Source organism: Amycolatopsis sp. NPDC059027, from assembly GCF_042739735.1.
GTDB lineage: Bacteria > Actinomycetota > Actinomycetes > Mycobacteriales > Pseudonocardiaceae > Amycolatopsis.
In genome coordinates this window covers 64,846-111,736 of the sequence record NZ_JBHYIK010000030.1, presented here as the reverse complement: position 1 = coordinate 111,736, position 46,891 = coordinate 64,846, and the positions used below count along the sequence as shown (strand labels likewise).

The 46,891-nt window shown below is 68.3% G+C and carries 45 protein-coding genes, 1 tRNA gene and 1 pseudogene; 27 read left to right on the top strand and 20 right to left on the bottom strand.

Going from position 1 to position 46,891, the window contains the following annotated elements; all coding sequences use genetic code 11:
• Positions 1-182 precede the first annotated feature (182 nt).
• The 8 genes from skfB to ACFWY9_RS21915 all read left to right on the top strand — a co-directional run bounded on the left by skfB (position 183) and on the right by ACFWY9_RS21915 (position 10,449).
• Positions 183-1,514, top strand: a complete 1,332-nt coding sequence (skfB, locus tag ACFWY9_RS21950) for a sporulation killing factor system radical SAM maturase (protein WP_378339797.1) — start codon at positions 183-185, stop codon at positions 1,512-1,514.
• Positions 1,507-3,057, top strand: coding sequence for a hypothetical protein (locus ACFWY9_RS21945; protein WP_378339796.1), 1,551 nt, complete (start codon positions 1,507-1,509; stop codon positions 3,055-3,057). The genes skfB and ACFWY9_RS21945 overlap by 8 nt, the downstream gene beginning before the upstream one ends.
• A complete protein-coding gene (locus ACFWY9_RS21940) occupies positions 3,057-4,883 on the top strand; it encodes an ABC transporter ATP-binding protein (RefSeq protein ID WP_378339795.1) in 1,827 nt (608 codons plus the stop codon). Before ACFWY9_RS21945 ends, ACFWY9_RS21940 begins: the two co-directional genes overlap by 1 nt.
• A 54-nt stretch (positions 4,884-4,937) precedes the next feature.
• Complete coding sequence (locus tag ACFWY9_RS21935) at positions 4,938-5,996, top strand: LLM class flavin-dependent oxidoreductase (RefSeq protein WP_378339794.1); 1,059 nt, start codon at positions 4,938-4,940, stop codon at positions 5,994-5,996.
• Between the two features lie 104 nt (positions 5,997-6,100).
• Positions 6,101-7,663, top strand: coding sequence for an NAD(P)-binding domain-containing protein (locus ACFWY9_RS21930; RefSeq protein ID WP_378322898.1), 1,563 nt, complete (start codon positions 6,101-6,103; stop codon positions 7,661-7,663).
• A gap of 22 nt (positions 7,664-7,685) precedes the next feature.
• Positions 7,686-8,804 (top strand): alpha-hydroxy acid oxidase, encoded by a 1,119-nt coding sequence (locus tag ACFWY9_RS21925; protein WP_378339793.1) that lies wholly within the window; start codon positions 7,686-7,688, stop codon positions 8,802-8,804.
• Entirely contained in the window at positions 8,801-9,889 is a 1,089-nt protein-coding gene (locus tag ACFWY9_RS21920; protein ID WP_378339792.1) for a DUF6282 family protein, read from the top strand. The genes ACFWY9_RS21925 and ACFWY9_RS21920 overlap by 4 nt, the downstream gene beginning before the upstream one ends.
• Before the next feature lie 8 nt (positions 9,890-9,897).
• The gene (locus ACFWY9_RS21915) at positions 9,898-10,449 is read left to right on the top strand and encodes a carboxymuconolactone decarboxylase family protein (protein ID WP_378322895.1); all 552 of its coding nucleotides are present in this window, start codon (positions 9,898-9,900) and stop codon (positions 10,447-10,449) included.
• A gap of 41 nt (positions 10,450-10,490) precedes the next feature.
• Here ACFWY9_RS21915 and ACFWY9_RS21910 read toward each other — a convergent pair whose 3' ends face one another.
• Positions 10,491-11,456 carry an alpha/beta hydrolase gene (locus tag ACFWY9_RS21910; protein ID WP_378339791.1) on the bottom strand — a complete coding sequence of 322 codons (966 nt, stop codon included), beginning with the start codon at positions 11,454-11,456 and terminating at the stop codon, positions 10,491-10,493.
• 148 nt (positions 11,457-11,604) lie between these two features.
• On the opposite strand from ACFWY9_RS21910, the gene ACFWY9_RS21905 reads away from it, so the two are divergent.
• The gene (locus tag ACFWY9_RS21905) at positions 11,605-12,063 is read left to right on the top strand and encodes a MarR family winged helix-turn-helix transcriptional regulator (RefSeq protein WP_378322893.1); all 459 of its coding nucleotides are present in this window, start codon (positions 11,605-11,607) and stop codon (positions 12,061-12,063) included.
• A 25-nt stretch (positions 12,064-12,088) separates the two neighbouring features.
• On the opposite strand, the gene ACFWY9_RS21900 is transcribed toward ACFWY9_RS21905, so the two are convergent.
• Positions 12,089-12,754, bottom strand: a complete 666-nt coding sequence (locus ACFWY9_RS21900; protein WP_378339790.1) for a S1 family peptidase — start codon at positions 12,752-12,754, stop codon at positions 12,089-12,091.
• Positions 12,755-13,027: 273 nt separating this feature from the next.
• Here ACFWY9_RS21900 and ACFWY9_RS21895 point away from each other — a divergent pair, with 273 nt between their 5' ends.
• Positions 13,028-13,510 carry a hypothetical protein gene (locus tag ACFWY9_RS21895; protein WP_378322891.1) on the top strand — a complete coding sequence of 161 codons (483 nt, stop codon included), beginning with the start codon at positions 13,028-13,030 and terminating at the stop codon, positions 13,508-13,510.
• Between the two features lie 98 nt (positions 13,511-13,608).
• Here the strand turns inward: ACFWY9_RS21895 and ACFWY9_RS21890 are convergent, their stop codons facing one another.
• Together ACFWY9_RS21890 and ACFWY9_RS21885 are read right to left on the bottom strand one after the other, a co-directional pair.
• Positions 13,609-14,544, bottom strand: a complete 936-nt coding sequence (locus ACFWY9_RS21890) for an alpha/beta hydrolase (protein ID WP_378339789.1) — start codon at positions 14,542-14,544, stop codon at positions 13,609-13,611.
• 103 nt (positions 14,545-14,647) lie between these two features.
• A complete protein-coding gene (locus ACFWY9_RS21885; RefSeq protein ID WP_378339788.1) occupies positions 14,648-15,571 on the bottom strand; it encodes a LysR family transcriptional regulator in 924 nt (307 codons plus the stop codon).
• Here ACFWY9_RS21885 and ACFWY9_RS21880 point away from each other — a divergent pair.
• The 5 genes from ACFWY9_RS21880 (at position 15,560) to ACFWY9_RS21860 (ending at position 21,240) form a co-directional block, all read left to right on the top strand.
• Positions 15,560-16,351 (top strand): succinate dehydrogenase cytochrome b subunit, encoded by a 792-nt coding sequence (locus tag ACFWY9_RS21880; protein WP_378339787.1) that lies wholly within the window; start codon positions 15,560-15,562, stop codon positions 16,349-16,351. The two genes, ACFWY9_RS21885 and ACFWY9_RS21880, sit on opposite strands and share 12 nt — an antisense overlap.
• A gap of 1 nt (position 16,352) precedes the next feature.
• Positions 16,353-18,284, top strand: a complete 1,932-nt coding sequence (locus ACFWY9_RS21875) for a fumarate reductase/succinate dehydrogenase flavoprotein subunit (RefSeq protein WP_378339786.1) — start codon at positions 16,353-16,355, stop codon at positions 18,282-18,284.
• Positions 18,281-19,021 (top strand): succinate dehydrogenase/fumarate reductase iron-sulfur subunit, encoded by a 741-nt coding sequence (locus tag ACFWY9_RS21870; protein WP_378322883.1) that lies wholly within the window; start codon positions 18,281-18,283, stop codon positions 19,019-19,021. The genes ACFWY9_RS21875 and ACFWY9_RS21870 overlap by 4 nt, the downstream gene beginning before the upstream one ends.
• Positions 19,022-19,111: 90 nt before the next feature.
• Positions 19,112-20,536, top strand: a complete 1,425-nt coding sequence (locus ACFWY9_RS21865; RefSeq protein WP_378339785.1) for a hypothetical protein — start codon at positions 19,112-19,114, stop codon at positions 20,534-20,536.
• A 173-nt stretch (positions 20,537-20,709) separates the two neighbouring features.
• Entirely contained in the window at positions 20,710-21,240 is a 531-nt protein-coding gene (locus ACFWY9_RS21860; protein ID WP_378322881.1) for an RICIN domain-containing protein, read from the top strand.
• Between the two features lie 64 nt (positions 21,241-21,304).
• On the opposite strand, the gene ACFWY9_RS21855 is transcribed toward ACFWY9_RS21860, so the two are convergent.
• Complete coding sequence (locus tag ACFWY9_RS21855) at positions 21,305-22,375, bottom strand: hypothetical protein (RefSeq protein ID WP_378339784.1); 1,071 nt, start codon at positions 22,373-22,375, stop codon at positions 21,305-21,307.
• A gap of 118 nt (positions 22,376-22,493) precedes the next feature.
• On the opposite strand from ACFWY9_RS21855, the gene ACFWY9_RS21850 reads away from it, so the two are divergent.
• Positions 22,494-23,858 carry a hypothetical protein gene (locus tag ACFWY9_RS21850; RefSeq protein ID WP_378339783.1) on the top strand — a complete coding sequence of 455 codons (1,365 nt, stop codon included), beginning with the start codon at positions 22,494-22,496 and terminating at the stop codon, positions 23,856-23,858.
• A 947-nt stretch (positions 23,859-24,805) separates the two neighbouring features.
• Positions 24,806-25,795: a helix-turn-helix domain-containing protein gene (locus tag ACFWY9_RS21845; protein WP_378339782.1), complete on the top strand. Its 990-nt coding sequence runs from the start codon at positions 24,806-24,808 to the stop codon at positions 25,793-25,795.
• Between the two features lie 600 nt (positions 25,796-26,395).
• On the opposite strand, the gene ACFWY9_RS21840 is transcribed toward ACFWY9_RS21845, so the two are convergent.
• Both ACFWY9_RS21840 and ACFWY9_RS21835 read right to left on the bottom strand, forming a co-directional pair.
• Positions 26,396-26,482: transfer RNA gene (locus ACFWY9_RS21840), tRNA-Leu, on the bottom strand.
• 74 nt (positions 26,483-26,556) lie between these two features.
• Positions 26,557-27,408 (bottom strand): SAM-dependent methyltransferase, encoded by an 852-nt coding sequence (locus tag ACFWY9_RS21835; protein ID WP_378339781.1) that lies wholly within the window; start codon positions 27,406-27,408, stop codon positions 26,557-26,559.
• 252 nt (positions 27,409-27,660) lie between these two features.
• On the opposite strand from ACFWY9_RS21835, the gene ACFWY9_RS21830 reads away from it, so the two are divergent.
• On the top strand, positions 27,661-28,218 hold the full coding sequence (locus ACFWY9_RS21830) for a DUF4232 domain-containing protein (RefSeq protein ID WP_378322877.1): 558 nt from the start codon (positions 27,661-27,663) through the stop codon (positions 28,216-28,218).
• 87 nt (positions 28,219-28,305) lie between these two features.
• Here ACFWY9_RS21830 and ACFWY9_RS21825 read toward each other — a convergent pair whose 3' ends face one another.
• The 3 genes from ACFWY9_RS21825 to ACFWY9_RS21815 form a co-directional block, all read right to left on the bottom strand.
• Entirely contained in the window at positions 28,306-28,437 is a 132-nt protein-coding gene (locus tag ACFWY9_RS21825; RefSeq protein ID WP_378322876.1) for a hypothetical protein, read from the bottom strand.
• A gap of 106 nt (positions 28,438-28,543) precedes the next feature.
• A complete protein-coding gene (locus ACFWY9_RS21820) occupies positions 28,544-29,776 on the bottom strand; it encodes a cytochrome P450 (protein WP_378322875.1) in 1,233 nt (410 codons plus the stop codon).
• Between the two features lie 147 nt (positions 29,777-29,923).
• A complete protein-coding gene (locus ACFWY9_RS21815) occupies positions 29,924-30,487 on the bottom strand; it encodes a M15 family metallopeptidase (protein WP_378322874.1) in 564 nt (187 codons plus the stop codon).
• Between the two features lie 114 nt (positions 30,488-30,601).
• Here ACFWY9_RS21815 and ACFWY9_RS21810 point away from each other — a divergent pair, with 114 nt between their 5' ends.
• Both ACFWY9_RS21810 and ACFWY9_RS21805 read left to right on the top strand, forming a co-directional pair.
• Positions 30,602-31,285: a response regulator transcription factor gene (locus tag ACFWY9_RS21810; RefSeq protein WP_378322873.1), complete on the top strand. Its 684-nt coding sequence runs from the start codon at positions 30,602-30,604 to the stop codon at positions 31,283-31,285.
• Positions 31,278-32,366, top strand: coding sequence for a sensor histidine kinase (locus ACFWY9_RS21805; RefSeq protein WP_378322872.1), 1,089 nt, complete (start codon positions 31,278-31,280; stop codon positions 32,364-32,366). Before ACFWY9_RS21810 ends, ACFWY9_RS21805 begins: the two co-directional genes overlap by 8 nt.
• A 9-nt stretch (positions 32,367-32,375) precedes the next feature.
• Here ACFWY9_RS21805 and ACFWY9_RS21800 read toward each other — a convergent pair whose 3' ends face one another.
• From ACFWY9_RS21800 to ACFWY9_RS21775, 6 genes are all read right to left on the bottom strand, one after another.
• Entirely contained in the window at positions 32,376-33,476 is a 1,101-nt protein-coding gene (locus ACFWY9_RS21800) for a glycosyltransferase (RefSeq protein WP_378322871.1), read from the bottom strand.
• Positions 33,477-33,521: 45 nt separating this feature from the next.
• Positions 33,522-34,157 (bottom strand): D-Ala-D-Ala dipeptidase VanX, encoded by a 636-nt coding sequence (vanX, locus tag ACFWY9_RS21795; RefSeq protein ID WP_378322870.1) that lies wholly within the window; start codon positions 34,155-34,157, stop codon positions 33,522-33,524.
• A complete protein-coding gene (gene vanA / locus ACFWY9_RS21790; RefSeq protein ID WP_378322869.1) occupies positions 34,154-35,188 on the bottom strand; it encodes a D-alanine--(R)-lactate ligase in 1,035 nt (344 codons plus the stop codon). Before vanA ends, vanX begins: the two co-directional genes overlap by 4 nt.
• Positions 35,181-36,221 (bottom strand): D-lactate dehydrogenase VanH, encoded by a 1,041-nt coding sequence (vanH, locus tag ACFWY9_RS21785; protein ID WP_378322867.1) that lies wholly within the window; start codon positions 36,219-36,221, stop codon positions 35,181-35,183. The genes vanA and vanH overlap by 8 nt, the downstream gene beginning before the upstream one ends.
• Before the next feature lie 211 nt (positions 36,222-36,432).
• Positions 36,433-37,320 carry a hypothetical protein gene (locus tag ACFWY9_RS21780; RefSeq protein WP_378322866.1) on the bottom strand — a complete coding sequence of 296 codons (888 nt, stop codon included), beginning with the start codon at positions 37,318-37,320 and terminating at the stop codon, positions 36,433-36,435.
• Positions 37,321-37,466: 146 nt separating this feature from the next.
• Complete coding sequence (locus ACFWY9_RS21775; RefSeq protein ID WP_378322865.1) at positions 37,467-38,906, bottom strand: FAD-dependent monooxygenase; 1,440 nt, start codon at positions 38,904-38,906, stop codon at positions 37,467-37,469.
• 115 nt (positions 38,907-39,021) lie between these two features.
• On the opposite strand from ACFWY9_RS21775, the gene ACFWY9_RS21770 reads away from it, so the two are divergent.
• Both ACFWY9_RS21770 and ACFWY9_RS21765 read left to right on the top strand, forming a co-directional pair.
• The gene (locus ACFWY9_RS21770) at positions 39,022-39,987 is read left to right on the top strand and encodes an Lrp/AsnC family transcriptional regulator (protein WP_378322864.1); all 966 of its coding nucleotides are present in this window, start codon (positions 39,022-39,024) and stop codon (positions 39,985-39,987) included.
• 205 nt (positions 39,988-40,192) lie between these two features.
• A complete protein-coding gene (locus tag ACFWY9_RS21765; RefSeq protein WP_378322863.1) occupies positions 40,193-40,351 on the top strand; it encodes a hypothetical protein in 159 nt (52 codons plus the stop codon).
• A gap of 28 nt (positions 40,352-40,379) precedes the next feature.
• Here ACFWY9_RS21765 and ACFWY9_RS21760 read toward each other — a convergent pair whose 3' ends face one another.
• Both ACFWY9_RS21760 and ACFWY9_RS21755 read right to left on the bottom strand, forming a co-directional pair.
• Complete coding sequence (locus ACFWY9_RS21760; protein ID WP_378322862.1) at positions 40,380-40,760, bottom strand: Rid family detoxifying hydrolase; 381 nt, start codon at positions 40,758-40,760, stop codon at positions 40,380-40,382.
• Positions 40,761-40,908: 148 nt separating this feature from the next.
• Positions 40,909-41,355: a MarR family winged helix-turn-helix transcriptional regulator gene (locus tag ACFWY9_RS21755; RefSeq protein ID WP_378322861.1), complete on the bottom strand. Its 447-nt coding sequence runs from the start codon at positions 41,353-41,355 to the stop codon at positions 40,909-40,911.
• A 56-nt stretch (positions 41,356-41,411) separates the two neighbouring features.
• On the opposite strand from ACFWY9_RS21755, the gene ACFWY9_RS21750 reads away from it, so the two are divergent.
• Together ACFWY9_RS21750 and ACFWY9_RS21745 are read left to right on the top strand one after the other, a co-directional pair.
• A complete protein-coding gene (locus ACFWY9_RS21750; protein ID WP_378322860.1) occupies positions 41,412-41,936 on the top strand; it encodes a DUF6790 family protein in 525 nt (174 codons plus the stop codon).
• Positions 41,937-41,959: 23 nt separating this feature from the next.
• Positions 41,960-42,616, top strand: coding sequence for a TMEM175 family protein (locus ACFWY9_RS21745; RefSeq protein ID WP_378322859.1), 657 nt, complete (start codon positions 41,960-41,962; stop codon positions 42,614-42,616).
• 40 nt (positions 42,617-42,656) lie between these two features.
• Here ACFWY9_RS21745 and ACFWY9_RS21740 read toward each other — a convergent pair whose 3' ends face one another.
• Positions 42,657-43,406: a MarR family transcriptional regulator gene (locus ACFWY9_RS21740; RefSeq protein ID WP_378322858.1), complete on the bottom strand. Its 750-nt coding sequence runs from the start codon at positions 43,404-43,406 to the stop codon at positions 42,657-42,659.
• A 196-nt stretch (positions 43,407-43,602) separates the two neighbouring features.
• Between ACFWY9_RS21740 and ACFWY9_RS21735 the strand changes: the two genes are divergently transcribed.
• The 3 genes from ACFWY9_RS21735 (at position 43,603) to ACFWY9_RS21725 (ending at position 46,410) form a co-directional block, all read left to right on the top strand.
• Positions 43,603-44,739, top strand: a complete 1,137-nt coding sequence (locus tag ACFWY9_RS21735; RefSeq protein ID WP_378322857.1) for a serine hydrolase domain-containing protein — start codon at positions 43,603-43,605, stop codon at positions 44,737-44,739.
• Positions 44,740-44,891: 152 nt separating this feature from the next.
• A complete protein-coding gene (locus ACFWY9_RS21730) occupies positions 44,892-45,605 on the top strand; it encodes a GntR family transcriptional regulator (RefSeq protein ID WP_378322856.1) in 714 nt (237 codons plus the stop codon).
• Positions 45,598-46,410: an arginase family protein gene (locus ACFWY9_RS21725; RefSeq protein ID WP_378322855.1), complete on the top strand. Its 813-nt coding sequence runs from the start codon at positions 45,598-45,600 to the stop codon at positions 46,408-46,410. Before ACFWY9_RS21730 ends, ACFWY9_RS21725 begins: the two co-directional genes overlap by 8 nt.
• Before the next feature lie 36 nt (positions 46,411-46,446).
• Here ACFWY9_RS21725 and ACFWY9_RS21720 read toward each other — a convergent pair.
• A pseudogene (locus ACFWY9_RS21720) lies at positions 46,447-46,891 on the bottom strand (hypothetical protein); the annotation flags it as partial.

Here is a 46,891-nt window from a genome sequence, read left to right as displayed (position 1 = left end):
GGGGGCGGTGTGGGGCGGCGCGGGGGGGGGGGCGGGGCGCCGCGGGGGCCGCGGTTTTTGCCGGGGGGGGGTCCCTTGGCGTTGGCGAGCTCCACTCGGACAGGACACCGATCCGCGGAGCGGGCGGGAAGCCGTTGGTACGGGCACGGGCGCGATTCATCGGATACGGGGATGTGAGAGCCATGGGAGTCGTGGTGGACGACGCGGGTGCCGATCTCGGGCACGACGCGGGGAAACGGGACGACCCGGTCGTCTGGGGGATACATCTGCAGCCGAACGGGGGAATATTTGTCGACAGGCAGAGTCTTTACTACGTCAGAATGAGCGGGCTGGCGCTGGAACTCGCGTTGCAAATGGCGCGCGCCGGCAGCGTGGCCGCCGTGGCCAGGCTACGCAGTCATCTGGACAACGAGCCCGTCGAAACGGCCCGGCGGTATATCGAACGTCTTCTCGGCGCCCATCCGGTGACCGAGAGCTGGCTGGCGGGCGAACTGCGTGGCGGGGTGAAGGTGAGCGGGTCCACCGCGGCGTATCTGCCCCTCAACGCGACCTTGCAGCTGACCAACCGCTGCAATCTGCGGTGTTCGTTCTGCTACGCGGGCTCCGGCGATCCGATGCCCGCCGAACTGTGCGCCGGCGAATGGACCGCCGTCCTCGAACGGCTCGCCGAGGCGGGTACCGCCGCCGTCACCCTGACCGGCGGGGAACCCACCATCGCCGCGGAGTTCCCCCGGATCCTCGCCGTGGCGAGCGCGCTGATCGACAACGTGGACATCTTCACCAACGGGCTCGCCTGGTCCGACCGTCTGATCGAGTACGTCGCGAGCTGCGGAAACGTCCGCGCACAGGTGAGCATCGACGGCCGCGCCGAGCACCACGACCTGCTGCGCGGGCGGGCCGGGTCGTACCGGCGCGCGCTGTCCACCATCGAGCGGCTGAGCTCGGCGGGGGTGCCGGTGTTCGTGGCGATGACGGTCTCGCCCGCCAACCACGGCGACGTCGAGCCGGTCATCGAGGATGTGGCCGCCGCGGGCGCCCTGCTGTTCCGCGCGGGCGCGACGGTACCGGTCGGCCGCGGCACCGACGCCGGGTTCGTGCTGACCAAGGACCAGGTGAACGCGGTGGTCAAGCAGTTCACCCGGGTGAACGAGCGGGACCTGGGGATCGACGTCGTCGGCTGGGACCGCTGTGCCGACCCGGACCAGGAGTTCGCCGGCGCGGGAGTGCCGGTCGAGTTCCTCACGCCCGGCTACCTCAGCTGGTACATCCGCGCCGACGGGAAGGTGACTCCTTGCCAGGTGGAGGAAACGGCGTTCGGCGACGTCCGCGCCGAGCCGTTCGGCCGGATCGGGGACCCCGCGCGGCTGGCCGTGATCCGCGGCGAGGCGACCGACTGCGCGTGCGTGCGCAACCTCCGCATCGACGAGGAAGCCGACGTGCCCTTCGGGTTGTCGGCGCGGTGGCCCGCCGCCGGTACGTCCTGCTGTGCCGGAAGGGAGGGCTGCTGTGGCTGAGCTGCTGATCCTCGGGCTGAGCCTTCCGGTGGTGGTCCTGCTGTTCGTGCGATACCGGCGCAGCGCCTACCCGTCGCTGACCCCGTCCCGCGCGCAGACCAGGCAGGAGGCGATCGAGCAGGCCGTGGTGGCGGTGCGGCGGCTGTGCGGCGCCGACGTCAGCGGCTGGCGGAGCTTCGGCACCTTGTGGTTCGACGACGAAATCGTGGACAAGCTGCACCAGCTCGACGCCGCCGACCGCGACGACGCGTTCCTCCGGCGCTGGGGGCTGCGCGGGGCCTGGCGGGTCCGGTTCGTCCGGGACGGCACCGGCAGCGTGCTGGTCGGCCTGTCGGCGCGCGGGGAGGTGCTGCTGTTCGACATCGACGGTCCGGTCCGGCACCTGGTCGTGGCGCGCGAACGGACCGCGGCGGAGCTGACGACGGCCGAACTGCTGCCGCGACTGGACGGCGGGGCGGCCGGGCTGTGGTCGGGGACGAAGGTCAGCGGGCAGGGCGAACTCGAACTCAGCGAGGGCGGCGTCGAGCGAACGCACCGGCTGCGTACCGGCACCGGCGACCTGCGGATCGACCTGAACGTGGAGACCGTCGGCACCGCCGTGCTCCGGGTCGACTCGGACGTGGAGGTGGTCACCCCGGACGCCGAGGACGTCGATCGCGCCGAGCAGCGCGACGCGGTCGCCGGGGTCGGCGGCATGCTCGGCGCGGTGGTCGCGATGGTCGTCGGCGTGGCCATCCTCGCGTTCGGCGGGGGCCGGATCGATCCGGTCCTGCTCGTGGCGCTCACCGTGCCGGTCCTGCTCGCGGTGCTGGGCACCGAGTACGCGGCGATGCAGGGTTCGGTGGTCAACGGGTACGACGGCAAGCTGTCCTGGTCCGCCTTCCGCGTGCTGAACGTGGCGATGTCGCTGATCTCGGCGATCGTGTCCACGTCCGTCGTCGTGCTCGCCGTGCTGGCCGGAACCGTTGTCGCCCAGCGGATCGGCCTGCCGCTGCTGGACGATCCGGTACGCCAGGCAGGCTGGGGAGCCTGGCTCGGGGCGGCCTGGCTCGGACTCGCCGCCGCGGGCTACGCGCTGCTCGCGCACTTCGGGATCGCCCGGGTCACCACCGCGCCGGACCGGCGGTCACTCCGGCACGCCGGAGTCGGTGTCGGCCACGTCGCAGGCGTCACCCTGCAGAGCGCGATCAGCGAGGAGACCGTGTTCCGGTTGCTGGGCGTGCCGGTGTGCCTGTGGCTCACCGGCGAACCGCTGCTCGCGGCCGCGGTGCCCGCCGCGTTGTGGGCGGCGATGCACAGCGGTTCGGTCGTGCGGCCGCGATGGATCCGGATGGGTGAATTGTTCGTCGTGGGGACCGTGCTGGGAGTAGTGGTGGTGGAGGTGGGGCTGATCGCCGCCTTGCTCGCGCACGTGGTCTACAACGCGGCGTCGATGATCGTGCCGTTGCTGGCCGGCGAACGTACGCCGGGGGAGCGCGCGGCACGTCGTACCCGGTCGGCGGACAAGAAAGCGCACGGCCGACGAGTGATCGCGAGGCACTGATGATCGGTTCCAGACTCTCGTCCCGGCAGACGTCGCCGGAGGCCGGCACGACCGCGGACCCGGCGGAGATCGACTGGTCCGGCCCGCCGCCGATCACCGGCTACCCGGACGGCGCGGGACCGCGCGCCAGGCTGCGCGATCTCGCGCGTTATCTGCGGCCACAGCGGGCTTCCCTGATCGGCGCACTGGTGCTGGGGCTGCTCGGCGCCGGGATGTCGCTGGTCCAGCCGCTTCTCGTGATGCGGGTGATCAACAACATCGGCGGCCAGGTGACGTGGCTGGTCTTCGCGCTGGCGGCGCTGTTCCTCGGCGAGGCGCTGCTCGGCGGCCTGCAGAGCTTCCTGCTCCAGCGTTCGGGCGAGGGCATGGTGTTCGGCGTGCGGAGCAGGTTGATCTCGCACCTGCTGCACCTGCCCGTGCGCGAGCACGATCGCCTGCGTTCCGGTGATCTGCTGGCCAGGGTGGGCACCGACACCACGCTCCTGCGCGAGGTCGTCTCCTCGGGGGTGGTCGAGGCGGTGGTCGGCGTGGTCGGCCTCGGCGGCTCGGTGATCATGATGCTGCTGATCGACGTGTCGATGTTCGTGCTCGTCCTCGCCACGGTGGTGGTGGCGACGGCGCTGGTCGGGCTGGCGCTGTGGGGGATCCGCGGCGCGTCCGAGGAGGCGCAGACCCGCGTCGGGGAGATGACCGCCGACCTGGACCGCGCGCTCGGCGCGGTCCGCACGGTGCTCGCCAGCCGGGCGCAGGGGCGGGAGTCGGCCAGGATCGAGGCCAGGGCCCGCGCGGCCTACCGGGCCGGGGTCCGGGCGGCGAAGCTGGACTCGGTGGTTTCGCCCACGATGTCCATCGCGGCGAACGGCTCGTTCCTGCTCGTGCTCGGCGTCGGTGGCGCCAGGGTCGCGGGCGGCACGATGGACCTCGGTGAGCTGGTTGGTTTCCTGCTGTACCTGATGATGCTGGTCATGCCGCTGGTGATGATCCTGCACGCGGCGACGTCGGTGCAGCGCGGTCTCGGTGCCCTGCAACGGATCCAGGACACTCTCCAGCTGCCGCAGGAGCCGGGCGGGGAGACCGCCACCGCGGTGGCGGAGGAGTCGCGCGCCGCCGAACTGGTGCTGGACAAGGTGTCGTTCGGATACGCCGAGGACCGGCCCGTGCTGCGGGAAGCTTCGCTGACCGTGCCCGCGCACACCCGGACAGCGCTGGTCGGGCCGTCCGGCGCGGGCAAGTCCACGATCTTCGCGCTGATCGAACGGTTCTACGAGCCGGATTCCGGCGCGATCATGCTCGGCGGCGCGGAACTGGGCGCGCTGCCGATCGGCGATCTGCGTGCCCGCATCGGCTACGTCCAGCAGGAAGCGCCCATGCTGTGGGGCTCACTGCGGTCCAACTTGTGTTACGCCGCACCGGAGGCCACCGAAGCCGAGCTGACGGAAGTGCTGGGGATGACCAACCTCACCGGTCTTGTCGAGCGGCTGCCCGACGGGCTGGACTCCGAGGTCGGCGATCGAGGTGTGCAGTTGTCCGGCGGGGAGCGGCAACGCGTGGCGATCGCGCGGGCGCTGCTGTGCCGTCCGACGCTGCTGCTGCTTGACGAGCCCACCGCGCAGCTGGACGCGGAGAACGAGGCGATGCTGACCGCCACCGTGCGGCGGGTCGCCCAGCGGTGCACGGTCCTGGTGATCGCGCACCGGCTGTCCACCGTCCGCGACGTCGAGCAGATCGCGGTGCTCGACAGGGGACACGTGGTCGCGACCGGGCGGCACGAGGACCTGCTCGGCGGGGAACCGCTGTACCAGCGGCTCGCGGGACAGCTCGTGTGACAGCGTTCCCATTTGTCCAATCCCCGGCGCGCGTCGGCGGGCGAGGATGCCGTCATGAGCATCGACAACGAGGTGCGTATCGGCGCGTTCGTGTTCACCAGCCGATACGAGGGGCAGACGGCGAGTGAGGTGCTGGCCCGCGGGGTGGCCACCGCTCAGGCCGCCGAGGCGGCGGGCTTCGACGACGTGTGGGTGACCGAGCATCATTTCGTGCCGTTCGGGGTCAATCCGTCCGCGCTGACGTTCGCCGGTTACCTGCTCGGCCGGACCAGCACGGTGCGGGTCGGCACGGCGGTCACCGTGCTCCCGCTGCATTCGCCGGTGCACGTCGCCGAACAGGCCGCGCTGCTGGATCACCTGTCGGGCGGCCGGTTCGACCTCGGCGTCGGCCGGGCACAGCCGGTCGTGGACTACGAGGTCATCGGCCGGGGTGTCGAGTACTGGCGGCACGGGCTGCCCGAGGCGCTGGACCTGACACTGGCCGCTCTCGCCGGCCCGGTGTCCGCCGACTCCGAGCTGTACCGCTTCCGCGAGGTCACCCCGGAACCCGGCCCCGCGGACGCCGGGCCGCCGCCGGTCTACGTCGCCGCGAACTCGTCGGCGTCGGTGGAACTGGCCGCGTCCCGGGGGCTGCCCATGCTGCTGTTCTTCGACAAGGACGCCGGCGCGAAGGCCGCCATGATCGCCGAACACGCCCGCGTCGCCCTGGCCGCGGGTCATCCCGGTGACGGCTACGCGCACGGGATGGCCCTGTTCGCGCACGTGGCCGACACTCCGGACGAGGCACGCCGGGTGATGCGCCGCGCGGCGGGGGAGTTCGTCCTGGCGAACAGCCGGTACCGGCCGTTGGTGGACGTGCCGCGGCGGGGCGACCACGACGCCCCGCACGAGCAGGTCGTCGACCGGCTGACCGAGTCCGCGCTGGCCACGCATCCGGTCGGGGCGCCGGAGGTCTGCGTCGAGCGGCTGGTCGGCCAGATCCGCGAGTCGGGCGCCCGCCGGGTGCTGTGCCAGGTGGAGGTCGCCGGGGAGCACGACAGCGTGCTGGCCAACGTCAAGCGGATGGGCGAGGAGGTGCTCCCCGAGGTTCGCCGCCGCCTGGCGACCGGTTGATCCGTCCTTTGTGGACACCGGCGCTTCCGGCTCTGAGGTTTTCCTGAGAACTCGCGGATACGGTCCGGCTTGTTCCGGCCAGGCGAATAACGGGAGGTCGTGGCGTGGGCAGCGAAGCCGTGGAGTACCTGATCATCGGCGCCGGTCCGGCGGGCACCCAGCTCGCGTACTTCCTCGACCGGGCGGGCAGCGACTACCTGGTGGTCGAGGCAGGCGAATCGGCGGGCACGACGTTTCGCGCCTTCCCCCGGCATCGGCGGATGATCTCCATCAACAAGCCGCACACCGGTTCGGACGACGCCGAGCGGAACCTGCGGATGGACTGGAACTCGCTGCTGTCCGACGATCCGAAGCTGCGGTTCACCGAGTACACCGGCAAGTTCTTCCCACACGCCGACGACTACGTGCGCTATCTCGCCGACTTCGCCGACGCGTATGGCCTGAACATCCGGTACGACACCCGGATCGCCGTGCTGGAGCGCCCCGACGACTTCGTCGCCACGACCGAAAACGGCGAGCGGATCACCGCGAAGCGCGTCGTGGTGGCCACCGGGTTCGGCCGCTCCTACGTGCCAGGGATCCCGGGCATCGAAACGACCGAGCGGTACTGGGACATGCCGGTCGAACCCGAGGAGTTCACCGACCAGCGGGTGCTGGTCATCGGCAAGGGCAACTCCGGTTTCGAGACCGCCGACAACCTCAACGAGCACGCCGCGCGGATCCACGTGCTCGGCCCCAGCGCGCTGAAGTTCGCCTGGCGCACCCACTTCATCGGCCATCTGCGCGCGGTGAACAACAACTTCCTCGACACCTACCAGCTCAAGACGCAGAACATGGTGCTGGACGCGACCATCGACCGGATCGAGCGGCGCGGCGGCGAGTACCACGTGACGTTGACCTATGCACGCAGGCCCAAAACCGTGACGCTGGTGTACGACCGGGTGCTCACCTGCACCGGGTTCGCTTTGGACGACAGCATTTTCGGCGAGGGCGCGCGCCCGGAACTGACCATCAAGGACCGGTTCCCGAAACTGACCGAGGAATGGGAGTCGGTGAACGTTCCCGGCCTGTTCTTCGCGGGGACGCTGACCCAGTCCCGTGATTTCAAGAAGTACACCAGCGCGTTCATCCACGGATTCCGTTACGGGGTACGCGCGCTGAGCCATGTGCTGGCCCACCGCTACGACGGCGTCGAGTGGCCGTCCCTGGCGCTGCCCGCCGAACCGGGGGCCATCGCCGGCGCGCTGCTGGACCGGCTCGCCCACACTTCCGCGCTCTTTCAGCAGTTCGGTTTCCTGTGCGACTTCGTGTCGGTGCCCGCCGGGGCGAGCACCGCGCGGTACCACGAGGAAATGCCGTTCGACCTGCTGCACAAACCGGGCTACGGCGCGACGGGCACCGTCATCACGGTTTCGCTGGAATACGGTGCCGGACATTCCGCGATCGACCCGTTCGACGTCGAGGCGGGTCGTGCGTGGGAAGCCGATCCGGCCAACGAGGATCGCTACATGCACCCGGTGGTCAGGCATTTCCGCGACGGCGAACTGGTGGCGGTCAAGCATTTGCCTGAGCAGATCTACAACGAATGGACCGACGAGGACGAGTACCTGCTGCCGCTGCGCGAATTCGTCGCCGACGCGCTCAGCGGCGTACCGGCCGTCGCCTGACGTGCGGATCGGAGCCTCCGTCATGACCATGGACCTGTCACCGGTCAATCTCCGCGAATTCGAGCAAGCCGCTTGCGACCGTCTCGACCCGGTGTACTACGACTACTTCGTCGGCGGGGCACAGGACGAACACACGGTCCGGGCCAACGAATCGGCGTTCGCCGCGATCGAGCTGGTGCCCAGGATCCTGCGCGGCGCCGAGCCCCCCGAACCGGGGACGAGCCTGCTGGGCTGCCCTTCCGCGATGCCGGTGCTGATGGCGCCGACCGCCTTCCACAAACTCGCGCATCCGGAGGCGGAGCTGGCCACCGTGCGCGCCGCGACCAGGGCTGACGTGATCATGACCGTCGCCATGCTGTCCACCGTCGCGGTGGAACGGATCGCCGAGGAGGCCCGCCGCGTAGCCGGCGGCACCGACCCGAAACTCTGGTTCCAGCTCTACGTCCAGCCGGATCAGGAGTTCACCAGGGCGCTGGTGCAGCGGGCCGAGTCGGCGGGGTGCCGCGCGCTGGTGGTCACCGTGGACTCGGCGGCACTGGGCCGTCACGAACGCAACGACCGCAACGACTTCCACCAGCTCCCCGACGACGTCCAGTGCGAGAACCTGCGCGGGCTGGGCGGCAGCGACTCGGGCAACGTGCGGCGGGTGACGCTGTCGCCGGAGATCTCCTGGCAGCACATCGAACGGCTGCGTGAGATGACGCGCTTGCCGATCGTGCTCAAGGGCGTGCTGCACCCCGCCGACGCCGGGCTGGCGGTGCGGAACGGTGTCGACGCGATCGTGGTGTCCAACCACGGCGGCCGCCAGCTCGACACCACACCGGCGACCATCGCGCAGCTGCCGGTGCTGGCCGAAGCGGTGTCCGGGCGCATCCCGCTCCTGCTCGACGGCGGAGTCCGGCGCGGCACCGACGTGGTGAAGGCGCTGGCGCTCGGCGCCGACGCGGTGGCGCTGGGCAGGCCGATCGTGTGGGGCCTGGCAGGGGGCGGCGAGGCCGGGGTGGCCAGGGTGCTCGAACTGATGCGGTCCGAGCTGGAGAACGCGCTGGCGCTGTGCGGGGTGTCCGCTCCGAAGGAACTGAGCCGGGATCTCGTGGCTCTGCGCAAGGAAAACTCCCGATCCCGTGAGGTACAAGCATGACAGTCCCCAGTGAAGCCGTGGACGACATCGACGAGGTCGCCGAACTCCTCGCCGAGGCGCGGCTGCGCCGGCCGAACAACGCGCCGCACGACCGGTTCCTGACGTCCTACAAGGCGAGGATGCTGTACCGGTCGGAAATCCTGCGCCCGCCCGCGGTGCACGGGGTGAAGGACGCGGTCGATCTCCACTGCCACGCCCACGAAGGCCAGCAGGACGCGCTGTCCATCGCGAAGCTGGCCTCGGCGAGCGGCATGAAAGGCTTGCTGTACAAGAGCATGCCCGGGATGAACCGGCCTGACCTGTCCGGTCCCGCCGAGGCGGTGCGCGCACTCGAGGACCCGCTGAGCAAGTGGGCCGAGGAGATGGACATCGAGCCGATCCGGCTGTGGTCGGGCTGGATCTGCACCGACACTCGCGGCCTGTCGGTGACCGAGGCGGCCCGGAAACAGCTGGAGAGCGGGATCTCGGCGATCTGGATGCCGGTGTTCCGCAGCGCCAACACGCTGAACAAGGTGGGCGGCAAGGCGATCTGGTTCGACAAGGACGCCGACCCGACCGCGTGGAGCGATCCGCTGCCCTGGGAAAAGGCGCTCCAGGTCGGCACTTACACGATCGACGAGCACGGCAGGCTCAAGCCGGAGTACCGGGAGGTCTTCCGGATGGCCGCCGACCACGACGTGATGATCTCCTTCGCGCACGCCACGCATCGCGAGATCGAAGCGATGGCCGAGCAGGTGCGCGACCTGAACATCACCAAGGCCGTGGTGGACCATCCGTTCAGCCCGTTCCTCGACCTTTCGCTCGCCCAGATGAAGGAGCTGACCTCGGCCGGGGTGTACCTGAACTTCACCTACGACGAGATCTCCCCGCTGCTGGGCATCGATCCGGCGGTGATGTGCCGGACCATCCAGGAGGCCGGCACGCACCACGTCACGCTGTCCAGTGACGCGGGGGAGCCGTTGTTCCCGAACACCGTGGAAGCGCTGCGGTTGCTGATCGCCCACATGCGTGCGTTCGGGCTGACCGAGGAGGAAATCCGCGAGGTCAGCTCGGTCAATCCGGCGAAGGTGCTGAACGCGGCGTAAGGAGCCTCATGTCCTATCTGCCATCGCTGCCCGAAGACGCGGTGCTGATGGATGTCTTCCGGGCTTACCCGGACACCGTCCCGCCGTTGGTCGACTACCACCGGATCCTGCTGCGCGGTCCGTCGGTTTTCTCGCTCGCAGAACGGGAACTGATCGCCGCGTACGTGTCCGGCCTGAACGACTGCGCCTACTGCCACGGCGTACACGGCGCCACCGCGGCGGCGTTCGGTCTCCCGGAGGGGCGGCTGGCCGCGCTGCTCACCGATCTGGACACCGCGCCGGTCGAGCGGCGGTGGAAGGTGCTGCTGCGCTACCTCCGCACGCTGACGCTGACTCCGTCCCGGCTGGCCAAAGTGGACGCCGAAGCGGTCCTCGCCGAGGGCTGGGACGAAAAGGCACTGCACGACGCGGTGTCCGTGTGCGCGCTGTTCAACTTCATGAACCGGTTCGTGGCCGGGCTCGGCATCACCGCGGACGAGGCGTACTTCGCCGCGGCGGCCGCCCGGTTCGTCGCCGACACCGACTACCGGGACTATCAGGACGTCGCCGCGTCCGGCTGAGACCCTGCTGCCGGAAGTGCTTGTGGCAGCAGGGTTTTCGGTCAGCTCAGGGAGAGTGCGTTCCGCAGTACCGCGATCGCCTGGGCGATGGCGGCTTCGGCCGCGTGGGTTTCGCGGAGCGCGTTGACCATCACGAAGTCGTGGATGATCCCCTGGTATCGCACCGCGGTCACCGGCACACCGGCCTGGCGCAGCTTCGCCGCGTACGCCTCGCCTTCGTCGCGGAGCACGTCCGCTTCACCGGTGATCACCAGTGCGGGCGGGAGGCCGGCGAGTTCGTCGAGGCTCGCGCGCAGCGGGGACGCGGTGCTTTCCGCGCGCTGGGCGGGGTCGGTCGTGTACTGGTCCCAGAACCACTTCATGCCTTCGCGGCCGAGGAAGTAGCCCTCGGCGAACTTCAGATACGACTCGGTGTCGAAGTTCGCGTCGGTGACGGGGTAGAAGAGCACCTGCTGCCGGAAGCCGACGTCGCCGCGGCGCTTGGCCAGCAGCGTGAGCGCCGCGGTCATGTTGCCGCCGACCGAGTCGCCTGCGATCGCGATCCTGGTGCTGTCCAGCCCTTTCTCGGCACCGTGTTCGGCGACCCATTTCGCGACGGCGTAGTTCTCTTCGATCGCGATCGGGTAGCGCGCTTCCGGCGATCGGCTGTACTCCGGGAAAACCACCGCCGCGCCGGTACCCACGGCGAGTTCGCGCACCAGCCGTTCGTGGGTGTGGAAGTCGCCGAAAACCCAGCCCGCGCCGTGGATGTAGACGATCACCGGCAGGGGACCGGTGACGCCTGCCGGACGGACGATCCGCGTCTCGACGTCGCCGTTCGGGCCGCCGGGCACCGACAGGGTTTCGATGTCCGCCGCGGGCATCGCGATCTCGCCGTCCTGGACCGCGTCGACGGCCTTGCGTCCCTCGGCGGGTGGGAGCTGGAACAGATACGGCGGCTGGTCGGTGGCCTCGGCGAACGCCTGTGCGGCGGGTTCGAGGGCCAGGTTGTGCGGGTTGGCGGTCATGGCTGCCTCCTTCGGGAGCGATCGGACAGCACAGAAGATAGCGCGCCATTAAGTTGTGCACAACGAAGTTGGGTCAAATGAGATCTGCGGCACTTGAGTTGCGTGCGGGCACGCCGAGGGCGCAGGATGGCGGGTTGAGGAGGACGTGATGGCCGAACCCATGTCGCTATGTCTCGATGACCAGCTCTGCTTCGGGCTGTACGCGGCTTCGCGCGCGGTGACGTCGCTCTACCGCGTCGTCCTGGCCGACCTGGACCTCACGTATCCGCAGTACCTGGTGATGCTGGCGCTCTGGGAGCGCGACGACCGGCTGGTCAAGGAACTCGGTACCGAGCTCAATCTCGATTCCGGCACGCTGTCGCCGCTTTTGAAGCGCCTGCAGACGGCCGGGCTGGTGCGTCGCGATCGTCAGGCCGACGACGAGCGCGCGGTGCGGGTCAGCCTCACCGAAGCCGGTGCGGCGTTGCGCGAGAAGGCCGCCGGAATCCCGAACGTGATCGGCGAGGCGATGGGGCTGGACGAAGCCGGGCTTGCCCGCCTGCGCGCGGAACTCGACCGGCTGACGGAATCGGTGAACGCCTACCGCGAGGCGATGCCCCGGGCCTGATGTCGCGGCGGTTCCCGGTGCCGGTTCAGGGAAGCCTGGCGCCGGCGGCGGCGAGCACCGCGGTGACCGGCCGGAAGAGGAACCCGCCGCCGGCCCCGCAGTCGCCCGTCAGCCCGATGGCCAGGCCCAGTGCCGTGGTCCCGTCGAACAAGGAATCACCGTCGTCGCGCGGCTCGCGACAGATATCCGTCTGGCTCAGGCCGGTGAGGGTGCCTTCGGGGGTGTTCACCGCCAGGCCCACAGCGATGATGGTGCCGGTCCGCACTCCGCTCCGGCTTCCCGCGGTCGTGATCCTGTCCCCGACGGTCCTGTCACCCGCCCCGGTGATCGTCTGGAAGGTGCCGTCGTGGAGGTTCACCGTGCTGGGCGCCGCGACGCCGGGATCGTAGACGGCGAGGACGGTTTCGTTGCCGGGGAACTCGACCGGGGCTGTCGTGGCGATGTGCTGGGTCAAGGCGCGGTCGGCGTACCAGTCGGTGACCCAGGCTCCGCACCGGCCGGCGATCAGCAGGGCGGGCTGTCCGCGGCGGTCGTGCACGTTGAACCCGACCGTGCAGCCGGTCCCCGAGCCCCAGATGACGTCGCCGCCACTGATCGACACGGCGGCCGGACGGGCGTGCGCGACCGATGCGGGAAGAAGCGCCAGTAGCCCGGTGAGCGCTATCAGGGCGCGGGTTCTCGGGAAAATCATGGAATCCTCCCAGTGGGACCGGAAACTTCCTCGCCCGCATAGTAGAGTCCGGTTCCGCGCCGGTCCAGGAATACGATTCGAAGATCCACAATGGACTATTCGGACGCCTGTCGCGGACCCGGGAACGAGCAATGAGGTTCGGCTGCTCAGCGGTCACTTGCCTGGTGACATCGCGGGTAGTCTCGCATCACTTGCCCTCCCGAACGCAAGCATGGTCGTCGACCCCTCGATCCGCACAGGAGCGCCATGAGACGCCTGGCTGGAATCCTTGTCGTGTTCACTTTTCTCGTGGCCGTCTCCGCCCCGGCCGAGGCTTCACCAACGGGACAATCCCAGACGATCTGCATCAATTCCGCGCCCGCCACCGGCTGGATGATCACCGCCTATTACGATTCGTATCTCTGCGGTACGCCGGGTAACGGTGTCTATAACGCGAAGCAGGTCACCGATGTGCGGGACACGCCGCCGGGCCGTGCCGTTTCGGCGTGTCAAATGCCGCCACCCAGCGGTTTCTACGCCACCTCGTGGTCGTACACGGCTTCGTGTGAAGGGAGCAAGACGCCCGACAGGCTGCTCAACAACCTGCAATCCGTGACGAATCTGAACGGGCTGTCGTCGGGCTTCACGATCGTCATCTGCGGAATCCAGAACGCCCCGTCCGGCTGGGAGCTGCTCGCCATCGTCGCGGCCTACCAATGCGTTTATCCTCGTGCCGGTGGACTCGGCCAGAACGCCGTCTCCATCCGCAAACGCTGACCTGCCGAGCGCGGTGCCGGCTGTGCTGAAGGACGCTTTCAGTGCATTCAACGCACTGAAAGCGTCCTTCAGTGCGGCCAGTGCACCGAAGGCGTCCTTCAGCGCGGCAGGTAGGCCTCGATCCACCGGGTCAGTTCGGTGAAGACGTGTTCGCGCACGGGCCGCGGTGACAGGACGAGATCGTGCAGGCCGCCGTCGATGCGGATCAACGTCAGATGCGAGCCGAGGCCGGCGCACCGGCGTGCGATGTCGGTGACGTTCAGGATGGCGTCGGCCTGGCCGACATCGGTGTGCTTGCCGGGTTTCACCGACCTCGCCGAAGTCATGACGAGGACCGGAACGTCGATGTCGAGCCCGGCCCGCAGGTGGCGCTGCCCTCGGTGGATGGCGGCGAGCCAGGCCGTCCGCACGGGGAAGCCCTCGACGGGTTTCCACGCGAGGTCGAAGTCCCATTCCCCGCCGAAGCCGCGGTGGAGGCTCTGGGCATAGGCGGGGGAGATCGCGGCGGGCAGCGTGGCCATGGGGCGGGCGTGCCGCAGGGCTCCGGCCAGCGCGCCCGCCACGGCCCGTTTGACGGCGACCTCGGGCAGTTCGAAGAACGGGCTGTTCAGGAACAGTCCTTGGACCAGCCCCCTGCCCCGGGCCCGGTCTGCCCACAGCGACGCGATGAGTCCGCCGGTCGAGTGGCCGTTGAGCAGCAGGACGTCGTGCTCGGCGCGGATGATCCGGACGGCCTCGTCGATTTCCGGGAAGTACTCGGTGAGGTCGGTGACGAAGTTCGGGGTCTGGTGCGGGCGCAGCGACCGGCCGTACTTGCGCAGGTCGAGTGCGTAGAAGTCGAAGCCCTGCGCGAGGTAGAAGTCGGCGAGATGGGACTGGAAGAAGTAGTCCACGAACCCGTGGACGTACAGCACCGCGCGCCGGTGCGGCGGGTCGGCTCGCCGGGTGACGAGCGTGGCGAGGACCTCTCCCTCGTCGTCGGTGCCCAGCGGTATCTCGGTCGCCTCGTAGTCCGGCCCGAGCACGTCTGCCATCGGTCCTCCGCCTGTCTCGCCGCAGAAACACGGGCGTGCCTCCGTACACTGTGGACCATAGTCGCCGGATCGACGCACGGCCGCATCCCGGCCACCGCGCGGGTCAAACGGTGCGGACGCCGGCCGGCAGCCGTCCGGCCGCGGAGGTTTCGCCGAGAATGCGGACGATCTCGCCCTGGAGGGCGCGCGCCGCGCGGGGTGGTGCCATCCCGCGCCGGGCGGCCAGATACACCGTCCGGGTCAGGCCGGGCGCGGCGATCGGCGTGCCGCGGAACCGGTCCCGGACCATGGTCGCCGGCACGACCGCCAGCCCCATCCCGGCGTTGACGAATTCGAGCACGGCGTCCATCTCCCCGCCCTCGATGGCGAGGGTGGGTTCGAACCCGGCGGCCCGGCACGCGGCGAAGGTCGTCTCACGGAGGTCGTAGCCGGGCCGGAACATCACCAGCGGACGTCCCTCCAGTTCCCGGATGTCCATGCGGGAACGGCGCACCGGCCGTGGTGCGTCGAGCGGCGACACCACGACCAGCTCCTCGACGAACAGCGGGATGGTCTCCAGCACGGAGTCGTTCGTGAGGCGCGAGTCGATGACCAGCGCGAGATCGAGCGCGCCCTCGGACAGCTCGGTCTGCAAGTCGCGCGAACCGCCTTCATGGACGACGAGCTCGATGCCTGGGTGAGCGCGCCGGAACGCCACCAGGATGGGCGGCAGCAGCCCGGTGCACAACGACGGCGTCGCCCCGAGCCGCACCCGGCCGGTGTCGAGGTCCTCCAGCGCCCGGATCTCCTGCCGGGCCGTCTCGGTGTCGGCCAGGACGCGCCGGGCGATGGGGAGCAGCCGCTCGCCCGCCTCGGTGAGCTCGATGTTGCCGCGGCTCCGGTGGAACAGCGGGGCGCCGAGGCTGTGTTCGAGCGCGCGGATCTGTTGTGACAGCGACGGCTGGGCCACGCCCGCCTGTGCCGCGGCCCGCGTGAAGTGACGTGTGTCGGCCACCGCGACGAAATATTCGAGCTGATGGAACTGCATGGAGGCATGATAGCTGATGCCTATCGTCATGAGAGTTTTTCGAACTTTGACCAATGCTGGCGGGCGATCTACCGTGCGGAGGTGGCCAGCACAATGACGCGCACCCAGTCCGTGCGCTCCCTTTGGAGAACCACGATCGGCAAGAAGGCCGTCATGGCGATCACCGGTTTGCTCTTGATGGCGTTCCTGATCGCGCACATGCTGGGGAATCTGAAGGTGTTCCTGGGTTCCGGTGAATTCGACCATTACGCGTCCTGGCTGCGCACCATCGGCGAGCCGGCGCTGCCCTATTCCTGGTTCCTGTGGATCCAGCGAGTCGTGCTGCTGGTGGCGGTGGTGCTGCACTTCACCGCGGCCCTGCAGCTGTCGGTACGCGATCGGCGCGCGCGGCCGGTCGGCTACGTGCACGGACAACGTGCTCGCGCGAGTTTCGCGACCAGGACGATGCGGTACGGCGGGGTGATCCTGGCGCTCTTCATCGTCTGGCATCTGCTCGATCTGACGGTGGGCGCGGTACATCCGGCTTTCGACCCGGAAAGCCCTTACCGCAACGTCGTCAACGATTTTCAGGTCTGGTGGATCAACCTGATCTACCTCGTGGCGGTGGTGCTGCTCGGCATTCACGTCAACCACGGTTTCTGGAGTGCCTCGCAGACGCTGGGCCTCAACCGGCCCTCCCGTGACAAAGCCATCAAAGTGATCGGTTCGACGGTGGCGGTCGTTCTCACGGCGGGTTTCGCGCTCGTTCCTCTCGGCGTCATGACCGGATTGGTGAGCTGAATTGATCGACTACCTGGTGGGTGACCCGATCACCGACACCGCGGCCCCCGGCGGCCCGCTCGAGCGCCGATGGGACGAACGCCGATTCGGCGCCAAGCTGGTGAATCCCGCCAACCGCCGCAAGCACCGGATCATCGTGGTCGGGACCGGCCTTGCCGGGGGATCGGCCGGGGCCACCCTGGCGGAACAGGGGTACCACGTCATCCAGTTCTGCTTCCAGGACTCGCCACGCCGAGCCCACTCGGTCGCGGCGCAGGGCGGCATCAACGCCGCGAAGAACTACCGGAACGACGGCGATTCGGTCTACCGGCTGTTCTACGACACGGTCAAGGGCGGCGATTTCCGCTCGCGTGAGTCGAACGTCTATCGCTTGGCGCAGCTTTCGGTGGAGATCATCGATCAGTGCGTCGCGCAGGGCGTGCCCTTCGCCCGCGAGTACGGCGGGCTGCTGGACACCCGTTCGTTCGGTGGCGTGCAGGTCGCCAGGACCTTTTACGCGCGCGGTCAAACAGGTCAGCAACTGCTCATCGGTGCCTATCAGGCGCTTTCCCGCCAGATCGACGCCGGGAACGTCGAAATGCATCCGCGCACCGAAATGCTCGATCTGATCGTCGTCGGCGGACATGCCCGCGGCATCGTCGCCCGCGATCTGGTCACCGGCGCGATCGAAACCCATCTCGCGGACGCGGTGGTACTGGCCACCGGCGGCTACGGGAACGTGTTCTACCTGTCGACCAATGCCAAGGGCAGCAACGCCTCCGCGATCTGGCGTGCGCACAAGCGGGGTGCGTACCTCGCCAATCCCTGCTACACGCAGATCCACCCGACCTGCATTCCCCGTTCGGGAGAACACCAGTCGAAGCTGACGCTGATGTCCGAGTCGCTGCGCAACGACGGGCGGATCTGGGTGCCCGAGCGCGCCGGTGACACCCGCCCGCCGGGCGAGATCCCGGAAGCCGAGCGTGACTACTACCTCGAGCGGCTCTATCCGTCGTTCGGCAACCTGGTTCCCCGTGACATCGCCTCGCGGGCGGCCAAGAACCAGTGCGACGCCGGACGCGGTGTCGGGCCGGGCGGCCTCGGTGTCTACCTCGACTTCGCCGACGCCATCGCGCGCATGGGACGTCCCGCGGTGGAAGCCAAGTACGGCAACCTGTTCGAGATGTACGCGCGCATCACCGCGGAGGACCCGTACGAGGTGCCGATGCGGATCTACCCGGCCGTGCACTACACCATGGGCGGGCTCTGGGTCGATTACGACCTGCAGAGCACGATCCCGGGGCTGTTCGTGATCGGCGAGGCGAACTTCAGCGATCACGGCGCCAACCGTCTCGGCGCTTCGGCGTTGATGCAGGGCCTGGCCGACGGGTACTTCGTGCTGCCGACCACGGTGAACCACTACCTCGCGAGCGCCGAACTGGAGGCTGTCGACGCCCGGAGTCCCGACGTCACACAGGCGTCGGACGGGGCGAGGGAACGGATCCGGCGGTTGATGTCGATCGACGGGAACCGCACCGTCGACTCGTTCCACCGCGAACTCGGGACCCTGCTGTGGGATCACTGCGGCATGGCGCGGACCGAAGGCGGACTGCGTAAGGCACTGGACCGGATTCCCGCGCTGCGCGAGGAGTTCTGGCGCTCGGTCAAGGTCCCCGGCTCCGGCGCGGAGCTGAACAAGGAACTCGAAAAGGCGAACCGGGTGGCGGATTTCCTCGAGTTCGCCGAGCTGATGGTCCTCGACGCGCTCGTGCGCGAAGAGTCGTGCGGTGGCCATTTTCGCGAGGAGCACCAGACGTCGAACGGCGAAGCACAGCGTGACGACGAACATTTCAGCCACGTCACGGCTTGGCAGTACAACGGCGATGTCCCGATCCTGCACAAGGAAGCCCTCCAGTTCGACCACGTTCACCCGACCCAGCGGAGCTATGCGTGAAACTGACCGTGCGTATCTGGCGTCAGCCGGGTCCCGAGGCGCCGGGAAAGATGGTCGAATATCCCGTCGACGACGTCACCCCGGAAATGTCCTTTTTGGAGATGCTGGACGTCCTCAACGAGTCGTTGATCCTCGCCGGTGAAGAGCCGGTCGCGTTCGACCACGACTGCCGCGAGGGCATCTGCGGCATGTGCGGCGTGGTGATCAACGGCCGTGCTCACGGCCCCGAGCAGACGACCACCTGCCAGCTGCACCTGCGTGCCTTCCGCGACGGTGACGTGATCGACGTGGAACCCTGGCGTGCCAAGGCGTTCGGAGTGGTCAAGGATCTGGTGGTCGATCGCTCCGCGCTGGACCGCGTCATCCAGGCCGGCGGCTACATCACCGCGCCGACCGGCGCCGCTCCCGACGCGCATTCGACCCCGGTGCCCAAGCCGGACGCCGAGACCGCCTTCGAAAACGCCACCTGCATCGGCTGCGGTGCCTGTGTGGCAGCCTGTCCCAACGGCTCCGCGATGCTGTTCACCGCGGCGAAGGTCACGCACCTCAACGCGCTTCCGCAAGGACAGCCCGAGCGAGAGTCGCGGGTGCTGGACATGGTGGCCGCGATGGACGCGGAGGACTTCGGCGGCTGCACCAATGTCGGCGAATGCGTGGCCTCCTGCCCGAAGGGGATCCCCTTCTTCAGCATCACCACCATGAATCGCGAGTACCTGCGCGCGGTGCGCAAGCACTGAATTCCTCGTTGCCCCTTTCGGGGACCGGTCCCGGGCGTCGGGCACAACAATCGGCGTCGCCCGTCACCCGTTGCCGACCAAGGGGCCGAGATGGATTACCCGACACAGGCCACACCGGAAGCCGCGGCGGTTCGCCGGAGCCATGACCCGGTGGCTGTCGCCGTCGCCAATGCCTCACTGCTGAGCGTCGGATATCTGTTCTTGGGGCGACGTAAACTCGCTGTCTTCACCCTCGTGGTCACCGCCGCGCTCGTCACTCTCCTCGTCACGGTCGCCCGGTCGGTATGGCTCGAGGCGGGGGTGGTCCTCTGGTGGGCGGTGCTGATCGCGCACGGGTGGTTCCTCGCACGTCGGCGCGCTGAGCGAGTCGTGGTGCGGAGGCAGCGAATCGTTGCCCTCGCGGTCACCATTCCGGTGCTGCTGGCCTTCGGCCTCCTGCGGTTCGACGCCGCGAGAATCGAGCACACCGTCACCGAGGCCCGGCAGAGCGGCGGCTGCGTACAAGCGGAAACCGCGTTGGGCAAGGTGTGGTTCGGCCACCGCGTGGCCGACGCCCCGATGACCGTCCGCGGGGAGAAGACCGTTCAGGCGTGCGATCGCTTGCGGGCAGCCAAAACCAGGCTCGCCGCCGCCTCGACCGGCGACGTCAACGCCCTGAAAGGGGGCTTCGACGGACTCGCCTCGGTCCTCGCCCAGTTGCCGGGCCACGACAAGATGGCCGAAGTGACCCTCGACGGGTTCCTCACCGGCCTGCCCACCAAGAACGCCTGCCACACCGCGGCGATCAGCGACTGGCTTTCCGGGCGACACCCGAACAAGACGGTGCTGGACCGGTCGGCCGCCGTCGTCCCGCGGATCGCCCCCGCGGCGCTCGTCGGCTGTGGTGACGAGCTCGCCGCCGCCGAGCAGTGGGAGCAGGCGAGGGCGCGGTACCAGCAGTTCCTGGACCGGTATTCCGGCCAGGAGCTGACCGGCAAGGCTGAGGAAGGCGTCAAGAAGGCCACCCTGGCCATCGAACTCGCCAACGTCCGCGACCTGCTGAAAGGGCCGACCAGCGCACAACCCACCTACTGCGACAAACCGGCGCAGTACAGCGGCGCTGCCCCCTACGGCAAGGGAACCAACCGCACGCTGTTCTACGGCAATGACGAGTACACGGCCAAACTCCCCGCCGAATGGCGGAGCGGCGACGCCGCCGAGGCCGTATTGGTGGTTTGCGCGGGCAAGACGGACTACGGAACTGCGGTCCAGACCTGCCAGTACGAGAGTGAGAGGAACCCCAGTCTCCGCGGCGACGTGACGTTCCACAAGATCGCGATCCCGGTGAAGGCCTACGAGCTGCGGACCGGAAAGCTCGTGGTCGAGACCACGGTGGAGATCAGCGGTGCGAGCTGTCCCCAGACCTTCTCCGCTCCCCACTTCGGCTCGGGCGATTTCGGGCCGCCGCCGAAGCAGTACGTCACCGCGTCCGACGCCGACATCCGTGCCGCGTTCACCTCGGTGATCATCAAATGACCGGAAAAGACGTGAAGTCAACGGTCCGCGGCGCGAACGTCCGGGCAGGAATCGACACGCCTGTTCACGCGGAAATCAGGCCGCGAACCGCCGCCCGAACGGCCCGGCCGGGGCCGATCGCCTTCCCTAAGGTCGAAATGCGCACTTCCCAGCCAATTCCAGAAAGGGCACCGATGAGCAGTAGCAAGGTGAAACGCGTACTGGGAACCTTGGGAATCATTCTCGCCGGCCTGCTGGCCGGAGCGACTCTGTCCGCCGCACCCGCGGGCGCGGCACAGGCCGCCGCCGCGTCGCCGATCATCAGCGCCGCCGCCCCCAAGTGTGTCGGACTGGCGGACAACGGCAGCACGGCGAACGGAACCCGGTTGGTGTTGTGGGACTGTCATCTGCACGTCGACCAGCGGTGGTACCCCGGATTGGACGGCCGCTCGTTGCGCAGCTACGCCTCCGGCTACCCCAACGGAAAGTGCGTGGGTCTGGCGAACAACGGCAGTACCGCGAACGGCACCGAACTGGTGCTGTGGGACTGTCACCTCAACCCCGACCAGCAGTGGTCGTGGCGGGATCTGGGCGACGGCAACAACGCACTGGTCAACACCCCATCGGGCAAATGCGTGGGCCTGGCGAACAACGGCAGCACGGCGAACGGGACCCGGCTCGTGCTGTGGGACTGCCACCTGCACGTCGACCAGCGGTGGTACTGACCGATCGCGCTGAACGGGCAGGGCTCTCGCGAGCCCTGCCCGTCTTACAGTCTATTGTAGACAGTCAGCCCGCGACCGGGGTGAGCAGCACCGCGAAGCGCTGGTGACGGTCGCCCACCTTGGCGGCCGAGGCGGCGATCTGGCCGGCGTCGTTGATACCGTAGGCGGCCGTGATCGTCAGACCGGAGTCCGGCGGGATCACCGTGGTCAGATCGGTGCGGACGCCGTCGCGATACACCCAGCCGTCGCGTCCGTCACCGACGATCGTGCCGTCCTTGTTGATCGCGAAGGCGGTGCCGAACGTGCTCCCGCCGAGATCCGGCCACAGGTCGATCACCTTGCCCGCCGCGAACATCACCGGATGCCGGGGCGCGAACTCGCCACCGCCGACCCCTGCCGCGCCGACCGCGATCCCGTTGGAGTTCATGGCGTGCGCCTCCGACCACGTGCTGCCGGGCAACGACCCGAGGTCGGACGGGCTGCCGTTGCGCCATACCGTGGCCTCGGCGTTGCTGACGTCGTTCGACGTCGTGGACAAGCCGAGGACCTGGCCGTCCGCGGTGATCCCGAACGCCCCGGCGACCCGGCCACCGGGCAGCGAGGGCAGCACGGTGGTCTTTCCTGCCTGGTAGAGCCACGCGACGCCGGTGTCCACGCCACTGCCCGCGATCTGGCCGCTGTCGTTGATCGCGCGCGCCTCGACGTGATCGTCGGCGGGCAGGATGCCAAGATCGGTCGGGACGCCGTTGTGCCACACCACCGCGGTCTGCCGGATCGGCAACGTCTGCCGCGCGGACCCGACGACGGTGTCGGAGGAGTTCATCCCGAACGCCGCACTGTCGTGAGCCAGGGCCGGGTCGCCGGGCACGACGCCGGGCAACTCGGTCACCTGCGTCGGACTGGTGCTGAGATACCCGGTCTGGGCGCCGATACCGGGGAACGAGCCCAATCCCGCGGTGTGCCCCGCCGCATTGAGCGCGAACGGCACATTGCCGACCGCGCCGTCCACGGCTCTGATCATGGTCACCTTGTAGTGAACGGAAGCCGCCGCTGCTGCCTGGCCGGTGGTGACGGTGCTCGCGAGCGCGAACGGCGCCGCCAGCAGGGCAAGAGCGCGCGTAATCTTGTGCCGCACTTTGTCTCCTTCTCGAAGGGGAGCCGACACCGGGAAGTACACGCACGGGTTACGCCGTCGCCCACGGGGTGTATTGCCTGAGCTGGGGCCGTGTCCGATGGCGCTGTACGGTCGGATCGTGGATGAGCTCGTCTATCAGGTCACCGGTGCCGAAGCCGAACGCGCGACTCCGATCACGTTGGCCCAGGCCGGTCTCAAGGAACGCGACCACTTGCAGGAGTGGGTGCTCACGCACCCGGAGATGCTCGGCACCGGGCTGCTGGTCGTTACCAGCGAATGTGACCGCTGGACGTCGGCGCGGGGCCGGGAGCGGGACCGGCTCGATGTCCTGGCACTCGACACCGATGGGCATCTGGTGGTGGCCGAGCTCAAGCGAGACGTGGCGCCCGAGACCGTCGAGATGCAGGCGCTGAAGTACGCGGCGTACTGTAGCCGATTCACCCCCGACACACTGGTCGAAGAATATCAAGCCTGGCGGGCTCGCCGCGGCGAAGTTCTCAGCTACGAGGACGCGGTCATGCGGCTGGAGTCGCACCTGGGGGAGGACGTCGGAGGACTGGCAGGTGCACCGTTGGGCCAGCCGCGGATCGTGTTGCTCGCGGGAGGGTTCACCCCCTCGACGACAGCGGTCGCGGTGTGGCTGCGCGAAATGGGCGTAGACATAACTCTGCGCGCGGTAAGCGCGTACCAGGCCAACGGAGGGCCAGTCGTCTCCGTTGCCGCCGTCTACCCGACGCCGGCGGTCGAGGAGTTCACCGTGTCGCCGCTGCTGGCCAAGCGCAAGCGCGACGAGGACACGCGTCGTGCTGCCCGGCAGGAGCCGGCAGTGCGTCAACTGATTGCCAGCGACGTCCTGGAGCCGGGCACCGAGCTGACTGTGCTGGCCGCTGGGCCGGACGCGGCCCAGTTCGCCGAGTGGGCGGCCACCGCTCGCCGTGACCGCGCAGTCTGGACCGGCACGGCCAGCCGGCCATTGCGCTGGTTGGGGACGGAGGCCGCCGAACTGAAGTCGACCGGCAACTTCAGCGTCACCGGCCTGGTCAAGTACCTCTACCAAGAGGCTCGGGCTGCGGTGCCCGCCGGTGCCGCCACACAGCTGGTTGCCACCGCAGATGGGCAGAGCCTCGCCGCCCTCGCGGGCACCGGCACCGGGAACGGCACCTTCGACTGGTCGAGGCTGCACCAGCTGCTCGCGAAGGTTCCTGCCGGGCACTGGGCCACCTATGGAGACGTCGCGACCGTTGTCGGCACCGCGGGGCAGCCGCTGGGTCGGCACGTGAGTAGCTGTCAGCAATGCGAGAACGCTTGGCGGCTGCTCCCGGCGGACGGACGCCCGTCGGCCGGCTTCCGGTGGGAGGATGACCGCCCCGAGACCGCCACGGAAGTGCTGCAGCGTGAGGGTGTCCGGTTCGTCGACGAGGCGGCCGATCCTGCGCAGCGGCTCACCGTCGAGCATCTCAGGGCCTTGTTGGCTACCGAATAGGGCCTCATCGCCGATGCTCTCGCCCTCAACCGAGCGGGATGGCCGTACCTCCACAAACGACACTCACGATGTGAATGGAATCCCGCACTGCTTGATCAAAATACAACCGGTTGGACAAATCGATGCGGTGACCGCCCCCCTCGGCCCGGTTCGACATGAAACCCGTTAAATGAGAGACGCTCTTAGCGAATCGACCTACCGCGCCCATCCACCCGGGGCCTGGTCGCCGCTGTCAGGGCTGTACCGCGAACCAGCTCAAGGCGGCCGCGTGGTCGCTTGCTGGTTCGGCTGAGCGCACTGGCTCGTGACGCAGCCGCGCGAGCTGAACGGTCAGCTACCCAACTGCCACTGATCGGTTCGTCGCCCGTCCGACTACCTGCTGAAGAGTCAGGTGACCGATTCACTCGGTGACGTCGGCACGGCGCTTGCCGATGCGAAGCCCGCTGGGCTGGCCGAGGTGGCTCCATCAGCGGCTGAACCTGGAACTAGGCTACGAACCAAAGAGCTGGCAGTCTATGCGACAGTCCGGGTGTAGACAATGCGTGTCTCCGAGGGGAATTGTGCACTATTTACACGCTTTGGTAGCTGCGATCTAGCCAAGCCTCCTCGGCAGGGCCAGTGTCCTGAGGATAGCTAGCGAGAGTTGCATGTCTTTGTGCTCGTTGGTCAAGGCGCAAGCAGCCTGAGGAGTCGATCGCTCGTGAACACTGGTCGCGCAAGCTGCGTCTGGGTAGGTGGTCAGACCGCTAATGGCATCGAGATGCTGCCTCCTGGGCGCGACGAAGTATCCGATATCAGCGTTGTGCTAAGTATCCGTTAGAATACTATTCTAACGGCCGTGCTCGCTTCAAGTGGCCACTGGAACAAAGAGGTTGAGATCCATGCATGAGAGTAGGATTGTCGATCTGATACACGCATCAAGTCGACAACTCCCGAAGTATCCGAACGTGGACTATGCTCGAGATAGGTTAGATGACACCGGAGAAGTTGAGGTGCGATACATCGATTTCAGCTCCATGATCTTGGATCAGCTTCACGAGGATCTGAGATTGCGATACGCGGATGAATTCGATCAGATTTGTATCTCCTTCCGAGGCGCGGAACCTAATCGTGACTACTTGGACGTATTCTTTATTGGCGATGACGTCATCGAAATCGAAACAACACTCTACAGGGCTGTCCCTTACCCGATCGATGAAGTTCGCAGCATTGCAGAGGCTGGGCTGGTAGAAGCAAGTGTAACAATTACCCAATTTTTTGAGTTTAGCGAGGAGTATGCTTGGATTGTCCGGGGGAGGGTAGAAGATCCCACTATTAAGATCGAGAACTTGTGGCAATGTCGAAGCTGGCTATTGGAAAGTCTGTGCGTGACCGCCGGCAGTAGCATCCCGATCGATCATATCGGCGACGTACTGCACAGTATACGCTCCCGGGACTTCAATTCACTGCTAGGGAGGGTCGAGACATCTTGGCTTGAGTTTAAGTCCTCAATCAACCTCGACTCCGGTAAAGGTAAATCTCAGCTCGCGCAAAAAGTAGCAGCATTCGCGAATTCCGATCAGACCGCTCTTCTTGTTGTTGGTTTCGAGACAACGAAAATTAATGGTGCTGACACTGTGGTAAAGTTTACGCCAGTCAGGATTGAGTCAAATAGCCGCGATCGCTATCAGCAGGTTCTTGATCATTGGGTTGTTCCATTTATTGTCGGCCTTCAAATCGAGATCATTGATGCCGGAGACGGCCTGGTTGTGGTTGTGATAATAGTTCCAGCTCAACGGGGGCGCGATAAACCTTTTCTCTTGCTTGCTGGAAGCGAGAAGCCGAATTACTTCTCAATTGTTCGACGAAGGGGAGAAGGTGCGGTATACGCAACTCCACGTGAGGTTCACGCTCTGCTGTCGGATGCGCAACGATCCATGCGCTCGTTCCTTGAATAAAGTTTCCCTTGATTTGTCAATCTTGCTGATCGCCGACGTTGCGGAGTAGGCCGATGGGTGCGTCTTGCCGGTGCTGCGGCCCGTCGGGCGCGAGGACGGTCGTGGTTGCGGTTCGGGGGCTTCCCTGTGGTGCAGGCGGTCGCGTCTGAGGTAGCCGAGCAAGGGTGAGCCATCGGCCAGCACACGATAGGCCCGAGATCTCGAAGGCCTCACCGCGTTCGAAGTGAACGGTGTCGACGTCGATCGCGTCTCGGCGTGTCGATGACCGAACCTTCGCTGTTGCAGGTTTTCCGTGGCTGATGCGAAGTTCGGTGGTCTCGGTCAACGAGTGCTGAGCGATCGAGCGTCAAGTGAGATGCGGGGGCTGAGCCTCCCGCCTGGGCCAGTCCGTGCGCACGGTATGCAATACCGATGCCGAGCGCGGACGCTTTCGCCGGGCTCACCCGCGCTGGCTGCGCGCCCGCCCATGGTCTGCCGCCAGGAAGAGCGGGGCGAGCGTCGAGAAGCTTACGCAACTCCACCAGGCCGTGCAGCGAGACATGTGGTTCGACTACAAAAAGAGGCCGTCGATGCGAGGACCTCTTTGCGGGTGAATAGTGCTGGTGTCCGAGGGGGGACTTGAACCCCCACGCCCGTTAAGGGCACTAGCACCTCAAGCTAGCGCGTCTGCCATTCCGCCACTCGGACCTGCTGAGGAGTGAGTGTACATCGTCCCCCGTGACCCGCTGTCACTGGGATGACGATCAAGGCGAGGCGGAGCGTCAACGGGGTTTCCGGGCGACGCCTGCCAGGTAGCGGGAGGTGGCCGGGTGTTCGCTCCAGACGGAGTCGTTGTCCGGCCGCCATTGCGGAACCCACACGACGCCTGGGTCGAGGAGTTCGAAGTCGCCGAAGAACGCGGTGAACTCGGCGCGGGTGCGCAGGCAGGTCTGCGTGGTGGACTCCGATGAGTAGTTGCGCACGACTTGCTGGATGCCGGGGTCGTCCAGCTCGTCGCAGCCGTGGCTCATGGCCAGCAGCGATCCGGCAGGCAGGCAGTCGCGCAGGAAGTCCAGCGCCTTCTCCGGTGCCTGGCCGGGGGTGATGAAGTGCAGCAACGCCACCACCAGCAGGCAGGTCGGTTCCTCCGGGTCGATTCCGTCGATCGTCGACACCTGGTGCCACAGGTCGGTGTACTCGAGCAGGTCCGCGTAGAGGGCGTGGTGGCGGCGCCGGTCCGCGTGCGTGCCCAGGAGCGCGTCGGCGTGGGCGTAGGCGATCTGCTCGTTGTCGATGTAGACGACTCGGCATTCGCCGGGGGCGGCCTCGTCGGCGATCTCGTGCACCTGGCCCTTGGTGGGCAGGCCGGAGCCGATGTCGACGAACTGCCGGATCCCCTGCGCCACGGCGCAGCGGACGGCGCGGCCGAGGAACGCTCTGTTCGCCTGCATCGCGCGCACGATGTCGGGCATGACGCGCTTCTGGCGGTCGCCGAACTCGCGGTCGATGGCGTAGTGGTTCTCGCCGCCGAGCAGGTAGTCGTAGATGCGGGCGGGGCTGGGTTTCTCGACGTTGGCGAGCAGTCGGTCGGCCGCCGCTTCCGATGCGCTGGTGGGTGTGAAATTGTCAGCCATGGTAGGGAAATTCTGGCGGATCCGGCCGCTGGCCGGCGTCCGGCGTTTGCACCAATCGGCACCGGCTTTCCGTTGTGGTGACGTGTGAAGCGGGTTCGGGTTGCCTGGGTGCGGGCGATCCCACATCGATGCACCCAGACAGCTACGTGGACGTCTTCCGGGGTGAGGGCGATCGAGGTTAATGAATCACCGGTCGATCGCCCGGCCACCGGGTGGAAGGTCCGCCCGGGCAAAGACCGGAAAGGGGCAGCCATGACCGCCCGTACCTATCTTCGCCGCAGTGTCGCCGCCCTCGCCGTCGCGGGAGTCGCCGCCGGGGTGACCGCGCTAGCCGCCGGTACCGCGAGCGCCGACAACGGCTACGGCCCGAGCGTGTTCCCGTGCACCTCGAACCAGTTCACCAGCAAGGTGGTCTACGGCGGGGCCGGCGCGGGCAACCGCAACGCGGCCATCCAGTTCACCGCCAATCCCGGGGAACGCTGCCTCCTGCCGGGCAAGCTCGACGTCGGCCTGGTCGGCGCGCACGACGTGCTGGTCGACAATCAGGCCCCGGCCGACGCGCCGCCGGTCGCGCTGGTCGACGGCTCCTCGGCGTACGTCCCGCTGCACTGGACCGCCATCGGGTCCGACGCCGAGCAGCAGACGCCCAACGGCATTACTTTCAGCGCGCCGTCGGATTCCAACGCCCACGGTGACCACATCGACCCGAACGTCACCCTCGACTGGAAACTCGGCCCGGTCGACGCCGGGCCGGTCAGCCACAGCGTCGACGTCGGTGCGCTGACCCCGGGCACCGCGCCCACCGTATGACCCGTCCCCCGGCGGAAAGCCCGGCCGGCGGCGCCGATTTCCGGTGCCACCGGCCGGGTTCCGTTCCGTCCTACGTGGACAGTCGCCTCACTGGCAGGCTTCGCAGTCCGGGTCGTCGATGCGGCAGGCGGCGCCGTCGGTGAGCGGGAAGTCGAAGTCGTCGAGCGCCGGGACGGCCGGCGGGGCAGTGGCTTCTTCCGGGGTCGCGGTGGGGGACATGTCACTCCTTGGCTACGAACATCGGTTACTTCTGTGTAGCGCTGAAGATCGACAGTCATTCCGTGACGCGCGACACAGCCGGATGACCAGTTCCCCGCGGCACCGGCTACCCGGCGGGAAGCACCTCGTCCCAAGCGACCGGTAGCCGGGCGGGCCCGAGCACGGCGGCGTCCTTCTTGAACGGGACCTCCTCGAACGGCACCGCCAGCCGCAGCGACGGGATCCGGCGCGGCAGCGTGGCCAGCACGGTGGTCAGCTCCAGCCGGGCGATGTGCTGGCCGGGGCACTGGTGCGGACCATGGCCGAAAGCCAGGTGCGCACCGCGCGGCCTGGCGAGGTCGAGCCGTTCGGGCAGGGGGAACCGCTCGGGGTCCTGGTTGGCGGACTGGAGCGCGACGACGACGTAGTCGCCCGCCGTGATGCGGGTGCCGGCGATTTCGGTGTCCACTGTGGCCACTCGCATCAGGCCGCTTCCGTTGCTCAGCAGGCGAAGGAGTTCTTCGGCGGCGTTCGGGGCCGCGCTCGGATCCTCGCGGAGCAGCGCGAGCTGGTCCGGGTTGCGCAGCAACGCCAGCACGCCGTAAGTGATCAGGCTCGCCGTGGTGTCGTAGCCGGCGGCCAGCAGGCCTGAGGCCACCTTCGTCAGTTCGAGCTGGGTGAGCGGTTGATCCGCCGCCCGTGCCTTGGCAGCCATCACGCTGATCACGTCCTCGCCGGGCTCCTGAACGCGCTGGGCCACCAATTTGGCCACGTAGGCGTACAGCGGGACCTTCACCGCCTCCAGCTCCTCGGTGTCGACGTGCCCGTCGAACAACGCCCTGGCGGCGTTGTGGAACAGCACCCCGTCCTCGGGCGGGACGTCGAGCAACTCGGCGATGACCGATGAGGTGAGCGGCGTGGAGAACCTGGCGTGCAGGTCGACGGGACCGGTTTCGCCCGCCAGCGTGTCCAGCAGTTCGTCGACGACCCGTTGCACCAGCGGCCGGAACAGCTCCGTGCGCTTGACGGTGGTGATCGCGGGCGCGATCACCCGGCGGAAGCGCAGGTGATCCGTGCTGTCCATCCGGTTGAAGTCGCCCTCCTCGACGGCGGCGCCGGGAGGCTGGTTCAGCAGTACGTGACCGGCTTGACCCGAGCGGGCGCTGAACCGCTCCTGGTCGCCCAGCACCTCGCGGACATCGGCGTAGCGGGTGACCAGCCAGGCTTCGATCCCGGTCGGGCACAGCACCTTCGTCACCGGTGCGTCCCGCCGGAGCCCGGCGATCTCGGGCGCGGGGCCGAAAGGGCACTCTCGTTCGCGGGGCAACGGCAGCGGAAGGGCATCGATCGGCGCAGACAAAGACCGCTCCTTGGCACGGGGCATTATCGATCGCGACGGTAGGCAGGTCATGTCACGGGTATGTCACGCCGACGCGGGCATGCCCTTTGGGAACACTGACCTTGCCTCCCCGGGGCAGCACCGGCGGATTCCGGGACCCGAGGCCGTTCAGCGCCGCATCCGCGGATCGTGCGAGGGGTCGGGGTACATGGGCGGGCAGCCGTGCTGGACGGCTTCGGGGCGCAGTTCGTAGTGCCAGGGTTCGTTGCGGTAGATCTGGCACAGCCCGTACCGGGCGCCGTGCTCGGACAGCCACGCCTTGGCATCGGAAGGCCCGATGTCGACGGCGTTCCCCGACACGTGAGGGGACGTGTCGGGGGTGGCCACCCAGCGGGCCGCTTCCTTTTCCGAGCCGTACCGGGAAACCGCTTCCCGGCGAAGCTGGTTCTGGTATTCCGGTGAACGCCAGCCACTGTTGACGAAGAATTCGACGCCGTCGTCGGCGGCTTCCTTCGCGGCCTGGCGCAGGGCACCGAGGAGCGCTGGATCGAGGTTGGCCACGGCCGGAATGTCGTCGTCGAACACGGTCGTGCCGGCGGGGACGGCACCGTGGGCCTCGCCGAGCGCACCACGGCGCTGGACGCGAACCAACCGGTAGCCGAGGGGCTTGGCGACGGCCGCGATGACGACGCGCAGGCCGGTGCCGAAAGTCCCGCGAATTCGACGGGTCATCGTTCGCGCAGGTTCGCTGTAGGTCATGCCACCAGCCAAGACGGCACGGTGTTGCCGGCGCGTACGCGGTTTCGGATATGCCGGCGATATGGCCCGGCTCGTAAGATCGAGAGTGTGCGTGTGTTGATCGTCGAGGACGAACCGTATCTGGCCGAAGGCATCCGCGACGGGCTGCGCCTGGAGGCGATCGCGGCCGACATCGCCGGTGACGGTGACACCGCGCTGGAATTGTTGAGCGTCAACTCCTACGACATCGCCGTGCTCGATCGCGACATTCCGGGGCCCTCCGGTGACGAGATCGCCAAACGCGTCGTCGCATCCGGGAGCGGCATGCCGATCCTGATGCTCACCGCCGCCGACCGGCTCGACGACAAGGCCACCGGGTTCGAACTCGGCGCCGACGACTACCTCACCAAGCCGTTCGAACTCCGGGAGCTCGTGCTCCGCCTCCGGGCACTCGACCGCAGACGGGCACACAGCAGGCCGCCGGTGCGGGAGATCGCGGGATTACGGCTGGATCCGTTCCGCCGCGAGGTCTACCGCGACGGCCGTTACGTCGCGCTGACCAGGAAGCAGTTCGCCGTGCTCGAAGTCCTCGTCGCGGCCGAAGGCGGTGTCGTCAGCGCCGAAGAACTTCTGGAACGAGCGTGGGACGAGAACGCCGACCCGTTCACCAACGCCGTGCGCATCACGGTCTCGGCCCTGCGCAAACGCCTCGGCGAACCGTGGATCATCGCCACGGTGCCCGGCGTCGGCTACCGCATCGACGCCGAGCGTGGGGGACAGGACCGTGGATAGGGTCCCCGGCTGGAGCGTTCGCCTCAAACTCACCCTCAGCTACGCCGGGTTCCTCATGGTCGCTGGCATCCTGCTGCTCGCGGTCGTGTGGGTGTTCGTCCTGCGGCACCTGCCCGCCGAGGCGGCGGTCCCCGGCGGCATCCTGGTCCGCTCCTCCCTCATCGACGGCTTCGTGCAAGCCGCCGCCGCGGCGCTGTTGTTCCTGCTGGTGTTCGGCCTGCTGGGCGGGTGGGTGCTCGCGGGTCGCATGCTCGCCCCGTTGACGCGCATCACCCAGGCCACCCGCAGGGCGGCGAGCGGGTCGCTCTCGCACCGGATCGAGCTGGAAGGCCGCGACGACGAATTCCGTGAGCTGGCCGACGCCTTCGACGCCATGCTCGCCCAGCTCGAAGCACACGTCGCCGAGCAGCAGAGATTCGCGGCCAACGCCTCCCACGAACTGCGCACACCGCTGGCGATCACTCAGACGCTGCTCGACGTGGCCCGCAACGATCCGGGCCGCGACGCGGGCGAACTCGTCGAGCGCCTCAACTACGTCAACACCCGGGCGATCGATCTCACCGAAGCGCTGCTCCTGCTCAGCCGTGCCGACAAACGGTCCTTCACCCGAGAACTCGTCGATCTGTCCCTGATAGCGGAAGAAGCCTCGGAAACACTCCTTCCCCTCGCGGAAAAACGCGGTCTCACCATCGAGACCTCCGGCGACGTCACCCCCGTGATCGGTTCGCACGCGCTCCTGCTGCAGCTGACCACGAATCTCGTGCACAACGCGATCGTCCACAATATTCCCGAAGAGGGCACCGTGCGGGTCACGACCGGCGTTCGTTCCAAGGGCGTGGTGCTCATTGTCGAGAACACCGGCAAGAAGCTTTCGCCGCACCTGGTTTCCACGCTTGTCGAGCCGTTTCAGCGCGGCACCGAACGCATCCGCAGTGACCACGCGGGTGTCGGCCTCGGCCTGGCGATCGTCAAGAGCATCGCCCAAGCACACGACGGAACCCTCGCGCTCACCCCGCTGCCCGCCGGTGGGCTCCGCGTGGTGGTGCGGCTCCCCGCCGCACCACCGGGTTCCGGCAGCTGACGGCCTTTCTCACCGGGCGATCCCCCTTCGCTCGGCGACCGCGCCGAGCACGTGCCTGGCCAGCACGACGTCCGCGTCCGAGGCACCCGCCGCCGACGCGCGGGCCGACATCGCCGCGAGTCGTTCGGGGTCGGTGAGCACCGGGATCAGAGCGGTCTCGATCCAGGCCGGGTCGAGGTCCGCGTTGTCGACGAGCAGCGCCCCGCCTGCATCGACGACGGGCTCGGCGTTCAGTCGTTGCTCACCGCCGCGCAGCGGCAGCGGGACGTACGCGGCGGGCAGGCCGACAGCGGCCAGCTCGGCGCACGTCATCGCGCCCGAGCGGCAGAGCACGAAGTCGGCCGCGGCGTAGGCGTACCGCATCTCGTCGACGTAGGGCGTGACGACGTAAGGCGGGTCGCCGTCCGATACCTCGACCACGTGCCGTTGCCCGGTGATGTGCAGCACCTGCACACCGCTCGCCCGTAGCGCCGTCGCCGCGCCGGACACCGCGGCATTGATCGCCCCGGCGCCTTGCGAACCGCCGGTGACCAGCAGGACCGGCCCGTCGGATCGCAGGCCGAACCGCCACCGGGCCGCGTCGCGCAGCGCGGGCCGGTCGAGCCCGGTGATCGCCGGGCGCAGCGGGATGCCGATGGCGGTGGCGTGCGCCAGCCGGACACTCGGCGAGGCGGTGAACACGCGCGTCGTCATCCGGGCCGCCAGCCGGTTGGCCACACCGGGCCGGACGTTCGCCTCGTGGACGACGATCGGCAGGCCCCGCCGGCGGGCGGCGAGGTAGGCGGGGAAAGCCACATAGCCGCCGAAGCCCACTACGACCTCGGCCCGCACACGGTCGAGTACCGCCCCGGCCGCCCGCACCGCGTCGCGCAGTCTGCCCGGTGTGTGCAGCAGGGCCCGGTTCGGCCCGCGCGGCAGCGGCGCCGGCGGGATGAGTTCGAGCGGATAGCCGCGGGCCGGGATGAGCGTGGTGTCCAGGCCGCGGACGGTGCCGAGAGCGGTGATCTCGGCCGTGGGCACCAGGCGGCGCAGCGCGTCGGCGAGGTTCATCGTGGGCTCGATGTGCCCGGCCGAATGGCCGCCCGCGACAACGATGCGCGGTGCCGTCACGGCCTGGACGTCCTTATCGCCCACTGTCCGGCGGGCCGCCGGATCTCAGCCATGGACCAGAAGACCTTCGGCACTTTTGATGGGAAAGTCGAAATAGGTGTCCGGATAGGGCTCGTCGCGCAGCGAGTAATGCCACCATTCGGAGTCGTAGCGGGCGAAACCGCAGGCCTCCATGATGGAGCAAAGATGCCGGCGGTTTCGCGCTTCGGCTTCCGTGATGCCGCCGGCGCCATGATGGGAGATCGGGTCCATCAGGTCGTGGTCGCCGCCCATGGCGGCGAGTTCCCCGGTGGCCAGCTGGTAAAAGGTCAGGTCGACCGTGCTGCCCCTGCTGTGCCCGGATCTGGTGGCCACGTATCCCTGCTCGAACATCGCGGGCCGGTCGATGTGCGGATAGTGCCGCTGTTTCGTCCGGCCGTCCTCCGGCTGTTTCGACCAGCGCATGAAGCTGTCGACAGCGCGTTGCGGGCGGTAACCATCCCAGAGCAACAGCCCGAAGCCGAGCGATCCGGCCTTTTCCTGTGCATTTTCCAAGGCCGCGCACAAAGCTCTCGTGCCTACGATGCGATTGGCAAGGTAGCCGTCCACTGGTTTACCGGTGAAATTGTCCCAGGTGGCGTACTTGGCGTCCCAGCGTATCCCGGGGACGAGCTCGTCCACGAAGACGAAGTCGGCCTTCATCGCCGATTACCCGTCAAGGTCAGCGACACGAGCCGGTCGATCACCTCGGCCATCGGCAACCCGGCGGCGGCCATCATGCGCGGATAGCGGCTGTAGGAGGTCAGGCCGGGCAAGGTGTTGACCTCGTTGAGGACCACCTCGCCGGATTCCGTGAGGAACATGTCCACCCGAGCCAGCCCGCCGCAGCCGAAGGCGCGATAGATGGCCTTGGCCGTCTCCTGTACGAGTGCGCGCGTTTCCGCCCGGATGTCCGCGGGAACGATCGGCGTCGAGTTTTCGGAACCGCTTTCGGGGTCCGTCTCCTGATGGATCTTGAAGAAGCCATGGGACAGCGCGATCCGGTCCACCTCGCCGGTGGTCAAATCCGGATCGTTCCCCAGGACGGCGCAGCCGACCTCGCTGCCCACGACCGCCTCTTCGATCAGCACCTTCGAGTCGAACTGCCGCGCGGTTTCCAGCGCCTTCGGAAACTCTTCTTCGCAGTTCACCTTGCTGACACCGAAGGACGAACCCGAACGCGCAGGCTTCACGAAGACCGGGTAGGTGAGCTGGCTGAGATCGAAGGTCTCGCCCGGTGTGACGGTCCAGAACTTCGGCGTGGCGATTCCCGCAGCGCGGGCCACCGCGTAGGCGAGGGATTTGTCCATGCACACGGCGGAGCTCTGGATGTCGCAGCCCGCGTAGGGGATGCCGGAGAGTTCCAGCAGCCCCTGGATCGCGCCGTCCTCGCCGAACCTGCCGTGCAGGACGGGCAGCACGAGGTCCAGCCGGATCTCTTCGTACTTCCCGTGGTCGAGGACGAGCAATCCGCCGACGGCCGGGTCCGGCGACAGCAGGGCGGGCCTGCCGTCGCCGATCTCCCCGTCCGCGCTGTCACAAAGCGTCCAGGAGCCGCTCTGCGAAATGCCGATCCAGAACGGTTCGTACTTTCCGGTGTCGAGGCTCTTGGCGACCTCCCGCGCGGATTTGAGGGAGACGGGATGTTCCTCGCAGGAACCCCCGAACAAGATGCCGACCTTCACCCTAGTCATGCTGCGTCCTGCTTTCGAAATTCAGGCAGTTGATGAGACTGTTTTCGACGGTGTCCCGCAGTGCGTGGTCCGTGTAGTAGGCGGTGTGCGGACTGATGAGCACGGTGGCCATGCTTTGCAGCCGCGCCAATGGTTTGCTCGCGACGGGCCGGCTTCGGCAGTCGGCGTAGAAGATCCCTTCCTCCCCTTCGAGGACGTCCAGCGCCGCGCCGCCCAGCCTGCCGCTTTCCAACGCCGGAACGAGGGCCTCGGTATCGACAAGCGCACCGCGGCCGGTGTTGATGACGAACGCACCGTGTTTCAGCTGCGCGATACGCCGGCGATCGAGGAGATGGTGGGTGCCCGCGTTGAGCGGGGTGTGGAGCGTGACGATGTCGCTCAGCTGCAGCAACTCGTCGAGCGGAACGTAGTCGGCGGAGTTCCTGGGACGGCTGTCGTAGGCCAGTACGCGGCAGCCGAAGCCGCGCAGCCTGTCCATGACCGCCACGCCGATGCGTCCCGTCCCGATCACCCCGACGGTCAGATCGCGCAGCTCTTTCCCGCGTACGTCATTCAGCCGGTAGTCATGGACATCCGCGCGCCTGAGAACGGATTTCGCGCCTCGTATCGCCATCAGCATCAGCATCACCGTGTAATCGGCCACGCTGTCGGGCGAATAAGCGACGTTCTCGACGGAGATGCCGACGCGTTCCGCGTACTCCACATCGAGATGGTTGTATCCGATGCTCCTGGTGGAGATGTACCGCACGCCGGTCCGGCTGAGCGCGCGGAGGGTGGCGTTGGTGATGTGCGTCTTGTGACCCACGCTGACGCATCGGTTTCCGGACGCCAGTTCGACGGTGGCTTCGGATACCGCGGCGTCGGTGATCGTCGGCGTAATGCCACACCGAGGCGCCAGCTCCCGGAACAAGGCGGCCTCGTCCTGCTCGCAGCCATAGACCGTGACACCCAGCGCCGAACCGGCCGCGGAAGACGCGGACGCCGGCGAGCGGGTGCGGCGGACCGCCGTTCGGGCTGATTCGCTGGAGGTCATGCCGCCCAGTCAAACCAGCGGCCTGTTGCCGGCACGTATGCGCTTTTCGATACGCCGACAATATGCTACCAGCGGGTAACATGTGTTCGGCGCACGCCGGCCGGACAAGAACACAAGCAGGCAACGGCATGACGAGGGTCGTCGCCGGGACGAGCGCGAAAAACCGGCAGCCGGGTGAACTTCCCGGCTGCCGGTTTCCGAATCCCCCGGATCAGGGGTGGTAGATCTCCTTGACCGTGGTGATCTCGTCGTCGCTGTTCACGCTGATCCGCGCGAGCACCGGGTTGCCGTCCTTCAGCTGCTGGATCAGCCGGTCCTGGCCGCACGGCTGGTTGCCGTAGCCCTGGCCGTCGATGGTGACCGACGCGCTGGGGCACAGGGTGGCCGCGCTGAAGACCTTGCCGCCCTTCTGCAGCGGGAGCCGGTAGGTCTTGCCGTCGACCGGCGCGCCCTGGCCGCCCTGCCGCGGGGTGACCAGCTGGAAGCGGACCATCCGCACGCCGTCGTCGTACCCGGTGAACTGCACCGACTGGGTGGTGCTCGGGAACTTGCGGACCTGCTGGACAGGCGTCTTCCCGGCGCCGTTCGAGGGCCTGGTCTCCAGCTGCAGGGAGCTGTTGGGCACGCCGCAGGTCACCGCTCCCTGGCTGCCGCCCGCGGAGTCCTCCTGACGAGCGCAGGTCCATTTCCCCTGGACGTCGAGCACCCGCTCGCCCGGGCCTTCGGCCTGCGGCAGCTTCTGGTAGTACTCCGTGATCACGTTGAACGCTTCGGTGCAGCCCGGTTTGGTGCCATCGGTCGCGGCCACCGCGATCAGGTCCATCTTCGGCCGCCCCGGCGCGCCGACCTGGCCGCCGTGCCGGCTGCAGTTGACATCGCCGTTCGACGCGGTGCCGGAACCCGCGGCGCCGGAACCTCCGGTGGCCGCCCCCTGGCCGCCTTCCCGCACCTGCTCGACGGCCGCCGGTTCCGCCGCGTTCTGCACCGGAGAACTGTTTCCCGCGACGCTGTTTCCGCTGCACGCGGAAAGGAGCGCGGTGGCGGCGAACGCTCCGCCCACGATGGCCATTTTGATTGTCTTCTGAGCGGTGAATTCCATTTCGGCGCCCCTCTCGCGACCTTTGTCGAAGCTTTGTCCGGAAGACGTAAGAATCGGAATCGGGTTGCTTCGGAGCGGTGGCAGGCCGGAGAGTTGCCCGAAGGTTTGATCCGTCCTGTCTCCACGGGCAGGACCTCGGCCGGTGCTCAGTGCGGCTCGCCGAACCAGTGGCCGAGCGCTGGTTCGAGGTCGTCCGGGTCGCCTGCCCAGCACACGTAGCCGTCCGGCCGGATGAGCATCGGCTCGGCGCCGGTGCCCTGCCCCGCGCGGTCGACGCGGTCCTGCCAGAGGGCGGCCATCTTGGCGAACCTGTCGGCCGGGTCGATCAGGACGCCGCGCCCGCTCCGCAGCAGCTCGTGCGACCGGACCGGGCCGAGATCCTGATCGGGCGCGGGGAGTCCGGCGAGCGGTTGATCTTCGGTGCCTGGCATGGGGTAGCGGATGCCCATCCCGGACAGCATGTCGTCGAGGTGGTACTGCACGTCCCGCAGCCGCGTCAGTGCCGTGAACACTTCCTTGGCGGCCAGCAGATCCGGGTCGCCGGTGCCCTGCTGGTCCATCAGCAGGCTCTGCGCCTGAACGTTGCGCAGCACGGCGGCCGCGACCGGATGGCGTTCGGCGTGGTAGGTGTCGAGCAAATGCGCCGGGGCCCAGCCGTGTACCGCGGCACCGAGCTTCCAGCCGAGGTTGAGCGCGTCCTGGATCCCGGTGTTCATGCCCTGCGCGCCGATCGGGAGATGGACGTGGGCGGCGTCGCCCGCCAGGAACACCCGTCCGTGCCGGTACCGCGCGGCCTGCCGGGCCGCGTTGGTGATGCGGCGGGCGTAGCGCAGTTCGAGCAGTTCCACCCGGGAGCCGAAGACGGCGCGCAGCCCATCGCGGATCTCGTCCTCGGTGACCGGGACCTCCCGGGGCAGTGACCGGCCCGGCCCGCCCAGCGAGAGCCGGCGCAGCGGCCTGCCCTGCGGATCGGTGCCGAGCGGGAACACCGCCACCCAGTGCCCGTCCTCGCTCCGGGTGTGCGTCATCGCCTGGTCGTCGCCGCCCAACCGCACGTCGGCGGCGACGGTGGTCGTCGTGCCCGGCCTGCCGGGGAACTCCGCCCCCAGCAGCGACCGCACCGTACTGCGGCCACCGTCGGCCGCGACCAGGTACCGGGAGCGGAGGACACCACCGTTCGCGAAGGTCGCGGTGACCCCGTCGGCATCCTGGGCGATGCCGGTCAGCTCGTGGTCGCGCCGGACGTGGATGCCTTGTGCGGCAAGGTGGTGCACAAGGAATCCCTCGATCGCCACCTGCGGGATGGACCGCCACGGATGCCGGTGCCTGTCCCGGGTGAGCGGGAGCGTGATACCCGCGAAGTGGGCGGTGCCGACCGGGTAGGTTCCCGTGGCCAGCAACGGTTCCAGCAAGCCGCGCTGGTCGAAGGCCTCCTGGGTGCGGGACTGCACGCCGCCCGCCTTCGACAACGTACTGCGCTGCGACAGCTTGTCGGCCAGCACGGCCGAAACCCCCGCCAGGCGCAGTTCGCCGGCCAGTGTCAGGCCGGTCGGGCCCGCGCCGACGACGAGCACATCGGTGTCCATGTGTTCTCCCCTGGTGGTGTCGATCAGGACGAGAGCAACGCTCCGCTCGCCGACGCGGTCGCGCCAGAAATGGGCTTGATTGCGTCGGTATCCGACGATGATTACGCTTGTTTCGGTGGAATCCGACTACGACGAGCTGGATCGTCGGCTCGTGCACGCCTTGCAGATCAACGGCAGGGCCCCGTTCAGCACGATCGCCGAGGTGCTCGGCGTGTCGGATCGCACCATCGCCCGCCGGTACGCCCGGTTGCGGTCGGCGGGGGCGGTGCGGGTGCTCGGCGGGGTCGACCCGGCCGCGCTGGGGGCGGTGCTGTGGTTCCTGCGAGTGCGCTGCGCGCCCGCGGCGTCGGTCCCGGTCGCCGAGGCGCTGGCCCGGCGACCGGACACGTCCTGGGTGAGCATCACCTCCGGAGGCACCGAGATCACCTGCACGGTCCGCACCGAGAGCGAGGCCGACAGCGAGGCGCTGCTGCTGGCCAAGCTCCCGCGCACCCCGCGCGTGGAGGGGGTGACCGCGCATTCCGTGCTGCACGCGTTCTACGGCGGCCCGGACAGCCTGGTCGCCAAGCTCGGATCCCTGGACGAGGAGTCGATCGCCCGGCTGCGCCCGCCCCCGGTGCCGCACCGGCCGGGACCGGTGCGGCTCGACGACGGGGACCGCAAGCTCCTCGCCGCGCTCGCCACCGACGGCCGGACCGGCGTCGAGCAGCTGGCCGCGGTGACCGGCTGGTCGCCGACGACGGTCCGCCGCAGGATGACCGAGCTGCGCGAACGCGGGGTGCTGTACCTGGACATCGACGTCGACGGCGGCCTGTTCGGTGTCGGCCCCCGAACCCTGCTCTGGCTCTCCGTCGCCCCCGCGCACCTGGTGGCGGCCGGCACGGCCCTGGCAGGGCATCCGGAGATCGCGTTCGCCGCCGCCACGACCGGGCCGACGAACCTGTGCGCGAGCGTGGTGTGCGCGAACCACCGGGAGCTGTACCGGTACCTGACCACCCGGGTGGCCGCGTTGCCCGCCATCACCCACATCGAGACGGCCCCCGTGATCAGGACCGTCAAGCAGGCCGCGAACCGGGCGTAGCGACCGTTCGGGCAACCGATGTGTCCTGAAATGCCGAAATCCCGGCTGGCTGGAGGCGAAGCGGCGTAGGGTGTGACGAAGAAGACAGGACGTGCGCCGCGGCACAGCACAACGGAATCAGGAAGCGCCCGGTTCGGCCGGGGGCTTTGGCCGGAGCACGCTGAAGGTCGTGATGAGGATGACTGCTGGGGTTCCCGTTCGCGGGATGTTCGAAGACGATTGGGATGCCGAGCTGAGCCGCTACCGCGAGCGCGCGGTGGCGACGCTCGCGCAGCATCGGCCCAGCGAGGGCCATTGCCTGAAGTGCGGTACGCCGGCGCCGTGCCCGGCCGAGTGCGGGGCGGAGTTCGTTCTGGAGCTCTGACGCGCCACGCACCGGCTCTCGCGGGGGTTCAACGGCGTTTCGCGATGATTTCGATCTCGACCGCGGCACCGAGCGGCAGGGCGGCGACGCCGATGGTGGTGCGAGCGGGGTAGGGCTGGTCGAACATCTCGGCGTAGACCTCGTTCATCGCCGCGAAATCGTTCATGTCGGTGAGGAAGACGGTGCACTTCTGCACGTCGTCTGGTGCCAGGCCGCCGGCGGCGAGCACCGCGAACAGGTTCGTGAAGCACTGACGGGTCTGCGCCGCGATCCCGCCGTCCACCAAGGTGCCGGTACTCCCGTCGAGCGGGGTCTGGCCGGACAGCAGGATCAGGCTCCCGGTGTCGACGGCATGGGAATAGGGGCCGACGGCGACAGCGGAAGCGGCGTCAATGGCGTTACGGGTCATCGGTTTCTCCGGTTTGAGAGGGGGCGGTCCGGTAGGAGATCGTCCTCGTCTTCGTCCTGCCCGACGGACACAGAGGTTTCGGTCACCCGGACATGATCGTCGCGGCGGCGACGCCCGCTCAACCGTATTTCCTTCTCCGCCCGGGCTTTCACTGTCGCGGAACGGGTAGCGGTTCTCGGGTGGCTGTGAGGAGTTCGGCCAGTCGTTGGGTGTCTTCGAGGTAGCGTTCGTAGGGGAAGCCGGCGGCGACGAGTGCGGTGCGGAATTCGTCGTGGAGCGGTTTTCCGGCGCTGTGGAAGGCTTTTCGGCCGGTGTTGGTGAGGCGGACCAGTCGTCGTCGTGCGTGGTCGGGGTCGATGGTGATGTGTACGAGGCCGTCTGCTTCGAGTGGTCGTAGTGCCCGGCTGATCGCGGGGTCGGATACCGACAGTGCCTGTGCGAGGCGGTGTTGTGTCGCCGGTTCGATGTCTTCGAGTGTGCCCAGTAGTCGTATCTGGCTGTAGGTCAGGCCGTCTCGGTCGTCGGTGCGTCGCCGGGTCGCTTCGCCCAGCAGCATGACGACCCGGTGCAGCAGGTCTGCGAGTCCGTCGTCCATGGCGTCAGCATAACAGAGTGTTGACACGTTAATGTTAACAAGGTAAGACTGAGGGTATGGACACTTTCTCTTACCTCGCCCAGTCAGCCTTCCCCGTGGTCTGGATCCTGATCCCGGCCATCGGCGCCGCCGTGCGGGCCCGCCGTGTCGCCTCGCCTCGGGAACGGCTGGAGATCTGGCAGCGCTGGTGGGCCATCGGCGCGATGGGGCTGGGCAGTCTGTGGATGACGGTCGCGTTCCTCGCCGTCCCGGACGTGATGGCCACCGCGATCGGGTTCGGCCGGACGCCGTTCCTGTTCGAGATCGCCTTCGCCAACCTCGGGCTGGCCGTCCTGGGATTCCGCGCCGCCTCGGCGTCCGCGCGCGAGCGGATCACTATCGGGCTCGGTGCCGGGATGTTCCTGTGGGGAGCCGTGGTCGGTCACGTCTACCAGTGGTTCGCGGGCGGTGACCACGCTCCCGGCAACACCGGCGGAGTCCTGATCACCGACATCCTGATCCCGGCCGTGATGATCATTCTGGCGGTGCGGTCCCGGCGACTGGCGGCCACGCCCCAGCCGGCCGTCGAGATCGCCGCCTGATACCGGGGGAGCTGGTTCTCATCATGGCGACTCCTGTCAGCCACACACCCGGCGGCGAGATCGGCGAGACCGGTGAGGTGCGGGCGGAGGCTGCCAAGCGGCTCACGATGTTCGTCGACGCGGTGATCGCGATCGCGCTCACCCTGCTGGCGCTGGAACTCCCCGTTCCCACCGGCGACACCACCGGCGCGATGCTGGGTTCGGTGGGGGAGCACGGGAAGGAGTACCTGGCCTTCGCGCTCAGCTTCGTGGTGATCGCCGCGCATTGGCGGGCCCACCACGAGATCTTCCGTCATGTCGGCTCGCTGAGCAGCCGCCTGACCAGCCTCACCCTGGCCTGGCTGTTCATGCAGGTCCTGATGCCGTTCGCGACCCGGGTGATCACCGCGGCCGGTGCGTTCCCGCCCCGGTTCAGCCTGTATGCGATCGTGCAGGTCCTGGCGTCCGCGTCGTTCGCGCTGATCATCCGGGAGGTCCGGCGCGAACACCTGTACCGCACCGACATCCCGCCCCGGGTGTTCGCTCAGAGCCTGGTGCGCAGCGTCTGCCTGGCCATCGTGTTCGCAGTCTCTATCCCCGTCTCGTTCCTGACCACCAACACCGGCGCCTACCTGTGCTGGCTCGCCGCACCGATCGTGCTCACCGCCGCCCGCCACATCCAGAACCACGCCGCCCGGTGACTGCGCAGGATCGCCCGGCCGCGGCACACCGAACGCGCGCTCACCCCTCGGCCGTGGACTCGTCACCGGTCCTGGCAGGCGGGTGGGTGGCGTAGACCTGGCGCCAGTGCCGGGCCGAGCGGGTCAGGTCGTCGCTGACGCGGCGGAGGAACTGGCTCATGTTCTCCAGCCGGACGCCCGCGGGGGTGGTGGCGCCGAGTCTCCGGGCGCCCGCCTCGCAGGCGGCGGCGATCTGGGTGTCGATGCGCGCGCTGGCCATGATGGCTTGGAACCACATGTCTTCGTCGACCACGTAGCGTTCCGCCCGGCGGCGGGGGTCGCGCTCGCGTTTGACGATTTCCCTTGCCTCCAGGTAGCCGACGGCCTTGGAGACGGAGGCGGGGCTGACGCGCAGGCGTCGCACGAGATCGGCCGAGGTGAGGCTGCCGCTGTCGGTGGTGAGGAGCGCGGAGAGCACCCTGGCCATCATCCTCGGGAGTCCTGTTTGGACGAACAGTTCCGTGCTGTGCGCGGCCACCCCGTTCACGATCCGCGGGTCGCGCCCGCCGAGGTCGGCACCTCGCGGTGCCGGAGCCGGCGGAGTGGTCTTGCGGCCGCGCACGTGGCGTGTGCCGGCGCGGTGGGCCTGGTCGACGCGGTAGCCGCCCGGCCCGCCGTTGCGCATCACCTCACGGGTGACGGTCGAGGTCGGCCGCCCGATGCCGCGGCCTATCGCGGCGTAGGTCAGCCCGTCCCGCAGTCCCGCGGCGATCTGCCGCCGGTCCTGCCTGGTGAGTCTTTCGCCGGCCATTTTCTCCCCCTGACTCCTCGACGCTGGAGCATTCTAACGCAACACAGCCATTGCATTAGCCGACAGAGCCGTGCAACGAATCATGGTATTTGACCTGCGAATTTGGTCATTGCATCAGGAGAAGCTGATTGACCGGATCGTGTATGCAACGTAACTTTTTTGATATCAGAAATGTTCGCAACGCAAAGGCAACGGCATGACCAACACCGATATCCAGCAGGTACTCGACTGGGCTGTGGCCGAGGTCGGCGTCCCCGGCATCGTCGTCGACGTCAAGGACGGGAGCCGGACCTGGTTCGGCACCGCGGGCGTGGCCGACCTCAGGACCGGCGCCCGCCGCCAACCGGGGGAGCACGCGCAGATCGGCAGCGGCGGCAAGGCATTCATGGCCACGGTGTTCCTGGCTCTCGAGGCCGAGGGCAGGCTGAGCATCGACGACCCGGTGAACACGTGGCTGCCGGGCGTGCTGGACGTCAACGGCTACGACGGCGACAAGATCACCATCCGGCATCTGCTCAGCAACACCGGTGGCCTGTTCGCCACCGGGCTGGCGCCGGAACTGACCGATCGATACGCCACCCGTGCCGCGTTCCTCGAGCATCGCTTCGACGAATTCACCACCGAGGACCTGTTGAGGATGACGGTCTCCCAGCCGCCGGTCGGCGAGCCAGGCGAGCGCTTCCGGTACGCCAACGGCGGCTTCTACCTCGCAGAGGCGATGATCGGGAAGATCACCGGCAACAGCTTCGCCGAGGAGGTCGAACGCAGGGTCTTCCGGCCGCTCGGCCTGACCCACACCTACGTGCGACCGCACGGGGAGCGGGGCTACCGCGAGCCCCACCCGCGCGCGTATTCCCGGCAGTTCTTCAAGGACGGCACCGACATGTCCGCGGTCACCGGGGAGAACTGGGAGTCGCTGCTCGAGGATCCCGGACTCGAGCCGCTCGACGTCACCGAGTTCACCACCTCATGGCTCCCCGGCAACATCGTCTCCACCACCGGCGACATGATCCGTGCCGTCGGGGCGCTGGCGAGCGGCACCCTGCTGCCGCCGGCCCAGCACCGCCAGATGTGGACCACGGTCTCCACCGAAGGCGCCAACTGGTTGCCGCACACCCGATACGGCCTCGGCCTGTTCGAGTTCGACAAAGCGGCCACCGGCGGCCGGACGCTGCGCGGCGTGGGCGGCAGCTACTGGGGATCCATGTTCTTCACGGTGAGCACCGCCGACGGCGAGCACGTCATCTCCGTCCAGACCAACATCGAATTACTGTCCTGGGAAGTCCTCCGCAGGATCTACGAAGCGGGATTCGGGGTTTCCCTCGGCGCGTGACGCGTGAGGGAGGCGCCGGGCCGGTGAGAACGAAGGTTCCCGCGATTCACTGGTCGACCAGGTGGTTATCCGGTCTGCAAGGCGCGTCTTGCCAGATTGTCGGACAATATGGCAATCTTGCGGGGCGGGTCGGATTTCACCGGAGGAGGCTGGTGGCCGTGACGAACCCGATCACCGGCCTGGGTGCGAGCATCCAGCGACAGAGCACCACCGAGCAGGCCGCCGAAGCCGTCCGGCAGGCCATCTTGTCCGGTCGGCTGCCGCCGGGCACGCCGCTGCGTGAAGCCGCCGTCGCCGCCGAGCTCGGCGTCTCCCGCAGCACCCTCCGCGAGGCCGCGCGGACCCTCGAAAGCGAGGGCCTGGTGCGCTATCAGATGAACCGCGGCATCGTCGTCGCGGACATCACCGGGCCGGATGTCGCCGACATCTACGCGGCCCGCGCCGCCGTGGAGCTGGCCGCGGTCGACGCCCTCACCGAGCACCGGGACCCGGTGATCTACCAGAACCTTGCCGACCTGGTCGACCAGATAGAACGCGCCTTCGAGCGCGGCGACACCGCCGCCGCGCTCGACGGTGACCGGCTCTTCCACGCCACCCTGGTCGCGGCGACCGGCAGCCCCCGGCTGCGCCGCTTCCACGAGCAGCTCCAGCAGGAACAGCGCCTCGCCCTGGCGCTGGCCGAGCGCTCCCGCCGTGAACTCGGCCGCACCGCGGACGACCACCGCCAGTTGCTGGACGCGCTGCACCGCGGCCCCGAAGAAGCCAGGGCGGAACTCACCGCACACCTGCAAGCCGGCGCCGCCGAACTGCAACGACTGCTCGATCTGCTCGCCCACCGGAAGAAAAGAGAGACACCTCGTGGCTGACCACAGCACCGATGGCGCGTGGGATCTGATCGTCACGCCCTGGCACCTCGACGAGCACATCCCGGCCTTCCCGATCCCCGCCACCGCGACCCAGGTCGTCCGCCCGGTCCTTCCTGGCGGCACCGTCCCCGCCCGGATGAGCCTGCTGCACCGGGCCGCCTGCGACGCGGTGACGCGGGCCGCCAGACCCCTGGTGCTCTCCGGCGACTGCCCCACCACCCGCGCGGCGGTAGCCGGGCTGCAGCACCGTCATCGCGACCTGGCCGTGCTGTGGCTGGACGCCCACGGCGACTTCAACACGCCCGCCATATCGACCAGCGGCTACCTCGGCGGCATGGCACTGGCCATGCTGACCGGCCGTACGCCCGGCTTGTTCGACGACACGCTTGGCCTGCGACCCGTCCCCGATACCAGCGTCGTACTGGCCGACGCCCGCGACCTCGACCCCGCCGAGAGCGCCGCCCTCACCACCAGTCGCGTCCGTCGCGTGCCCGCCGACCCCGCCGCGATCACCTCCGCCCTCGGCAGGCTCGGCCCTGTCCCCGTCTACCTCCACCTCGACATCGACGTCATCGACGGCGCCGAGCTGCCCGGCGCGCGCTTTCCCTCCGGCCCCGGCCCCTCCCTGGCACGGATCGAGGAATGCCTGGCCGCCGCCTGCGCCACCGCCGACATCACCGCCGCCTACCTCGCCTGCGCCTGGCTCCCCGAGCACGCCGGCGACCAGGCCACCCGCCAGGCGATCACCCGCCTCACCGCGGCACTCGGCGCCGGCGTGGTCTGGCACGAACCCGTCGGCAGCTGACCGCCGCTACCACGACACCGCGCCCGAGGCGGTGGCCTACGGCCTGGCCGATGAAGCGATCGGCGGTCCGGCCAGGGCGCCGGAGTCCGGCACCCCGGTGTAGTCAGGCAGTGCGACGCCGTTGATCGCGCGCTCGATCAGCGCGGTGAGCGCCTCCATGTCGGGCTCCGGGGCCGGCTCGGCGTCCGGCCTGGGAACGGCACGGCTCTCCGCGTGCAGGCGGCCGATCTCCTGGTTGGCCTCGACGAACGAGCGCATCCGGGCCTCGTAGCCCGCGAACCCGGCCTCCGGGTCCCACTCGGCGGCGGCCAGTTCTCCGGCCAGCAGGTAGGCGCCGACCAGTGCCAGCCCGGTGCCCGCCCCGGACATGGGGGGCGCGCGGGGACCCCCCGCGCCCCGCCCCCCCCCCCCCCCCGGGGGGCCCCCGGGCAAAAACCCCCCGGGGGGCCGGGGGGGGGGTAGATGCAGGGGGGGGGGGCAG

What these genes read in the sequence shown, in the direction of transcription:
- ACFWY9_RS21740 (WP_378322858.1), bottom strand. Translation starts at nt 43,406, where the DNA reads ATGGCCGGCGAAAGACTCACCAGGCAGGACCGGCGGCAGATCGCCGCG.
- ACFWY9_RS21925 (WP_378339793.1), top strand. Translation starts at nt 7,686, where the DNA reads ATGACCATGGACCTGTCACCGGTCAATCTCCGCGAATTCGAGCAAGCC.
- ACFWY9_RS21765 (WP_378322863.1), top strand. Translation starts at nt 40,193, where the DNA reads ATGTTCGAAGACGATTGGGATGCCGAGCTGAGCCGCTACCGCGAGCGC.
- ACFWY9_RS21885 (WP_378339788.1), bottom strand. Translation starts at nt 15,571, where the DNA reads ATGCAGTTCCATCAGCTCGAATATTTCGTCGCGGTGGCCGACACACGT.
- ACFWY9_RS21940 (WP_378339795.1), top strand. Translation starts at nt 3,057, where the DNA reads ATGATCGGTTCCAGACTCTCGTCCCGGCAGACGTCGCCGGAGGCCGGC.
- vanA (WP_378322869.1), bottom strand. Translation starts at nt 35,188, where the DNA reads ATGACTAGGGTGAAGGTCGGCATCTTGTTCGGGGGTTCCTGCGAGGAA.
- ACFWY9_RS21915 (WP_378322895.1), top strand. Translation starts at nt 9,898, where the DNA reads ATGTCCTATCTGCCATCGCTGCCCGAAGACGCGGTGCTGATGGATGTC.
- ACFWY9_RS21920 (WP_378339792.1), top strand. Translation starts at nt 8,801, where the DNA reads ATGACAGTCCCCAGTGAAGCCGTGGACGACATCGACGAGGTCGCCGAA.
- ACFWY9_RS21825 (WP_378322876.1), bottom strand. Translation starts at nt 28,437, where the DNA reads ATGTCCCCCACCGCGACCCCGGAAGAAGCCACTGCCCCGCCGGCCGTC.
- ACFWY9_RS21880 (WP_378339787.1), top strand. Translation starts at nt 15,560, where the DNA reads ATGGAACTGCATGGAGGCATGATAGCTGATGCCTATCGTCATGAGAGT.
- ACFWY9_RS21775 (WP_378322865.1), bottom strand. Translation starts at nt 38,906, where the DNA reads ATGGACACCGATGTGCTCGTCGTCGGCGCGGGCCCGACCGGCCTGACA.
- ACFWY9_RS21750 (WP_378322860.1), top strand. Translation starts at nt 41,412, where the DNA reads ATGGACACTTTCTCTTACCTCGCCCAGTCAGCCTTCCCCGTGGTCTGG.
- ACFWY9_RS21780 (WP_378322866.1), bottom strand. Translation starts at nt 37,320, where the DNA reads ATGGAATTCACCGCTCAGAAGACAATCAAAATGGCCATCGTGGGCGGA.
- vanH (WP_378322867.1), bottom strand. Translation starts at nt 36,221, where the DNA reads ATGACCTCCAGCGAATCAGCCCGAACGGCGGTCCGCCGCACCCGCTCG.
- ACFWY9_RS21860 (WP_378322881.1), top strand. Translation starts at nt 20,710, where the DNA reads ATGAGCAGTAGCAAGGTGAAACGCGTACTGGGAACCTTGGGAATCATT.
- ACFWY9_RS21890 (WP_378339789.1), bottom strand. Translation starts at nt 14,544, where the DNA reads ATGGCAGACGTGCTCGGGCCGGACTACGAGGCGACCGAGATACCGCTG.
- skfB (WP_378339797.1), top strand. Translation starts at nt 183, where the DNA reads ATGGGAGTCGTGGTGGACGACGCGGGTGCCGATCTCGGGCACGACGCG.
- ACFWY9_RS21865 (WP_378339785.1), top strand. Translation starts at nt 19,112, where the DNA reads ATGGATTACCCGACACAGGCCACACCGGAAGCCGCGGCGGTTCGCCGG.
- vanX (WP_378322870.1), bottom strand. Translation starts at nt 34,157, where the DNA reads ATGAAGGCCGACTTCGTCTTCGTGGACGAGCTCGTCCCCGGGATACGC.
- ACFWY9_RS21735 (WP_378322857.1), top strand. Translation starts at nt 43,603, where the DNA reads ATGACCAACACCGATATCCAGCAGGTACTCGACTGGGCTGTGGCCGAG.
- ACFWY9_RS21835 (WP_378339781.1), bottom strand. Translation starts at nt 27,408, where the DNA reads ATGGCTGACAATTTCACACCCACCAGCGCATCGGAAGCGGCGGCCGAC.
- ACFWY9_RS21935 (WP_378339794.1), top strand. Translation starts at nt 4,938, where the DNA reads ATGAGCATCGACAACGAGGTGCGTATCGGCGCGTTCGTGTTCACCAGC.
- ACFWY9_RS21900 (WP_378339790.1), bottom strand. Translation starts at nt 12,754, where the DNA reads ATGATTTTCCCGAGAACCCGCGCCCTGATAGCGCTCACCGGGCTACTG.
- ACFWY9_RS21830 (WP_378322877.1), top strand. Translation starts at nt 27,661, where the DNA reads ATGACCGCCCGTACCTATCTTCGCCGCAGTGTCGCCGCCCTCGCCGTC.
- ACFWY9_RS21910 (WP_378339791.1), bottom strand. Translation starts at nt 11,456, where the DNA reads ATGACCGCCAACCCGCACAACCTGGCCCTCGAACCCGCCGCACAGGCG.
- ACFWY9_RS21745 (WP_378322859.1), top strand. Translation starts at nt 41,960, where the DNA reads ATGGCGACTCCTGTCAGCCACACACCCGGCGGCGAGATCGGCGAGACC.
- ACFWY9_RS21815 (WP_378322874.1), bottom strand. Translation starts at nt 30,487, where the DNA reads ATGACCCGTCGAATTCGCGGGACTTTCGGCACCGGCCTGCGCGTCGTC.
- ACFWY9_RS21760 (WP_378322862.1), bottom strand. Translation starts at nt 40,760, where the DNA reads ATGACCCGTAACGCCATTGACGCCGCTTCCGCTGTCGCCGTCGGCCCC.
- ACFWY9_RS21905 (WP_378322893.1), top strand. Translation starts at nt 11,605, where the DNA reads ATGGCCGAACCCATGTCGCTATGTCTCGATGACCAGCTCTGCTTCGGG.
- ACFWY9_RS21755 (WP_378322861.1), bottom strand. Translation starts at nt 41,355, where the DNA reads ATGGACGACGGACTCGCAGACCTGCTGCACCGGGTCGTCATGCTGCTG.